The organism is Leuconostoc lactis KCTC 3528 = DSM 20202 (assembly GCF_014651235.1).
Lineage (GTDB): Bacteria > Bacillota > Bacilli > Lactobacillales > Lactobacillaceae > Leuconostoc > Leuconostoc lactis.
This window is the reverse complement of sequence record NZ_BMWM01000004.1, coordinates 1-57,671: the sequence shown is the minus strand read 5'-3', so window position 1 is coordinate 57,671 and position 57,671 is coordinate 1. Positions and strand designations below refer to the sequence as shown.

Below are 57,671 nucleotides of genomic sequence, written 5' to 3'. Positions count from 1 at the left end.
TCAACGTTATAAGGGACTTGGGGAAATGGATTTTGATCAGTTAGCTGATACCACCATGGATCCCTTGCACCGGCGATTGTTGCGGGTTGATCCTGCCGATGCCGAAGCAGCCGATAGTATCTTTGATATGTTGATGGGTGACGATGTCGCACCACGTCGTGAATTTATTGAAGAAAATGCTGTCTTTGTTGAAAACTTAGACATTTAATTCATGCGTATTTGGCGGTCATAATAGCTTAAAACGCTATGGCTGCTTTTTTGCAGCATCATGCTATCGCAGAAGAACTTTACAAGGAGTAAACAATGTCTGAACAAAATGACGCGCGTATTCGTAATGCGAATTTGTCAGAACAAATGAAAACATCATTCCTGTCATACGCCATGTCAGTAATTGTGGCGCGTGCCTTGCCTGATGTCCGTGATGGTATGAAGCCAGTTCATCGTCGTATTTTGTATTCAATGATTGAACAAGGCAACACGCCCGATAAGCCGCATAAAAAATCAGCGCGTATTGTCGGGGATGTCATGGGTAAATATCATCCGCACGGTGATTCAGCGATTTATGAATCAATGGTGCGCATGGCACAACCATTTTCATACCGACACATGCTAGTCGACGGCCACGGTAACTTTGGTTCTGTCGATGGTGATGGTGCTGCGGCGATGCGTTATACCGAAGCCCGTCTGTCAAAAGTGGCAATGGAAATGGTCCGTGATTTAAATAAAGACACGGTCAACTTCGTTCCCAACTATGATGGTGAAGAACGTGAACCAGAAGTCTTGCCAGCTCGTTTCCCAAACCTGTTGGTCAATGGGGCAACAGGTATTGCGGTTGGGATGGCGACCAATATTCCAACGCATAATTTAGGTGAAGTAATTTCAGCTATTCATGTCTTAATGAATAATGCTGCGGCCACGACCTCAGATTTGATGGAAGCTTTACCAGGGCCTGATTTCCCTACTGGTGGGATTGTGATGGGCAAGTCTGGTATTCGTCGGGCCTATGAAACTGGTCGCGGTCGAGTGACTGTTCGTGCCAAAGTGGATATTGAGCAGACAAAGACTGGTAAAGAACAGATTATCGTGACGGAATTACCTTATGCCGTCAATAAAGCGCGTTTAATTGAACGAATTTCCGAATTGGCACGTGATAAGCGCATTGAGGGTATTACGGGTATCCGTGATGAATCAGATCGTGACGGGCTACGGATTTCAATTGACGTGCGTCGTGATGCGTCAGCCAGTGTTATTTTGAATAATTTGTATAAGGAAACGTTGCTGCAAACGAACTTTAGCTTCAATATGTTGGCGATTAATGGTGGTAAGCCACAAACGATGAGTTTGAAGGCTATTTTGGAGGCTTACCTGACGCACCAACGTGAAGTCATTCGCCGTCGAACAGCCTTTGACTTACAAAAGGCCCAAGCACGCGCCCACATTTTAGAAGGGTTACGTATTGCTTTAGATCATATCGACGCGATTATTACGATTATTCGCTCATCAGCGACTTCTGAAGAAGCCAAGACCCGTTTGATTGATGGGTATGCGCTGACAGATAAGCAAGCGCAAGCGATTTTGGATATGCGTTTGGTCCGTTTAACGGGCTTGGAACGTGACAAAATCGAAGATGAGTATCAGAAATTAGTCGAATTAATTACTGATTTGAAGGATATTTTGGCGCATCAAGAACGTGTTGATCAATTGATTTATGATGAATTGCTCGACATTCAAACGAAGTTTGGTGATGAACGTCGCACAGAACTTCAAGTTGGGGATGTGACGACCCTAGAAGATGAAGATCTGATTGAAGAAGAAGACGTGATTATCACGTTGACGCGTAATGGCTACATTAAGCGTGTCCCACAAGCTGAATTTAAGGCACAAAACCGTGGTGGTCGTGGTGTGCAAGGCATGAATGTCAATGATGAAGACTTTGTTGATCAAATGGTTGCCACATCAACGCATGATACGCTACTATTCTTCACCAATAAGGGTAAAGTTTACCGGATGAAGGGGTATGAAGTGCCAGAGTATGGCCGTCAAGCCAAAGGGATTCCGGTTGTGAACTTATTGCACTTTGAAGGCGATGAAAAGATTCAAACCCTCATCAATGTGCATGGGGAAGCAACTGACAGTCATGATTATTTGTTCTTTGTAACACGGCTAGGTGTCGTAAAGCGAACAGCGGTGAGTGAATTTGCCAATATTCGGACGAACGGTTTGAAAGCCTTAACGTTGCATGACGATGATGAAGTTTTGTCTGTTCAAATTACGGATGGGACACAAAGTGTGTTAATTGCCACAAAGGACGGTTATTCTGTGCGCTTTGTTGAAGCAGATGTCCGAATCATGGGCCGTGCTGCTGCCGGTGTGCGTGGCATTCGTTTGCGCGAGAATGATTTAGTCATTGGCGCAGACGTCGTGGACGACACCGAGAACGTGTTGGTCATCACGGAAAAAGGTTACGGCAAGCAAACACCGGCCACTGAGTATCCAATTAAGGGTCGTGGCGGTAAAGGGATCAAAACAGCAAATATTACGGATAAAAACGGTGTGTTAGCTGGAATGACGATCGTCCGCGGCGATGAGGATATTATGGTGACAACGACACAAGGCGTGATGATTCGCTTTGCCGTGGCATCCGTGAGCCAAACTGGTCGTGCAACCCTAGGTGTACGTTTGATTCGCTTAGAAGATGGTGCCAAAGTGGCAACATTAGCAAAGGTTGAACACGAAACAACGGAAGATGTTTCACGTGAAACAGAAGAAGTGATTGAACAAACGACGCAAATCGTTGAACAATTAACGGATGATTTAGAAGATTAATCAAGCATTATCCAGACATACAAAAAGCCCGCTGATGATCATCAGCGGGCTTTTTGTGCGCTATAAACAGTGTTTATGCGCTTGCTAACGGGATACTAAATGATACGAGACAATGACCGTTTACACACACCAATTAGTCATCATCTGGGGTAACGTCACGCCGTGCCCCTGTTTCATAAGTATGATAAGTGGTTTGCCGTGGTCCATCGGGGATGATAATCCAAGCCAAAAGATAGAAAATAATGCCTGGAAAGGCCATCAGAGAGATGATCACGTAAATAATACGGGTAAGGGTCACATCCCAACCGAAATATTCGGCAATCCCACCTAGAACGCCGCCGAGAATACGGTTTGAACGAGAACGTGTTAAATGCTTCTTTTTTGACATGATAGGTCTCCTTTTATTGAATGAAAAATTGTACGATGACAGTGATAATGTGCAGCATTAGTAGACTTTGATAGTACCCAAATCTACTGAGGCCGCAATGGTAAATTCTGGCATTTGACCAGTAAAGCCACGCTTTGCCTGCGGCGTATTGTGGTTAAAATGCATATCAGGTCGGTTAGGCATGGTCACACTGCCTGATTGTGATGAGAGATCGAAATAGTAATCTTGCGTGTCAGGCATCGTTAGACGAATATCGCTGCTGAGGACTTGTAATTGCAAGTCGTGCGTGAGTGTCTGAACTTTGAGGCGCAAAGTACCAGATGTCGTGTTAAATTGCCCACCACCGATAAAATGATCAACTTTAATTGTGCCAGACGTTGCGTTGATTTGACTGTGTGGTAACGTGACATGGTCAAGTTGGATGCGACCAGCTTGATTGGTCATCTTAGCGTGCGCAATTGTGATATCTCGGCCGCTGACATCACTGGCTTTGAAATCCCAATTGGCTTCGTGAACTTGAAGGTGCTTGATGTGAAAGCTACCTGCCGTCAGATTCAAATTAAAGGTTTTCAGGGTGAGGTTTTTTGCGATCACTTGACCGGCGTGATTTGTAACCGTCAGATGACCATCGGAAAAGTTTTGTGGTAAACCGATATTCACATGGACTTTTACTTGAAAAAGTCGTGGTGTATCACCTTGGGTAACCACCACTTGATCCTGCGTTTCGGATACTGATGCAAAATAGCGTTGATTATCGCGACTGAAAAATTCATCAATGGTTACGAGATCCGTCTTATCGTTACGATAAAAATTTAAGGTAGCGTTTTTATAATTCAAAACAAGTGCTTGATCGGTAACGGGCAGCTGAATACTGTGATGCGCCGCAGTCCAATGTGGTGAGTTTGTTGATGCCTGTTCGGTAAAGGTTGTGGTATCGTCGTCAGTGGTATCAAAGGCGTAGAATTTACGACCAACCCGTGCACCAGCGCGGTCAACATGCAGCCAATCACCAAATTGTACTTTATTATTTTTACCATCAAGGATAATATCGTCACCTAAACGGACACCTTGACCATTAATGTGTAGATTACCAAGGCGCAAGCCATCATCTGACAAATCAAAGAAGCGGGCTGTCGCATCTTGGGTTGTCTCGTCATCAGACGCAGTTTGTTGGGTATGTGAATCACTCATGTCTTGTAAAATAGCGTCAATATCCCCTAACTGCGCAAAGGTGTCATCGAGTGCTTCTTCATGTGATTTGTCTTGTTGGGCAAAATCTTGATAGGCATCCAGCAAATCAGCCACGAGTTCTTCTTTAAATTCAGTAAGTTGCGGATTAGGCGTATATTTTGAAAAAATAACGTCTAGGCGAGTACGTATCGCGAGTTCAATTGAAGTCATTATTTGTCTCCTTCTGCAATCGTGCCAGTGATGAGCTGGCTAATCACATCTTTTGCAAATTGCCAGTCAACAATCGCTTGTTGGAGGTGTTGCTGGCCAGTAGCAGTAATCTTATAGTATTTCCGGCGAGCCCCTTGGGTTTCATCGCCCCAATAACTGGTAATATCACCACTTTTTTCTAAACGCCGAAAAGCCGTGTATAAAGTTGCTTCGTTCAGTTCATATTGTTGCTGGCTGAGTAAGCGAACTGATTTGGCGACTTGATAACCATAAGAATCCTGCTGTTGGAGAATATTGAGAATCATGGTATCAATGTGACCACGAATAAGGTCTTTAGAAATTGACATCTTATTGTCCTCCACTTAATCTTGAGTTCATTATAGGAAAAATTACTGTGTTTGTCAAAGTAATTTGTCAAGCAGAGTAAAAAAGACAACGAAGCAATGGTTGTCTTTTTTAACTTAAGGTATGCCACATGGCGAGTGGCTGGCTTGTCAAAGCACGTAACCGTTTTTGATAATCAGTTAAGGATTCAGGCTTTTTTTGGCTCATCCAAACCGAGATAAAGCCAGTTAAGGTTTCGATGTAGTATTCCGTACCCAGGACATCTTGCGCCGCCCGTGGTTGATATTTAATCAAAAGGGACTTATATTTGGCTTTCAAGAATTGTACCCACACCCCACGAATATAGGGTCGCGTATATAAGATATGGAGAACTTTGTGTTCTTGATAAAGTAAGGGCGTCATATCATTGATAAAAACCGTTAAAATATCAGGTTCAACGGCTAACCGCGACTCGATTTTGGTTTTAATATTATCATCGACAGCATTAATAGTGGCATAAGCTAAATCATCGAACGTTGGGAAATAAGCCATGACGCGTTCAATGGATAGGCCAGCCAATTGGGCAATGGCTGCCATTGTCGGGATTTTATCAGCACTCGCGCGCATACTTTTAATGAAAGCGGCTAAAATGAGTTGTTCGTCATCGAGATCTTGACTATTTTGGTCGCTGGGCATAAAAAAATTCAGCGGTAAATGAAACGTTTCAATGATGGTGAGCATCATTTCAGCGGTAGGATGGTTTTTAGCCCGTTCCCAATTGGAAACGGATTGATAGGAAATAAATAGTTTGTCAGCAAATGTTTGTTGGGTCAAGCCAAGTGATTTTCGTAGCGCTTTAATTTGGTTACCAATCGCCATTATTTTTCCTCAAATTTTATCTTTTAAATGATGCAGGGCGTGTACTAAACACGTTCATCATACACTAACTGGTTTAAAAAACCTAGTCGTCAATCGATTAATTGTGCCATTACGGCCTGTAGACGTTGCTTTAATAGGGTATCATCCGCGGGGAGTTGCGAATAGCTTAAACGGACATGGTTACTGTGACGACCAAATAAGAAATCTGGTAGAACCAGCAGTTGCTGATCGAGAAATACTTGATAATCAGCGCGGGTCATTGTCGATTTGGTTAAAATATGAAGCCACAGTGTATTGCCTAAAGTCGGGATTTGATAAGCCAATTGACCTTGTGCCACAAAGGGTGCGAGTAGGCGTAACAGCCGTTGGCGCGCATGCGCTAATTGGTGTTGCTGCTGGGCGACCAAGTCGGCTAAGTTGGGGTGGCTCAAGAGTTGGGTTGCCAGATACTGAGAAAAAATACTGATGCCGGATTCCATTTCTTGGCGAATTTCTGATAAGCGCGTAACGATGGCTGGTGGGGCAATCAACCAACCAATTCGGGTGTCAGCACCACTAAATTCAGAAAGGGAACCGATATAGATAACATTATTGGGATCCAATTGCTTAAGCGTGGGGATACTTTGCTGACTAAGCGCGAGTGTGAAGCCAAAAGGATCGTCTTCAACAATGGGTAAATTGAGTTGCCGGCACCGCGCAATCAGGGCGTGCCGTTCAGCTAATGGCATGGTTTGAGTCGTTGGGTTTTGATTGGTTGGATTGACGAAGATGAATTTTAAATGGTGTTGGTAATATAAATGTTGCAAATCGTCGAGGGATAGCCCGCCATTTTTTGTGCGTGGCACGCCAAAAACCCGAATACCGGCGACTTGAAATAAGGCGAGTTGGTACAAATAAGACGGCGATTCAATGGCAATGGCATCACCATAGGATAACAATCCTTGGGCAATTAAGAAAAAGGCTTGCTGGGCACCCGCGGTAATCAGGAGTTGCTCATCTGGCAGGGGTTGGTTGAGATAGGGGTGCAAGTGTCGCCTGATTTGTGCTTTTAATGCGGGACTACCACTCATTGCGTTGGCGGTGTTTTGTTGCAGTAGCGTGGCCATGGCGATACTTGGGAGTGCTAGCTGACGTAAAGGCGCATTTTCGGTCTGACTGTCGGCTAAATTTAAAACTTCCGGCTGTTGTCGTAATTGTTTGAGTTGCACCATAAAGCTTTCCGGATCACTTAAACGATCCGTTGTAAAGTAGTTTCGCCAGTTGACATGTGCCGATAAAACACCCCATTTGCCCGAGTTAACCCAAGTGCCACTCCCTTGTTGCCGCAGTAAAATCCCTTGGCTGACTAATTCATTGAGGGCGTGTTGGACGGTTGAACGGTTGACGCCTAAGTCATGTGCAAGTTGGCGTTCTGGTGGCAGTTGTTCGCCTGGTAGTAAGGCGCCTTGTTCAATCCCTTGTAAAATGACATTAATCAGCTGCAAGTAGACGGCCTTTTTGTCGTGTGATGGTAGTTGCCAGCGCAAGATCGGTGCTCCTTTTAAATTGGTTGGTCAAAAATTAAACCAATTGGTTGTTCTCAGTCAATTCAGCATAACTTAAAATAGAATGAAATTCAAATCACAAACATTAGAGGAGTATGAATCATGGAAAAAGGCACCACATTGGTTAAGCGCGGGATGGCACAAATGCAAAAAGGCGGCGTGATTATGGACGTTGCCAACGTCGAACAAGCAAAAATTGCTGAAGCAGCTGGTGCTGTAGCTGTCATGGCCCTAGAACGTGTCCCATCTGATATTCGCGCTGCTGGCGGTGTCGCACGCATGTCTGATCCAGCCATGGTCGAACAAATTATGGCCGCCGTAACAATTCCGGTGATGGCAAAAGCACGCATTGGGCATTTTGTTGAAGCATGTGTGTTAGAAGCGGTCGGCGTGGATTACATTGATGAAAGTGAAGTGCTAACCCCAGCAGATGACACCTACCACATTGATAAAACGGCCTTTGAGGTGCCATTTGTGTGTGGCTGCCGTGATCTGGGCGAAGCCTTACGCCGGATTGGTGAAGGGGCTTCAATGTTACGGACCAAAGGCGAACCAGGGACGGGCAATATCATTGAAGCAGTCCGCCACATGGAAAAAGTTAATGAACAAATTGCGCAAGTGCAAGCGGCCAACCCGAATCAATTAATGACGATTGCCCGTGATTTGCGGGCACCGTATGATTTGGTGACCTACGTTCATGAACATGGCAAGCTACCTGTCATTAATTTTGCTGCGGGCGGTGTGTCTACGCCAGCAGATGCTGCCTTGATGATGAACCTTGGCGCTGATGGGGTGTTTGTGGGTTCAGGCATTTTCCACTCCGAAAATCCAGAAAAATTTGCCAAAGCGATCGTGGCCGCAACGGCGCATCCCACTGATTACGCTTTGATTGCCGAAGTGTCAAAAAATATTGGTAAGCCTATGAAGGGCATTGAAATAGCCACGCTTTCAGAAGACCAAAAAATGGCCAGTCGTGGCATCTAAGGGAGAATAGGAATGATTGTTGGCGTATTGGATTTACAAGGGGCAGTCAGTGAACATGTTGACATGTTGACTAAGTGCCAAGTTGATGCAAAATTAATCAAAAAAGCTGCCGACTTATCGGGCATTGATGGGCTTATTATTCCCGGTGGGGAGAGTACAGTGATTTACAAATTGCTCGTACAAGAACAACTACTTGAGCCGTTAAGACAGTTGATTCAGGCTGGCTTACCAGTTTTTGGCACCTGTGCTGGAATGGTGCTTTTAACCCAAGCAAAGGCATTTGGCGCGTTACCAGCAACGGTGGTGCGTAATGGCTTTGGCCGGCAAAAAGATAGTTTTGAGCAAGCCATTTCGGTGGTTGGATTTGATGAACTGTTTCATGGTGTTTTCATTCGGGCGCCGTATCTGACAGCTGTTGATGAATCGGTAACGGTTTTGGCCACAATTGATGACGAAAAGGTGATCACGGCGCAATATGCACATATTTTAGTGACCGCTTTTCATCCAGAATTGACAGCTGATACACGTTTTCATGAAAAATTTATTCAGTTAATTGCGAATAAATGATTTTATATAACACAATTGTTATAAAAAGTCACGCATATGTTTTACGCAAAAAAATAGCGTTATAAATTGAATTTTTTAAGCCGACAATTTGATAGAATACTAGGTGAGGCTGTTACATATTGAAACAGAGTTCTCAAACTAGGGGTACCTATGCTAAACATCTAACTTAAGACAGACTTTAGGTCAGGGTAGTGATGAGTGGTGTAGGTTTTTTATTGTCTAAAATTAAAAAATCCCAGGTACCGCTACACGCGGTGCCTGGGATTTTACTGTGGCCAAGATTGCATAGGGATGCGGGTAAGATGCTGAATACGCCGTTGAAAAGTTGCCAATGGTTCGGGGTGTATGGCACTCAACCACACAGAAATGAACGTAATAAGCACGTCAAGCATGTAGGTGGCTTCGATGGCTTTTGGTTGCCATTGTCGGATAAGTTGTTTGTAGCGTCCTTTAATAAAGCGTAACCAAGTGTCTTTCAAGTAGGGACGGGTGTATAACAGGTGCAATTTCTGCCGTTCGGCATATAAGCGTGGCGCCATATGGGTTGAAAAAATCGTGATCAAATCTTCGTGTGCGATAAGATGCAGTTCAACGTTGGGTTTAATCTGGTCGTCAACGGTGACCATAAACTGATTAACGAGTGCATCATAATCGGGAAAGTGTTGGCAAATTTGCGTGATTGAGAGATTCGCAAACTGGGCAATTGTGGCATAACTTGGCGGTTTACTGGCACAATACATGAGACTCTCCAAAAAACCACGTAAGATTTGTTCTTTTTCTTGCGTGCAGTGTTGTTGACTTGATTGGGTGATGAAAAAGTCATGTGGTAAGTGATATTTTTCAAGGATAGCAAGCAACATATCAGCGGTGGGCTGACTTTGATGGCGCTCCCAATTGGAGACAGCTTGATAGGAAATATAAAGCGTATCTGCCAAATCGCGTTGGGTGAGCCCTTTTGACTGTCTTAGCAATTTAATCTGGTGACCAATTGTCATAATTTTCTCCAAGCGTTTTGATGCGATCTTCGTACAATGATAGTATTGGCAGAAATCCAATAGTACATGTCGTGGTAGGCAGACGAAAATAAGGAGAAAATGATGTTGAATCAGACACGTTATCAGCAAATGACCATTGCACAGTTAAAGCAAATTACTGGTGGCCATCAATTACCTCAAAATTTAACAGCACTTAGAACCGGGGCGCGACTTAGCCGTCGGGATTTGGCGGACAAGTTAAATGTTTGTACCTCAACCATTGCGCGTTATGAAGAAGGTAAGCGGTTACCCGATGTTGATCTCATTATTCAAATGGCGGAGCTGTTTAACACAACTTGTGACCGTATGTTGAAATAATGACCATGACTAATCTAAAACCTATTATAAACGGATAACATGATAAGCAGCGTGCCGATATGGTATTGGCTAAAACATAAGATGACACAACCAAACTTCCAATATATCGCACAAGAAGATGAAATGGCTTGCGGACTGGCAGCCCTAGCCATGGTGATTGCCCACTATGGGACATCTCCAGCGCTGTCACGGCTACGCCAATTGACGCAGACTAATGCGTTAGGCACAACAGCCTATGGGTTATTGTCAGCAGCGCAAACGCTTCATTTTGACACGTTGGCTCTGCAAGCAGATCAGACGTTATTAACCCAACCTGATTTACTGTTGCCATTTATTGTCCATGTCCGACAACCCACTGGCGACTATCATTATGTCGTGGTTTACGGGCGAGCTGGGCAGGACTTATGCATGGCAGATCCAGATCCTGCAGTGGGGAAAATTAAGCTGTCGCTATCAGCATTTAGTCGTATGTGGACTGGGGTTGCTTTGTTCATCACACCACCGTCGGCAAGCACCTAAGGGCACAAAAAAACTGCCAAAAAACAGGCAGCTTGTTTTCGGATGGGCTTATTCACGAATCGCCAGCATAATAATGCCACCTACCATCAGCGTCAACCCTAATAGTTGGCTTGGCGTGGGGAGCGCATGGCCAAGAAACATGAGGCTGAGGAGCACGGAAAACACCACTTCCATGGATTGGGTCGCTTCAACGGCAGCTAATTCTCGCATATTATGCGCCGCGAGTTGGGTAGCTTTAAAAAAGAGCACGGTTGCAATAACGCCAGAAGATAAGGCGACGACAAAGGTATTGATGACTTGACCCATATGCGGCAAACCGACCTGATGATAGGAAAGTCCGGCAATTAAAAGCCACACAGGATAAGAACAAAGCAACATCGCCAGCACTTTTTCGGTTGCCGTCATGCTCGGATCAACCACTGCCATAATTTTGCGATTACCAAGCGGATAAGCGACGGCCCCAAGCATGATGGCGCCAATTGCCAGCAGCATTGGTGTGATATGCTGTAAGTGGTAGAGAAAAGCAGCGACAGTTAGCAAAACACCTAGTAAAATGACTAACATCCACGGCAGCGATGCCAGTGGGATTTTTAGTGCTTGTTTTTGCCCATTTGGTCGTGTGACTTTAACTAATGGGGTGGTTAACACCCCAAAGATAATCGTGAGTTGCCAAGTTGCTGAAATCAGCCAACCAGGGAGATAATCAACTGCCCAACTCAGGGGTACATAAAACAACACAAAGCATACTTGTGACCAGATGAGCCACGCTATTAAGTTTTGTTTGATGAAGGCTAGGACGTGTGCCAAATTGGAACCTAAATAACGATTCACAATCAGCATTAAGGGGAGCATCCAAAGATAACGTAGGGCAGCAGTATAGCCCCAGTAACCTTTGGCATTGGCCATGACTTCGTTAACGATAAATGTGATCGAAAAGAAAAAAGCGGCCACAATACCGATACTAATGGCTTTTAAACGGTTTGACATCGCAACCTCCAAAAAGCAATTTAGGCGATATAAGGCCATTCTACCAGAGAAAACGGGGATGACTAGAAATAATGTGAGTGTTGCTGTCATGGACGAAGCATTCATGCCGTAATTCTGATAAAAATCACATATTGATCAGATTATCTGATATAATAAAAACATCATCAGTTGATAAAGACACAGATTGGCGCGTCAAAGAAAGTTAGTGGGTGCTGTGAACTAGCCCGCCGCTGTGCTCGAGTTACACAACATTAAGTAGTATGACGTCTGCCGCGATAAGGCGTAATAAGTGGTAGGTCCGATGACTTACAATTTAGGTGGTACCACGGTTAAAACCGTCCTATAGTTGTTATAGGACGGTTTTTGCTATTTTAACGACAACAAAGGAGAGACAGATGAATTTTATTGAAGATCTAAAATGGCGTGGCGCGTTAAATCAGGTCACAGACGAAGAAGGGTTATTAGAAGCAATGGCCGATGGCAAGATTGGTGCTTACGTTGGGACAGACCCGACTGCTGATTCTCTGCATCTTGGCCACTTGATTCCCTTTATGGTGTTAAAGCGTTTCCAAAACGCTGGTGGTAAGGCAGTGATTATTGTTGGTGGGGCAACTGGGGCCATTGGCGACCCACGGCCCACAACAGAACGTCAACTTTTGACGCCTGAACAATTAGCTGAAAACGAAAAGGGCATCACAGCGCAAGTGACAAAGCTCTTTGGTGATGATGACACCCGTATTGTGAATAACAATGATTGGCTAGGCAAATTGACATTGACCGACTTTTTGCGTGATTATGGGAAGTTGTTCTCAATTAACGTCATGTTGAAAAAGGATGTCGTGGCGTCACGTTTGGAAACCGGAATTTCATTTACTGAATTTACTTACCAAGTGTTACAAGGGATTGATTTCCATGAATTGTGGCGTCGCGAAGACGTTAAGTTGCAAATTGGTGGTTCTGATCAATGGGGTAACATCACGTCTGGTATTGATTTGATCCATTCACTTGAAGGCAATGATGCGAAGGCCTTTGGGCTCACCATTCCTTTGATGACGGATTCAACGGGTAAGAAGTTTGGCAAATCTGAAGGAAACGCTATCTGGTTGGATCCAAAGAAGACCTCACCTTATACTTTCTACCAATTCTGGTTGAATCAAAGTGATGCTGACGTGGTGAAGTACTTGAAGTATTTCACTTTCTTAAGCGTGGATGAAATTGAAACGTTGGCGAAGGCCGTTGAAACAAGCCCAGGTGATCGTTTGGCACAACGTCGTTTGGCACAAGAAGTGACGAAGTTTGTCCATGGTCAAGCAGCTGTTGAAGACGCAGAAAAGTTATCAGCGGCTCTCTTTAGTGGGGATGTGGCAACGCTTTCGGCTGCGCAAATTGGTGATGCCTTTGGTGGCGTACCAAGCTTTGATACACCTAATGAAATCAAGAATGTGGTTGACTTCTTGGTTGATGGTGGTGTGGAACCATCAAAGCGTCAAGCACGAGAAGACGTGACGAACGGCGCTATTACAATCAATGGTGAAAAGGTGACCGATGTCGCAGCTGAAGTAGATCCTTCAACACACTACGATGGGCAATTTGTATTGGTCCGTCGTGGGAAGAAGAAGTATTTCCTCGGCAAAGTAAAATAATCAAAAAGCCCGCTTTTAGCGTGCTTTTCGTTTACAATAAATATGAGTATCATAAGAGAAAGGTGGGCAAAATATGAAAATACTCATGTACAATACAGTTGCCGAAGAACAACCTTTTGTGACCGCTTGGATGGCCAAAACAGGGCACGAGGTGGTTACATTATCCGAACCATTAACGGTTGACAATGCGGGACAAGCCGCGGGATTTGATGCGGTCAGCACGCAACAGACAACGGCAATGCCAGCGCCGGTGTATCAGATACTTGCTGAAAGTGGGATTAAACAAATTGCTTTGCGCCAAGTTGGCTATGATGTTTTTGATGTGCCCGCTGCCTTTAGTCAAAAAATTCGACTTTCTAATGTTGCGGCCTACTCGCCACGGGCAATTGCCGAATATACCTTAACTCAGTTATTTAATATTGTACGGCATAACAAGAAATTTGAACGGGCCATGGCAACCGGTGATTACACATGGGCAGCTGGTGGCCAAGCACGGGAAATTTATCAGTTAACAGTTGCTATTATTGGCGTTGGTCGTATTGGCTCAGCTTTTGCGCAAATGTTGCATGCTTTGGGAGCCAAAGTGTTAGGCGTTGATCCAGTTTATCGTGCGCAGAACGAAGCCTTTGTTGAATACACAACATTAGATGATGCTTTGGCACGTGCCAATGTGATTAGCTTTCATACGCCTTTAAATGAGGAAACGCGGAACTTAGCGGATCAAGCCTTTTTTGATAAAATCCAACCAGGTACCATCCTATTAAACATGGCACGTGGGGAGATTGTCGATATGGCAGCTTTAGAAACTAGTTTGAATACCGGTCAATTATACGGTGCAGCGGTTGATGTGACGCCCAATGAAAATGAGTTTATGAATCAAAAGCAGGCAGTGACGGATTCACCAGAAAATATTCAACGACTAACGCAATTGGATAATTTTTATTTATCGCCGCATATTGCTTTTTATACGAATACAGCCATTAAAAACATGGTTGAAATGGCGTTAAACGACGCAGTAACCCTTGCTAATGGTGGGTATACGGATAATGAAATTCTACGGTAGATTGAGCAATTTATCTGGTGGGTGTTACAAAGAAAAATATTAGAAAAAAATCAGTTAAATTTTCTGAAAAAACAACCAAATGACGGTTGTTTTTTTTTAGGGTCTGACTGATAATAAGGGTTATGTAATAACTATGTTGGCAATCGTATGGCAATTGTTGAGGGAGAAGCAATATGAAGATTGGCTTTGTTGGAACGGGCGTCATGGGCACTGGCATGATTAATAGTTTATTAGCCGCCAAGCACGACGTGATCGTGTATAACCGAACACGTGAGAAGGCGGACGATGTGATTGCCAATGGCGCACGTTGGGCAGATTCGCCAGCTGCAGTTGCTCAGGCTGCTGACATAACATTTACCATGGTTGGCTATCCAAAAGACGTGGAAGCGGTGTGGACTGGTCAAGACGGGCTATTTTCTGGCGCCAAGTCTGGCGATATTTTGGTTGATATGACGACCTCTACACCTAAATTAGCTGAAAAGCTTGCCACAATGGGGCAAGAACTTGGCATTGGCGTGCTTGATGCGCCGGTTTCAGGTGGTGATATTGGGGCTAAACATTGTGCTTGCTGGTGATGCCGGTAAGGGTCAGCATATGAAAATGAGCAACAATATTGGGGTTGCTGCAACAGTTATTGGGATGGCAGAGTCTATGGCCTATGCTGAGGCGGCAGGCTTAAATCTTGACGCTGCTTACAATATCTGGCGGAACGGTGCAGCAGGCTCATGGTCGGTCACCAATTATATGACACGGATTATGGCAGATGATTTTGCGGCTGGTTTTTATGTGAAACATCTATTAAAAGATTTGCGTATTGCATTAGATGCAGCCGCTGAGATGGCTATTGACCTACCAGGCACAGCACTGGCAGAGCAATTGTTTGCCAAACTCAATAAAACCCATGGCGATGAGGGTGTACAAGCTATTGTCAAATTGTGGGTGGCGTTTGCGTCAGCATAACACTATGTTTCACGTGAAACGTCGTTTGGGGAGCAACATAGAATTCAATTTTGATTGTGAGGGAGATAATATATGGCAATTAAAAGGAACATGATTTTAGGGATCGTGGCCACATTCATTGTGTCAGTTATTGCAAAATATTTATCTGTCTGGCTACCTTTTCTAGGGAGCGAGGCGATTGCAATGCTGATTGGTATTGTGCTCGGTAATACCATCTTGCGTCACGAAAAATTTGCCCCAGGTATGAAGTGGGCGGAAAAGTATCCGATTGAAATCGGGATTGCGTTGATGGGATTAACGGTTACATTGAGAACCATTGAAAATCTTGGTTTAAACGGGATTGCGTTCATCTTAATTCAAATGGCCTTAACAATTGTTGTTGTCCTTTGGATGGGTGGTCGCTTGTTTAAAGTTTCCGATAAGTCAGCGATGTTGATGGGCGCTGGAAACGCCGTCTGTGGTTCAAGTGCGATTGCTTCTGTGGCGCCAGCCATTGGGGCCAATGATGACCAACGCCGCACGGCCGTGGCCACAGTTAGTTTGACTGGTGTTGTCCTCTTGCTTTTGCTACCAGTGATTGGCCCTGACTTGGTTGGTAATAACAATCTTTTGTTGGGTGCCTTAGTCGGTGGTACTTTGCAGTCAGTGGGTCAAGTAGTCGGAACGGCCACATTGATTAACCAATCAGTTGTCACGTACGCTACGTTGTTTAAGATGCTACGTGTCATTCTGTTAACCGTTGTGGTCGTGATCTTTGCCAAAATGGCACAACGCAGTGATAAGAGCATCGAAGCGGCGGCTAAAGGCGTTTCTGTCCCTTGGTTTGTCATCGCGTTCTTGGCATTCTTGCTCTTGGCTAGTTTTGTGAAGTTGCCGGACGTTGTGACGCATTCAGCCCATGAAACGGCTAGTTTCTTCGGTGTTGTTAACTTGGCTGGCATTGGTTTGAACCTTAAGTTTGAAACCATTAAAAATTCTGGTGGTAAGTTCTTGTCTTATGGCTTACTGACCGGTGTAGCACAGGTTGTCTTAGCCGTGGCTTTGATTAAGGTGCTATTTTAATCATCTTGTCCACTTTTAAGGCAGACACATCAAAAATACGCGACCAATTGCGGTCGCGTATTTTTTTTGATAATTGGCGTAGTGATTAGGGCTGATTTGCGTTAACATCTTATTTGTTTTATTATAGTTATTATAAAATGATGAAGATGACATCAACGTGAGAAAAATGATAATTGGCCAGCGATTGGCGAATGATGAATTTAAGCGTGACAAGTCACCACTGATCATGACACGCATCAAGGTGACGCACGGAGGAGTGCCATGCTAACAATTTTGTCATATATTAATTTGCTGATGCAACCACTGGCGTCGACGATTGCGGCGGTTGTTTGGTTTGGCCTATTATTGGGACAACCTCAGGTAGCACGTCGGACGATAGGGCAACTTTTAGGCTGGTTAGTCATCGTGACAGCGATCAGCCGTTGGCTGGTGCCAACAGCTTATCAGGTAAGTGTAACGTCAACGCTACTCATTGTGAGTTTAGTTTATGTTGGGCGACGAATACAGCAAGCAACACCGCTTGGTGTGTTGTTACTGGATGCCATTGTGAGTTCGTTACTGGTTGCTTGGGTGTACAATGTCGCATTGGCCATATTGTCACTCCTGACGCTCCCCTTAGTCATTCAGTTACTCGGTTATTTAATGGCTGGGGTTGTGACGATTGTGGTCGCGATTGTACCGTATCTATATCGTTTCAAATGGTTAACCACCAGTTTTTTTCAACGTCATCCCCGGCAACTCGGCGTTTTTTTAATGATTGGGTTTGGCATGCGTGGTTTAAACGATTATTTAGCTTATTTGTGGCATCATACAGCGTACCAAGGATCAGTGATGTGGGAAATATTATCGCTGGTGGGGGTGCTGCTGATTATCGGGCTGCCCGCATTGCGGCATCAATATGACCTATTAACGTGTAAATTACAGCAACGTGATCACATGTTAGCTGCAACACAGCAGTATACGAATCAGCTGGAAAAGCAATATTTGGCGTATCGCACATTTCGACATGACTATAAAAATATTTTAGCGAGTTTGGCTTACGGTATCCAAAATGGCAATATGGCGGATGTGCAATACGCTTATGAATCCGTGATTGAAACGAGCCAGCAGGCCTTACCGGAGACGCAAACACTAGCACTGCATTTAATTGCTGACGTTAATTTACGCAGTATGCTATTAGTTAAATATCAACAGGCATTACGGCAAAGTGTGCAGTTTGCAGTTGATATTCAGCAAGTTTTTCAACCGGTCGCCCTTAAAATGGATGTTGATTTTTATCGTGTTTTTGGCATTTTACTCGACAATGCGATTGAAGCGGCCATTGAAACACCAGAAAAGTTGGTGACGATTGTGTTTGTTGGTTCGGAACAAGTGGCGATCATCAATAGCTGTTTACACCGATTAGACACGACCGCGTCTAAACAGGTTGGCTATTCATCAAAGCATGGCCATGCGGGACTAGGCTTGTATTTTGTGCATCAATTTTTGATGCAACGGCAAGATATTGAATTGATTACGGTAACTGAAAAGACCCGTGTCAGGCAGGAATTAACGTTTGGGGGCGCAATTTGACCCATTAGTATGTCTTAGAAGACCAACCACCACAACAACAGCGGTTACAGCAAATTATTGGGACGTGTCAGTTATTTGATCAACCAGCACCGTTATTAGCCGCGTTACAAGCAGACCGACAGCCAAAAGTCATTTTGATTGATTTAGCGCTGCATCATGTCGTACATGCTGGACTCAATGTCGCCCAGGCCATTCGTAGCTTTGATAGTTTATCGCCGATTATTATTGTTAGTACGCATACTGAATTATTAGCTATGAGTTATCAATATCAAATCGGGGCGCTAGATTTTGTCGATAAGTCATTGTGTGAAGCGAAATTTAAGCAACGCATTCGCTCAGCTATCCGTGTTGCCAATCACCATTTGGCGCTACAAACGCAACAAACACCCGAAATTGTGACTTTGCCAAGTAGCCATCAGCGGGAAATTGTTGATGTGAATGACATGATTTATATTGCCAGTAATGTGATGGCCAGTCATCGGGCGACGATTTATTGTGAGCAACGTCAAATTGACTTACGCGCGACCATGAAAACGTTGGCTGATTTGAGTGATAAGTTAATTCAAATCCATGCAGCTTATGTGATTAATCGTGATAAAATTTGTTATTTAGATTGGCATAATCATACCGTGATATTAGATACTTGTGTGGCATTACCTTATTCAAAGCGGCATTTTAAGCAGCTACAAACGTTGTTAAAGTCGTCTATTGACAAAATGTAAGTTAAGTTTTTGAAAACAAGGTTAAAACCGACTATAATGGAAACTAGTTTACAAAATAATGGATAAGACGTTTTTATTAACGCTTTGGAGAATATAGATACATGCAAGTTGCAATTATTGGTGCTGGACCTCGTGGTCTGGCTGTCGCAGAGCGGCTTATCAATCTCGCTGAAGATGATACTAAGCTCGATATTCAAATTTTTGATCCCTATGCAATTGGTGGCCGTGTCTGGGATCCATTCATATTACAAAATCAGCAGTTTTTAATGAATACTGTGATTGATCAAATTACTTTATTTAACGATGACTCCATCGAAAATGGTGGTAAGCCGTTACCAGGGCCAAACCTACGACAATGGCTTGCAGGACAAGCGGCAACGTTTTTAGCAGCTCATCCCGAATTTGACTCATTTTACCAGCAAGAAGTTGCCCGATTAAAGCAACCAGGTGACTTTGCTTCGCGGGGCATGATGGGCGTTTATGCAGCTTGGTTCTTTGAATGGTTAACGCAACGTGTGCGTCAAAACCAAACGCTGACATTTACGCAACAAGCCGTCACCCAGGTGACCCCGATTGGTCAGAAATTCCAATTGACGTTAGCTGATGGCATGCAAATTTTATCAGATCAAGTGGTGATGGCGTTAGGGCATTCGGATGATTATTTGTCAGAAGAAGAGGCTGGCTTTAAAACATTTGCTGCGGAAAATCAACTTAAGTACGTTGCGCCAATGCACCCAGCGGAAGCGGATTTGTCAGCATTTGATGAAAACGATACCATTATTGTTCGCGGTCTCGGCTTGAGCTTTTTTGATTATTTATCCGCCTTAACTGTGGGTAAAGGGGGGCAATTTGTCCGAAATGCTACCGGTGAACTAGACTATATCCCTTCGGGTCATGAGCCACATGTTATTGCGGGTTCGCGTGGTGGTTTCCCACTACACGCACGTGGTGTCAACGAAAAGGATACGAGTGAATTATACGTGCCAAAGTTTTTCACGTTACCCGCTTTAGACGCTTTGCGGGCAGCGGGTGGCGGCCATTTACAGTATGACGATTTTGAAAAATTAGTGGTAAAAGAGCTCACTTACAAATACATTTTAAATCAACTGGCGATTATGCCTAATCGCTTGCCTTATGATCAAGCTGAAGCCTTACGACAAGCCTTGTTAACCAGTGATGATTTAATGGCGACAGCTAAAGCATTTGGTTTAGATGACATCCCAGCATTTGATATTGACTTAATTCGTAATCCGGCTCGTGATCTAGATGCTGCAGTTGACTATGCAACGTGGTTTAAAACGTATTTACGGGCAGATATTGCCGATGCCAAGCTAGGTAATAAGCACGCGCCTTTTGCCGGAACCTTTGATATTATGCGTGATATACGTGATCGGATTCGATATGTGATTGAACATGAGTATTTTGACGCAGACGAGTATGAAAAATTTTTGCGTCAATTTAAACCGTTCGATGTGTCAGTGTCAGTTGGCCCACCGCTTGAACGCATTGAACAATTACTGGCTTTGATAGAAGCAGGTATTTTTGAAGTAACAGCACCACAAATTCATGTTGACACTGAGGGGCAACAATTTGTTGCCCGCGACGTACGCCAGCAAGAATTCCGTGGGAATGCTTTAATTGAAGCACGCTTAGGGGCAACAGATATTGCTATCTCAAGAAACCCAGTTATTGAAAACTTGCGTCAACAAGGCCTGCTCGTGCAACCAACTCGAACACGCGCAGACGGGTCAACTTATCAGCTAGGCGCTGCGACATTTGATCGCCAAACGTTTGAAGTCATTGACCAAAATGGTAATAAAGTGCCACATTTGTATATTTATGGCATTACGCTTGAAGGTCTTAAGTGGTTTGGAACGGTGATTCCACGTCCTGGCGTCAACACGGTCATTTTACGTGAGGCTGCTTGGATTGCCCAACGGATTCTAGCGTATGCGTAAGTGCTCAGTCACATTTGTCATGGTATAAATGTGGTAAACTAAAAATAGACATAGACGACTGCTAGAGAGCGAAAAAATAGAAGCGGAATACACGACTTATGGCAAATATTCAGCTGATTGCAACAGATTTAGACGGGACATTCTTAGCGGATGATAAGACGTTTGATCATGCGTTATTTCGGACTGTCCTCACTCAACTTAAAGCCCATCATATTGCCTTTGCGATTGCTACCGGTGTCCATCAGACACGCATTAATCGCATCATGGCCGGTTTTTTAAATGACGGCATTAATTTTGTATCCAACAATGGTGCGCGGGTTGTGACCGGTGATGGGCAGGTGTTATATGAACGAGCGATTCCGAGCGCAACGTTAACGCAAATTGCGGCCTTAATTACCAACTTTGAACCAAAACCTGACCAAGGGGTGGTTTATTCAACGGATGATACGGCTTATATCCCACGTGAATTTGCGACGACTGTAATGGATAAGCACCTAAAATATTTTCAACATATTGTCATTTTTGACAATGTTGCCGATATTTCGGAGCCAATCTTTAAAGTCACTATGAATTGGCGTGACTTTGATGAATTACAGTTTTATACTGCGGCTAAGCAAGCATTGGGGCATGCTGTCCATGTGACCGAAACCGGTACAGGGGCAATTGATATCGTGCCTGCTGGTGTGAATAAGGCAGTGGGGTTGCAAGTATTAGCGGATCACTTAGGGATTGAGATGGCCCATGTTGCTGCGTTTGGTGACGGTGGTAATGATGTTGAGATGTTAACGCATGTGGGTTATCCCTTCATCATGCCAAAAACGACTTTAGTGGGAGACTTTTTACCGGTTGTGGCTGATAATAACCATGACGGTGTCTCACGCACAATTTTACAATTATTAGCCAAAAACGACGCCTAGTATGGGGCGTCGTTTTTTGGTGTTTCTGTGATAAAGGCGTATTTTTGTTGATAGATGGCATCGGTATCATAATCGGCTGGGCCATGGACACCGTCTGGCACCCATAATGTTTTAGCTGGGCGCAACGTGGCGGTTTGGTAACGTTGCGCGAGATCGACACTCTGTAAATAAGGGACGACGGGATCTTTAGTGCCGGCAATTAAGAAAAGCGGTGGCATTTTTGGTGTCAAATAGGTAGCGGGATTGGCCTGTTTAACACGATCTGGGACAGTTTCCGGTGCGTGGTGACCTAACATAATGCCTTCAAAGGCATCAGCTGTACCGGTCTCTGGGAACTGAGGCGTAATACCGAGCTGTTGGAACTGTTGCGTCATTTGGTCGACTTGATAAGGGCCATATAGACCAATGACGCGCTTGATTTCCGGTAAGGTCGCAATATCTGCTGGTGATAGGGGACCTAGTGGCACACCGGCTGAAAAACTGGCAGCAGCAAGCACGGCTAATTGGGCGCCGCTGGATTCACCAATGAGCGTGAGGTGTGTCATATCTAATTGGTAATCCGTTGCATGTTGGGCCAAAAAATGAATGGCAGCACTAATGTCGGCAATTTGTGCGGGGAACTGATTATGGGTGGCGGTGTTGAGGCGATAATCCATGCTAACCACCGCAAAACCAGCTGCTAAAAAGCGTAGACTGGGATTGAGTTTAAAAGAGGATTTTTGCCCGCGGAGTAAGCCACCACCATATAAATCAAGAATGACTGGGAAAGTTTGCTGCCCAGCAGGTAAGTAGATGTCTAAATATTGTCGCGAATCGGGGCCATAAGCCACGTCGCGAATAACGGTATGCGCTGACTCGGGCACCGTTGCGGGGATGAAGTGGTAAGGTTTATCTTTGAATTGCATCATACACCTCTAGCGTTTAGTTGTTACGCTCATTATACAGAATGCGTCCACGGCACGACAAGATAAACGCATTGTTGGGGATAATAAAAAAGACCCAATTGGGTCTTTTTTAAATTGGTTAAAGCGCTAATTGACTTTAATATCATTATTGAGGAAAGGAAACTTTGAACGGAGGAATGGTGTTACCCAGCGATCCAAGCCAATCTTACCCGCATTGTAACCAGAAACCAAGAGCAAGCTGCCGATGAAAATATAAGTTGGGTTGACTGAAACAACACCAGCACCAAGATATGAGAAGTTCATAACAAGTGCAAAGAAGCTAGCAGCGATTGTCAATGTCCCGAAAATAAGATCAAGACCTACTAATAGTTCACCCCAAGCAACCAAAAATGAAAAGAATGCTGTGTTGTGACCGTTATTAGTGAATGTTGACAAGAACCAGTCATACCAAGGGAATGCCTTTGCACCACTTGGATCGGTGACGGGGTGCTTAATGGCACTCATAATCAAGCCTGATGCATCGAAAGGCTTAGGGCCAGTAGGCTTTTCAAACCCGTCTTTTGCCCAACCGAAACCGAGGTAGATACGTAGTATCGTTAATCCCCACATTGCCACTTTTGAGTGACGTAACCAAAAAATCATAATCTTCTCTCCTTTATTGTGTCACGATTGTTCGTGATGTTTATTACAATAAGTAAGTATATACGTTTGTTTGTGAAAGGTCAAACAAATAGATCGCTTTGTCAAAATATGACGTAACGTATAAAAAATCTGTGAAGCGTAGTCGATCATTGGTCATGAAGTTAAAATTACTTATTGCGTTGAGAAAAAATTACTGGTATGATAGTTGACGGTGTATTTAAGCCAAGCTTGGCAAAACACAAATAATTTCTATATATACAGAGAGATATATAGTCGGAGGAAAATTAAATGAAGCGTTCAACATTGATTGGTGGCCTGGTCGCCGCTGTTGCAGTTATTGGTATTGGCACATCTGTTGCCATGAATTCAGGGGCAAAGAAGAAGGATGTTTATTCGGTTGCCTTAGTGACAAGTACTGGCGGTGTCGATGATAAGTCGTTTAATCAATCAGCCTGGACTGGTATCAAGCGTTATGGTGAAAAGAACGGCTTAAAGCAAGGGGCGAATGGTTATACTTATTTTGTCTCAAATGACAATTCGGAAATCAAGTCAAACTTGCAACAAGCCGTGAAAGCGAACTATAAGTTGGTTGTCGGTATTTCATTCATGGGTGGTCCTGCGATGAATCAAGTCGCTAAGGCTAATCCGAAGACTAACTTTGCGATGGTTGAAGCCAAAGTCCCAACTAAGAATGCCGTTTCAATTATGTTCCATTCAGAACAATCATCTTATCTTGCAGGTGTCGCCGCAGCAACTGTGTCAAAGACAGGTAAGATTGGTTTCGTTGGTGGTGTGAAGGGCGAAGTTGTTGAACAATTCGAAGCTGGCTTTAAGGCTGGTGTGTTAGCAACAAACCCAAAGGCAACATTTGTATCACAATATGCGAATACTTTTACTGATGCAGCTAAGGGTAAGACAATTGCCGCAGCAATGTATGCCAGTGGCGTTGATGTGATTTTCCAAGCTGCTGGGGCAACTGGTAACGGTGTCTTTGCTGAAGCGAAGGCTATCAATGAAAACACCACGGCAGACAATAAAGTCTGGGTCATCGGTGTTGACATGGATCAAAAGCAAGATGGTAACTACACAACCAAGGATGGCAAAAAGGCTAACTTCACGTTGGCATCTGCCATTAAGCGGGTTGACAACGCCATCGAATTGGTCGCCGAAGACGGTAAAAAGGGGAAGTTCCCTGGTGGCCAAACTGTAACGTATGGCTTGAAGCAAAAGGGTGTTGATATTGCCCGTGATTCAATGCCAGAAAATGCTTGGGCCGCAACACAAGCAGCTAAACAAGAAATTTTAGATGGTAAAATTACCGTACCAACAAAGTTAAGTGAAGTCAAATAACACAATAAAAACCCCGAAAACTGGCTAGTTTTCGGGGTTTTAATTCAATCTAAAATATTGGAAATCCTGTAAAAAGGAACCCTGTACAGGTGTTTTAGTCGCGTGAGAAAGGCCCTGTTGGGGCGATTAATTCAAGGTTTGTGCCATCAGGATCGGTGAAGTATGCGACACCCGTCCCAAAGCCGCTTTTTAAGCCATCTTGTGCTTCAAAAATGATAGGATCGCCGTCTGGCATAACACCAATCGCCTTTAGGCGATTGACTGCCGCATGAATATCAGCGACTTCAAAACACAAATGCATGGCACTGATTTGATCATTTGAATAATGTACCTAGTTAGACTTTGGTTCGACATATTCTAACAGATCAATGTTTAGATTATCGAGATGAAGATTGGCGTATTTGATGGTCGTATTCGTCAAGCCTTGCGTTTGCGGCATACGCTTGCCGCCAATTTTATCTTGGTTAGTGATTTTTTTACCAGTGAGTGCTTCATAAAAAACAATCGCGTTTTCTAGATTGCTGACGGTAATACCGACGTGATTGACGACTGAAAATCCTTGTACTGATGTTGTCATGGTAACTATCTCCTCATTTTTGAACGCATTATTGAAAGTTAAATGTATCAGGGTCAGGCCCAACACGTTTATTTTCGTTCAGTGCGTTAAGTTGCGTCATATCTGTAGACGATAATTCAAAATCAAAAATATCACGATTTACTGTCATCCGCGTGAGTTGGACGGATTTAACGTTTAATAAAATATCTTGTTGGATAGCCCAACGCAAAATAACTTGAGCTGCTGATTTGTGATATTTTGCTGCAATAGTTAAAACGACTGGATTGGTTAGCAGTTGTCCCTGCATGAGCGGCGCCCAAGCTTGAATTTTGATATTATTGGCTGCACAAAATTCACGTAGTGGGACTTGTGATAATTTTGGATGGAGTTCAATTTGATTAATGACTGAGAGTACTTTGGCAAAAGATAATAAATACGTTAAATGATGAATTTGGAAATTACTGACACCAATGGCTTTAATTTTGCCGGCTGCATATAAATCTTCAAGTGCCAACCAAGCATCTTTAAACGCATTATCGCCGGGCCAATGAATGAGATATAAATCAAGATAATCTAATGATAGCCGTTTTAGACTATCATTAGCCGCTGCGATTGTTTCATCATAGGAGAGATGATCGTTCCATAATTTTGATGTGACAAATAAGTCCTGACGGGTTAAAGAAGTGGCTTGTAACCCCTGCTGAATACCTAAACCAGTTTCGACTTCGTTATCATAAATGGCAGCAGTATCAATGGCGCGGTAACCGGTCACAATTGCATTTTTTACGACTTCAGCAGTTGTTTGCTTTGGTATTTGGAAAACCCCTAAACCCAAACGTGGTATGGGATACCCATTGTTGAGTGTAATCGTGTCTGATAATGTTTGCATGATAAATTGCCTCTTGTCTTTTGATTTAGATATCAAATAATGAAGGGAACAGAATGTATAGTACGTACTTTTTTGTTATATACGTACTTTTAAGTCATTATTTGAATAGATAAGGTTTTTAAGGGGTGCACATGGCACAAAAAGTTTATAATATTGGTGTTGAGGCCACAATGGATGTGATCGGTGGTAAATGGAAACCAATCATTCTTTGTAATTTACGACATGGGGCTTTGCGGCCCAGTGAATTGCGACAAAAAATACCTGAGATCAGCCAAAAAATGTTAACACAGCAGTTACGGGAGTTGGAGGCTGCCAATATTGTGGCACGGCGATCTTACAATCAGGTACCACCAAAAGTTGAATATTCATTAAGTGAGTATGGTCAAACATTAGGTTTTTTGTTAGATAATCTTTGCCAGTGGGGGACCATGCATGTTCAAACGTTACAACGTGCTGGTGAATCGGTGACGTTGATTGAACAAGAATTTTAACGACAATAGTCGTTATTTTAAACTAAATTTAATCTTAGGTCTTTATAATAAAGTTATTGATAAGCAACAAGAAACTTATTAATTAAGAACGAAACCCTGTAAATACTGGTGGATTTTCAATTTATTCTCTCTCCTAAAAAATCTCTTCTCTTCTCACTCTTAAAGATATATAATCCCCCGTATTGTAAGTAGATACGGGGTTTCGTTTGTCAAAAAAGCACTGCAACAATCATGTTGCGGTGCTTTTTTTGCGTTGTTTATGAGGCAAAAGTGGCCAGCAGTAAGCTTGTCACGTGTTGACACGTTCAACTGTACTATGTACAATAGTACACGTAGTACAGTTGGTTGGGTTTGGCATGACGAAAAGTGCGGTTATCGCAAATTAAATAAAAAGAGGTGGCGTGAATGGGACAAATTCAGAGGCATCAGCCATTGTACGAACAGCTCATGTGGCGGATTAAATCACAAGTCGCATCTGGGGCGTTGCGCCAAGGTGACAAGTTACCATCTGTGAGAGAAATGGCCCTCATTGAAGGGCTCAATCCTAATACAGTGGCAAAAGCGTATAAGGCCCTAGAACAGCAACAAGTGATTGAAACGGTTGCTGGTAAGGGGGCATTTGTTTTGGGACATGAAGCAACGGCCACGGATGAGCGCTTGCTGGCAAGTATTCAACAGCGACTGGATGAAGTTATCATTGAGGCGAAGCGGGCGGCGATTCCGCGGTCGCAGCTGCAGCACTGGATTGATTTGGGCTATGGCGTACAAGGGGAAGAACACGAGGAGGAAGCATGACGTTAGTGGTTGAAAACATCTCGAAGAAAATTCAAAAACAGGATGTTTTAAAAAATGTAAGCTTTGAGTTACATCAGGGCGAAATTGTGGGATTAGTTGGGCGAAATGGTTCTGGGAAAACCACGTTGTTTGATACGATTTCAGGTGAATTATTGCCGGATTTTGGGCGGATTGGCTTAGACGGCTTGGATTATGTGAAAACCATTGATTTACATGATCAATTATTTTACGTGGATATGCCGGAAAATTGGTTGAGTTACTATTCTCCCAAAAAAGTGAAAGCGATTCTAAAAGTGGCGTATCGTCACTTTGATGAGACTTGGTATGATGCCGAAATTAAACGCTTTGGGCTAAATAATAACAAGCGTATCCGGACTTATTCAAAAGGTATGCGCGCGTTATTTGTGATTATCGCAAGCTTTGCGAGTCGGGCACGTTATGTCTTATTGGATGAACCATTAGACGGACTCGATGTGTTAATTCGCGATCAAGTGAAACAACTTATTGTCGATCAAGTCACGGCGCACCAAACAACGGTGTTGATTGCCTCCCATAATTTAGTCGATTTAGATACCCTAGTGGATCGTGTTTTGCTCCTCAAAGATCATACGATTGATCGGACGTTTGCCATTGAAGAAAATAAAAATATTAGAAAATATCAATTAGCCTTTGCTGGTGATGAACTGCCAAGTTTCTTACGGGAAAGCGGGACAATTATTGCGCAAACGGGCCATATTGTGACGATTGTTTTCAATGATTTCACGGAAGACATTGGGATTCGATTAGCAGGACAAGATTTCAAATTTGTGGAAGAACTACCCGTTGGGAGTGAAGATGTTTTTCGAGCGAGCTTTGCAGAAGAAGCCTATGCTTGGCAGCAAGAATTGGAGGTGGCAGAATGAAGCAAGCATTACAACTGTATGCGCACATTAAAAAGGATCAAATGCTGTTAGCGTTCATTTTGGGATTGGGGCTGATGGGACTACAAGTCGGCTCATTCCTTTGGCAACATCAATTGTCAGCTATTGCTGAAAGCGGCATCTTGCTCACTGGTGGTTGGTTGATTGTGGCTTTTCTCTCGTTATTGTTAGACCAGTCACGCCGGTTGGATGTGTGGCTCTATACGCAACGCGTTTCCCGTGGTGAATTGTTTCTCTCGCGGGTACTCTTATTAGTTGTTTTGCCAATTGTCGTCGGCTTTTTGGTGACGATTGGGATGTTGTTCGTGATACAACCGGTTAATATGACAGGCTTGATGACGACAAGTTTGAATTTTGCCCTGGGTTATTTCTTTTTTGCTAGTATTGCCGCCATTATCTATACCGTGATTGGGCCTAATTGGATGAAGGTTGTGGGGCTGTTATTTACGGTGGCTGTGATGGGGCAACCACTCAGTACCATTGAAACTTATTGGCAGAAGAATATGTTGTTGGATTTGACCATCAGGTTACTGGCTAGCTTGGTATTGTTTGGTATTGGGTATCTGTTGGCGAAAAAAATTAGTGGTGAAACAACCGAAGAAGCTGTTCGGATTCGTTATTTGCGTTGGCCAATTGTTATTTTTGTGTTTGCGGCAACGGAATTGACGACCTTGATGAGCCATGTTGGGGCTATCGATGTGAAGGTGGTCATCAGCACCATGATTATACCGGTCATTTTGGCAGGCATCACGTTTGCGTTTGTCTTTAAGCCAAGATTTAAAATGACTTGGGATCGCTAATTAATTGCAGTATTAAGGGGGAAAAATGGCATTATTAGAAGTTAAAAATATTAATAAGCGTTATGGTAAGAAAATGGCGATGACGGACGTCAGCTTTCAGGTAGAAGCTGGCCAGATTGTCGGTTTAATTGGTCCAAACGGTGCCGGTAAATCAACGACGATGCGCGCGATTACTGGCTTGATGCGGTATGATTCAGGCAGTGTTATGTTTGATGGGCAACGCATTACGTTTAGTCATCATCAAGCCTTGGATAAAATGGGGAACTTAATTGAATATCCTGCTATTTATCCTAATTTGACTGCATTAGAGCACTTAAAGCTCTATGCTATGGATACCAAAACACCGGCAGATTTCCAGACATTGATGCGGAAAACACAAATTGACGGGCCTGATTTTGGTAAGCGAAAAGCTAAACAGTTTTCTTTGGGAATGAAGCAGCGCTTGGGCATCGCGATTGCGCTCATTCGTAATCCAAAGTTGGTTATTTTAGATGAACCCATGAACGGTTTGGATCCGCAATCAGTTCATGATTTGCGGCTTTTGATTCGCGCATTAGCAGATGAGGGGGTTGCCTTCTTAATTTCCAGTCATTTGTTAGATGAACTACAAAAACTGGTGGATGATGTGGTCATCATCAACAACGGTAAAATCATTGAAACGACCACAATCACGGCATTTTTCGACCAAGACCAGACACGTTGGTTGTTTGATACCTCAGATAACCAAGCTGTGGTTGCGTTAATTACGGCAAAAGGTTGGACGGCAACAGCTGTTGATGGGCAAATTGAAATAGCGGGGGCGGAGACATTGCAGCAAGTCATTACGGCTATCAATCAATCCGGCATTAGTATTACGGCGATTCAAACCGTTACGGGTAATTTGGAACGCACCTTGTTGGACAAATTGGCGCATGACGAGAAGGGGGAATAAGAAATGTTAACATTGATGAAACAGGAGTATTATAAGGCATTTAAACAGAACCGTCTGTACATTTGGTTAGTCTTGAGTTTTCTTTTCCCATTGGCAGTCATGGGTATTTTTAAAACACAACGTACAGGTGAGGTCGTGGCAAATTTTGGGCAGGCAACAGTGTATATTGTCTTTGCTGGGATTATTATTACCGCTTTAAGCGTGTCACAAGAGTTTGGCTTTGGGACGATTCGCCCCTTACTCTCACGGCGTTTTAGCCGCGGGCAGATCTTTGCCAGCAAACTATTGTTAAATCTCAGTGTTTATTTAGCGTTGTTTGTCACGGCGTTTTTAGGGACGATGCTAGCGAAAGTCATTTTCGTTCTTAAAGTGAACTTGCAGGCCAAGTTAAACGACATGGGAACCGGTTGGCAAGTGATGGGGCAGACATTTGTCATCACGATGCTACAAATCATATTTATTGCGGCCTTAGTGTTGCTCATTACAAACCTCGTCAAGAGCTCTGGCGCAGCCATTGGCTTGGGTGTGGTGATGATTGTTGGGACACCGATTTTGACGAGTTTATCGGCGTTGTTGATTGAAATGGCGCCAATCATGAAGTGGAATCCGTTTAATATTTATCTCGGTATTGCAATGCTTGAATTGCCAAAGACAGCATTCAAAGCCCTCGTCCATTTGCCACAAACAACCGTACTTTGGGTTTATTTGATTGATATTGTGCTGATGTATGGTGTGGCGTATTGGATTTTCAAAAAGCGCTCAGTTTAAGCACAGCTTATAAAAAGGCGGACGACCAATTGGTCGTCCGCCTTTTGCGTTGTTTCACGTGAAACAACTGTATGTTAATCGGTTAGAAATCTGCTGTATCAGGCTCTGTGTGCGCGCCACCAACACCCTGTAAGGCATCTAGTGTGGCCATGTCTTCTGGGGTGAGACTAAAGTTAAACACGTCTAAGTTGGCTTGAATATAGGCTTGGTGTGTTGATTTTGGTAAGGGCAAGAAGCCTTTTTCCAATGACCAACGAATCAAGATTTGTGGGACAGACTTGCCGTACTTAGCAGCCAAATCAGCAACTTTTGGCAAATGTACCAGCTTACCAGTACCTAATGGTGAGTAAGCTTCGTCTAAGATATTATGCGCTTTATCATAAGCGACCAATTCAGCTTGTTCATCAGAAGGGTTCAAGAAGCTTTGGTTCACCATTGGCGCGATCTTTTGCGTTTTCGCTAGTGCTTCCAAATGATGAATTTGAAAGTTGGATACGCCAATTGCGCGAACTTGTCCGTCGGCGTAGGCTTCTTCCATGGCGCGCCAAGTATCCGCGTTGGCTTGTTCCCAAGCTTGCGGCCCTTGTTCTTGCACCGCGGCTGGATTAGGCCAGTGAATCAGATACAAATCAACATAATCCAAACCAAGGGTTTCTAATGATGTGGCCAAAGCGGCTTTGGCTGCTGCGTAACTGTGGGCATCGTTCCAAAGTTTTGTCGTAACAAACAATTCATCACGTGCAATCCCAGAATCCTTAATTGCACGGCCAACGGAAGCTTCGTTGCCGTAAATTGCGGCGGTATCAATATGTCGATAACCAGCTTCCAGTGCCCATTTAACTGCGTCGTATGCGACATCGCCGTCCGCTGATTGCCAGGTACCAAAACCAATAACTGGGATTTGAACCCCATTGGCCAATGTATAAGTCTCTGTCAGTGCCATAAACATTACCTCCATGCATAGCTGCTACCAAACCACGTCAAATTCGTACCAAATGACGGGACTATTTTGCAAAAGTTAGCAAAGCTTTTGCACTCAATGGTAGTATAACACTTTTTGAACAGTTGTTCGTATCACGGTTGTGATGTTATTTCATGATGGCTTGAATTTGTTTGAGTTCCGCTAATTTCCAACTGACATAGTGCTCACCATTTGGAATGGTTTCTGTGACATTGATAACTGGAATATGGTTAGCTTTGGCGAGATTGATGATGTTTGTCACGGTTGAGCTGGTCGTTTGTTTGTTATTGACAATGAAGGCGATTTTATGTGATGTAATCGCTGTTTTCAAAGCAGATAAGGTTGCTGGTGAGGGATCGTTACCTTCTTCAATCGCTTCAGAAAAATCATTATCCATGACGTGATAACCGAGCGCATCTAACATGTATTCAAAGACTGGTTCAGTCTGGGCGACGTCTTGCTGATTGGACTTGGCTTTCAGTTGTGCCACTAAATCAGTGATGGGTTGTAAGCTGGCGATATATTTCTTGGCGTTTGCCTGATAGTCTGACTTGTGGGCAGGATCTTTTTTAGATAAAAGATCGGCTAAATAGTGAGCTGATTGAATCATCGTGTTGGGATCATTCCATAAATGGGGATTTTGACCCATTTTGTCATGTAAAACATCTTCACCAACTTCTACGAGTTGCGACTTTTGGGATGACTTGGCTAATTTTGTGAGCCAAGCATCATACCCTAGACCGTTAGCAATCACAATGTCAGTCCCGTTGACTTTTTTGGCAACGGCTGTTGTAGGCTCATAGTCTTCGGGGGAAATATTATCGTGCTTGATAATGGCCGTTGCTGTGCCGTGATCACCGACAACGGTTTGCGCAAGCTCGGCGTAAAAATCAGTTGATGTGATAATGCTAATTTTATTCGTGGCCTTTTGAGGGGTTTCGCTACCTTTAAAGGCAGCGAAACCAACAATGGCAATGACGATAATTGCCAACACGGCAATGAGTTTTTTCATGATCGGATATCCTCTAGTTGATTAATTTGTTTGAGAAAGTGAATAATTGTGGCTTGTTGTTCGGGTGTAAAAGTCGCAATCGTGGCATCAATGTCTTCGTGTAAGGCTTGATGCGACTGTTCATGTTGTCGCGCCAACTTGATACCAGCAGGGGTTAAAGCGTAATTCACACTGCGCTTATCGCTGGCATCTTGCGATGAAATGACGTAGCCGTGGGCAATCAAATTTTTAACGGCCTTTGTGATGGCTGGCTTAGATAAGTTCATCTTATGAGCCAGATTGGCATTGGTTGCATTTTCTTCTTGCAATAGCATCAGCAGATGGGCTTGTGTGGCGTTGATTTTCTGGGCAGTCGTCGTTTTGATAAATTCAGAACGCGCGGCGTAGGTTTGCACAAAAGTATTGAGTTCATGAATAATTGTATTGGATTCAGACATCCGTCACCTCGATAGTTTACTAGTTAATTAACCAGTAAACTATATCAAGAAAATGATAGCCTGTCAAGCTATCTGAGGGGGGCGACCAAACAGTATCTTTAGTTATAAAGTTCTTATTTATCTAAAAATGTCAGGTTTTTATCGAAGACGACAACCTGATATGCCATAGCATTTTTAACCGAGTTATAATAATTTATATCATTTAAACCTCACAAAACATTAGCATTTTATAATAAAAAGATGTATGATTATTATCAACGCGACAATCTATCATTAAAATGAGATGATTATAATTTAATTGATGTTTGAGGAGAAACTGTCTTTATGGGGAATTTGTTGTTAGATGCAAAAGATGTATCTGTCCAATTTAAAATTGCTGGTGATTATCAAACAGCCCTACACCGCGTTAATTTATCGATTGCACGTGGTGAAGTTTTGGCGCTCGTCGGCGAGTCTGGTTCAGGGAAGTCAACCTTTGCGATGAGTGTCATGGGGTTGCATAACCCAGATCAAACACAGGTCACGGGGTCGATTCGCTTACTCGGTGATGAATTGATTGGGTTATCTGAACGGCAGTTTGATACGTACCGTGGGGTATCAGTGGGGATGATCTTCCAAGATCCGTTATCTAGCTTAAATCCACTGATGAAAATTGGCGACCAAATTGCTGAAGCCATTACCGTTCATGATAAACACGCTAAGGCCGTGACAACACGCGTGCAAAAGTTATTAACGGATGTTGGAATTACGGATACCAAACGGGTGGCACAACAATATCCGCATGAACTGTCTGGTGGGATGCGGCAACGTGTGATGATTGCGATTGCGTTAGCCAATGAACCAGATTTGATTATTGCTGATGAACCAACAACTGCGTTAGATGCGACTATTCAAGCACAAATCCTAGACTTAATTAAAGAAATTCAACTTAAAAAGAATGCTGGTATCTTACTCATTACCCATGACTTAGGTGTCGTGGCGGCGATGGCCGATAAAGTGGCCGTGATGTATGCCGGGCAAATTGTTGAAGAAGCGCCGGTTAATGACCTATTTACGCACCCAACGCACCCTTATACGAGCTCGTTGTTACGGGCGGATCCGTCAGATGTTGCCCCTGGGCAGGCGTTGTATGCGATTCCGGGTACTGTACCAGCTTTGAAGGATATGGATCATAGTAAAGACTTGTTCCTACAACGTTTGCCGTGGCTTGATGACGATGTCGTCAATGCGCCCGTGGCTGACACGTTGCATGAAGTCGGGCCCAATCATTTTGTTCGAGGGACGGCTTGGCAAACATTTGAATTTACGGATGATTTTAACAAGGTAGGTGAGGTATGAGTGAGCTGGTTAAAATTGAGCATTTGAAAGTTTACTATCCGATTCGCTCAGGCTTTTTTAATCGGGTAACAGGTAACATTAAGGCGGTAGATGACGTTTCTTTTACCATTGAAGCAGGGAAAACGTATGGCTTAGTTGGTGAATCTGGTTCGGGGAAGACGACGATTGGTAAGGCGATTGTTGGGCTAGAAAATCCAACCAGCGGCAAAATTTTATTTGATGGCCAAGATGTGACAACGATTAAGCAAAAAAAGCACCTGCATTACAACAAAGATGTGCAAATGGTGTTTCAAGACAGTCAATCTAGTCTGAATCCGCGTAAAACAATCGGTGAAATTATTGCGGAGCCGCTAAAAAACTTTGGTGTGCCGCAGACGATTGGTGCTGGCGCAAACGGCGAACGGCTCTTTACGCAAGAAGCGATTGATGCGCGTGTTTTAGAATTATTGGCCATTGTTGGCCTACCAGAACGGACAGTGACACAATATCCGTTCCAGTTTTCTGGTGGTCAACGGCAACGAATTGGCGTTGCGCGGGCCTTGGCAACCAATCCACGTTTGATTGTGGCTGATGAACCAGTATCGGCGTTGGATTTGTCTGTGCAAGCGCAAGTATTGAATTTTATGAAGAAAATTCAACGTGAATTTGGGATTAGCTTTTTGTTTATTTCCCATGATTTAGGTGTGGTGAAATATATGACGGACTATATTGCCATTATGCACCAAGGGCGCTTTGTCGAAATGGGCACAACGGCCGATATTTTCGAGCAGCCGCAGCATATTTATACAAAACGCTTACTCTCAGCTATTCCAAGTTTGGATGTCAGTCAACGCGATGCCAACCGTGCACGGCGTAAGGCGCTTGAAGCGGAGTTTGAGGAAAGCAAGTTGGATTATTACCGCGAACAAGGGCAATTATTGCGCGCCTTTGATTTGCAGGCTATTACAGATACCCACTTTGCTGCTGTGAAAAAGGAGGCACGATAATTATGCTACAAACAATACTACGCCGTGTCTTGATTATGATTCCGCAGATGATTTTGGTGTCGATTTTGATTTTTATGCTGGCACAATTGATGCCGGGAGATCCGTTTTACGGGAACCTGAACCCAAATTCTGATCCAGCGACAATTGAACGGATGCGACACGCAGCCGGGCTTGATTTACCTTGGTATGAGCAATATATCCGTTGGGTCGACCATGTTTTGCATGGTGATTTAGGTACCTCTTATACGGTTAATAAGGGCTGGTCAGTCACGCGCTTGATTGAGCAACACCTTTGGCCAACCCTATCGATGGGTATCTTAGCGACAATTCTCACGTATTTATTAGCGATTACGCAAGCGTTGCTCGCTGCTCGTCACGAAAACAAATTGATTGATCAGGCGTTAATTGTTTGGAATACATTGACGTCAGCGGTGCCGTCCTTTGTGTTCTACTTCATCATGATGATTTTATTTGTGTATATTATTCCGATTTTCCCAAGTTCAGGGACAGGAATTGATGACACTAAGAATTTTGCGGTGAATTTTTTCAGTAACTTACGTTATGCCTTTTTGCCCGGCTTTACGATTGCCCTCTTTAGTACGAACGGGGTGTTTCAATATCTCAGATCGAATTTGTTAGATCAGCAAGCCCAGGACTATGTGCGGACAGCACGTGCCAAAGGGGTCCAAATTAAAGATGTTTTCCGCAAGCACATTTTAAGAAATGCCTTTTTGCCAATTGCTTCCGGTATTGGTTATGCCATTACGGGTGTGTTGGCTGGAGCGATGTTTGCGGAAACCGTCTTTGGTTATCCTGGGATTGGGGCCTTATTCGTGCAAGCGTTGAGTGGTCGTGACTATACGGTGATCACCGCATTGATGCTGTTACAAGGCTTCTTAGCACTCTTAGGCGGGTTACTATCTGACATCATTTCTGCGTGGGTTGATCCGCGTATTCGTGTGAAATAAGGAGGCGCTATGGCAACGAAAAAAAGTCGTTTTGGCGAAAAATTTTTGAAAAATTTTTGGCGTGAACTAGAACGTGATGGACTGGGCTTGACTGCCTTGATTTTACTCATTGCGTTATTCTTATTTATTTTTATTGGGCAGTTTTTTGTACCAAGTGATATTGGGACAATGAGTAGCATTTTAAATGCGAACTTACCACCGTTAACCAATGGGCATATTCTTGGGACCACGGACTCTGGGGCTGACTTTATTTTGACGTTAATTGCCTCAGCGAAGAATTCCATCATTATTGGGTTCGGGGTAGCCACGTTGATTTCCCTGATTTCAATTGTTTTTGGGATGATGATTGGTTATTTTGGCGGTTGGGTCGACTGGATTGCAATGCGTGTGATTGATTTTTGGTTGATTATGCCAATCATCATGGTGTTGGCGATTATCTTTGCCACGGCTAAAGGGGTTTCCATTTGGAGCCTGATTATGATTTTGTCGGTTATTAGTTGGCCAGCTAACGTCCGCTTGGTACGGACGTTAACGTTGTCGGAAGTGAATCGTGATTACGTTGAGGCGGCTAAGATTTCAGGAACACCTTGGTATAAAATTTTGTTTTCGGGTATTTTGCCCAATATTTCATCAACCATTATTTCGGATTATGCTTTGACGCTGGCGGGGTCAATCGGGATTGAAACTGGATTGACATTCTTGGGCTTTGGTTTGAAGCAAGGGACCAGTTCGCTAGGGTCGATGTTGATGGTATTGAATGGGTCTGCTTCAACGATTTATGTGCGTTGGTGGTTATGGGTGCCGGTAACACTCATTCTCATCATACTCACATTTGGTTTTGTGGTTTTGGGGCAAGTTGCTCGTCGCGCAATGGATCAAAGACAAGCTTTGAATTAAAATATAATTAAAATAAAGTGTTGACAATATGAAAAACAGTGATATATTTATAATAATTGTGACACGAAACATCTTGTTAACGGTCTAAAAATGAATGAGGAGAGAGATATGGTAAGTACAGGAAAAAAAGTCGCCTTTGGTGTCGGTGGTCTTGTTGTTGTTGCGGGAGCCGGCTTTGCTATTCTAGCCAGCCAGTCAAATCAAAGTGCTACGACGAGTAAAGCCGTCAGTGTTGGGTCGTTTAAAGGGGATTATAAGAACCCGAAGTCACCAATGAAGGGTGGTAACCTGTCGGTTACGATACCAGGTACTGCATCTGATCCGGTCAGCTTTGCAGGGTATTCAGAATTTGCACAATGGTCATCAGTACAACAAGAACTTGGTCCTGCTGGTGCGAACACAATTTTCTATACTGACAAGCATGGTAAAATCATCAACGGTGGTCCAGCTGACTATAAGGCTGATAAGGACAATAAGACCGTAACGATTACGTTACGAGATAACCTTAAGTGGTCTGATGGGAAGCCGGTAACTGCCCAAGATGTATTGTTCTCACTACAAACTTTAGCAACTAATGAAGTCGCTGCCGGTAGCTTTACGAGCTCTTATTTAAACATTAAAGGGTTAGCCGACTACCAAAGTGGTAAGGCAAAAGACATTTCAGGCATTAAACTCAATGATGGTGCAGATGGTAAAAAGTTGACCGTGAGTTATACGAGTTTACCAGCCGCAGCTGACTGGGGTGATGGTGTCCCAGCTTACGCTATGCCATATCATGACTTGAAAAATGTGGCGTCAAAAGACTTAGCGACTTCAGAAAAAGTAACGAAGACGCCATTGTCATTTGGACCGTTTAAAGTTGCCTCAGTGTCAACAGATTCGACTGTTAAGTATGTCCGTAACAGCGAATATTGGGGGAAGCCAGCGCGACTTGATTCAATTAATTTCTACGTTAACCAAGATAAGTCTAAGTTAGAAAACGATCTTGCAAAGCAGAAATTTGATATTGTCAAGAGTGTTCCAATCTCACTTTGGAAAAATGGTGATCAACCACAATTGTCTAAATACGACAATGCCAAGGGTTATGCTGCCACTGGTAATTACAATTCGGGCTATTGGGAACTTTACTTTAACTTAGGCCATTTTGACAAGAAAACGAGCACCAACGTCCAAGACCGACAAACACCTTTGCAAGATGCTAATGTGCGTAAAGCGGTTGGTTATGCAATGAACGTCGGGGATGTGACAAAGAAGTATAGCAATGGTTTTGATCAACCAGCTAAAACGTTGATGTCTAAAGATCCAGCGAAGGAAGAATTCTACAACAATTCAATCAAGAGCTATCATGACAAATCTGGTGGTGATCCAAAGAAGGCTGGCGAGTATCTGGAAAAGGCCGGTTATAAGAAGGGTGATGATGGTTACTACGCTAAGGATAGCAAGCATTTGACGCTGACTTACTTGGCCCGTTCTGGTAGCACGACAGCTGAAGCGAAAACAAAGGCCTACATTGCTGCATGGAAGGCCGCCGGTATTGATATGAAGTTGTACCAAGACAAGTTAGTTGATTCTGCTACTTGGCAATCAATTATCCTAGCAGGTAACAACAATGATTGGGACTTGACAGATGGTGGCTGGTCAGAAGCTACAGTGCCAACATTTGACCAACTTTGGGCTAAGTCGGCACAATATAACTTCGGTCACGTTGTGTCAGATGCTTTGACCAAGAACTTGACGGAGACGCAAGACTCAAAGTCAGCTGCGGAATTGGCTAAGAACATTAAGGCCTTCCAAAAGTTGGTGGTTGAAGATCAAGCTTACACAATTCCAACAACTGTCGGCATTGCTGCACAATTTGTGAACGGTCGTGTGACCGGTTGGACAACAGCACCAACGAATGATTTGTATGCACAACTTGGTGTTTCTCAAGATAAGCCAGTGACATCTGGTAATCCAAGAAAGTAAGTTCGTGCTCGTGCAACGGAAGTCTGAGTAGCAGTATCCTCCCAATACCATGTCTCAATAGTTCGTTGCACTATAAAACCCGATGTGATCAGTTGACCACTGATCACATCGGGTTTTGACTTTAGGCCACAGTATCATAATAAACAAAAAAGGTTGACGCATTTGCGTCAACCTTTTTAGATGTGAATTAACTTTTAGCCCTTAAAGACCCAAGCATCACCGTTATTTGCCAACAACTTGTCAGCGGCGGCTGGTCCCATTGAACCAGACTTGTAAGTTTCAAGTGGTGCCTTATCAGCGGCGTAAACAGCTGAAATCGCATCAACGAACTTCCAAGCAATGGCAACACCGTTCCAATCGGCGAAGTTTGAACCATCACCGTTCATCGTGTCATGAATCATACGTTCGTATGGTTCAGGTGTGTTAAGCTTGTCTTCTTCTGACACTTGCCAATCAAGGCTGATGAGACGTGTGTTAAAGTCGTCTTCAACTGACTTTGAGTTGATCTTGAATTCGATACCACCTGTTGGATCAACCAAAATTGACAAGATAGCTTCTTGGGCTTCTTGCGCTGCGCCAAATTGGAAAGTACCAGCCTTGAAGACGATATCAATACGTGTTTGCTTAGCAGCTAGGCGCTTACCTGAACGCACGTAGAATGGCACACCTTCCCAACGTGGCAAATCAAATTGCAATTCACCAGCGATGTACGTGTTGTTCTTTGAGTCAGCAGGTACGTCCATTTCTTCAAGATATGGCTTGAATTCAGCAGAATCACCACCTGCATATTGGCCACGCACGAAGTACTTGTTAACTTCTTCTTCGTTGTAAATCTTCAAAGCGTTGAAGGCAGCGTTCTTAGCGGCACGGATATCCTTGTCAGTGAATGAGTCAGGTTTTTCCATGGCCAACCAACCGACGATTTGCATCGTGTGGTTTTGAATCATGTCGAGCAAAGCACCGGCTGTGTCATAGTAACCGGCACGTTCTTCAACACCCAAGACTTCTGACAATGTCACTTGCACGTTCTTGATGTAGTCCTTGTTCCAGGCTGCATCAAAGATTGGGTTACCAAAACGCAAAGCCGCAATATTTTGGACCATTTCCTTACCAAGGTAGTGGTCAATACGGAACAATTGGTCATCATCAAAGGCGTTTTCCAATTCGTTTTGCAACTTTTCAGCTGTTTCGTATGATGTCCCAAATGGCTTTTCGATCATCAAACGGTTGTAACCAGTTGTGGCCAACAAACCTTCTGACTTCAAATACTTTGCAATCGTCCCAAAGAAACGTGGAGCAACAGACATATAGAAGATACGGTTACCATCAATGCCAAACTTGTCAGAAGCTTCTTCGATTGCTGACTTCAAAACGCTGTATGACGCTGCATCCGTAACGTCATGGGCACGATATGAGAAGTGTTCAATGAATGCTTCGGCTTGTGCCTTGTCGTCTGCCGCGTCAGCGATTGAGTCACGCACAAGTTGCTTGAATTCATCTTCAGTCAAGTCTTGACGGGCTGTTCCAACAATGGCGAAATGTTCTTGCAAATAACCTTTCTTGAAGAGGTTAAAAACTGATGGGTAAAGCTTACGCTTTGCCAAATCACCAGTAGCACCGAAAAATGTGACTAACGTCTTGAGTTCTGAAACCATGATGTTCCCCTTAATATTATAATTAAATTCATCTACCATTATAACGCAAAACGGGGTGAAAAGTACCTATTTCACAAACAGATTCATTGCGTGATGCATCATTTCAGACGTTGCAACGAGTTGATATGTGGTACGGAAAAGGTTAATCGACACACCACGATATGCCAAATTGGTTCGTGTTCAGTCGCAGCATTAAATAAAACGCTTCTGGCATTGCCAGAAGCGTTTTATCGTGGGTTAGGCGAGCAAATCATGTACAAAATCGGCAAAGGATTGTTCACCGATGGGTGTTTTCACCACGGTAAATCCGTGGTAGGATGCTGGATAACGCGCAACGGTGACGCGAACATAAGCAGCCACGAGATGTTGGGCAAAGTTTTCCGCTTCATCGCGTAGGCTATCAAATTCGGCCGTGTGGATAATGGTTGGTGGAAAGCCCATGAGTTCCTCTTTGGTCGCAACAATGGGCGACACGAGCGGATTGTGCCGCGTTTTGCCGGTATCATCCTGTAGATAAAACTGATTCAGAAGACGGGATTCATCAATGGCGATACCTTGGCCATCGGGATAATTTTTATCTTCAGGATCCGTATCTAAATCAAGTACCGGAAAATCAAGCATCAGCTTATCGGCTAATTTCAAGCCATGGGCTTTGGCTTGCAGTTGGGTTGTAACGGCTAAATTACCGCCTGCGCTATGTCCCATCACAATCAAAGGATGACCAAGTGGGGCAAAACTACTGAAATGCTCCAACACATAGACGTAGGCACCAAATGCCGCGTCAATCGCTGCTGGGAAGGGGTGTTCAGGCCCAACCGGATAGTCGACATCAACCACGGTGTAATTGGTGGCAAAGACCAACGATTTGGTAAAGGCAAAATCTCCTTGTGTCCAAGGATACATAAAGCCAGAGCCGCGGAAGTTTAAAATGACCCCTTGACTGGGTAAGTAACTCGGTGCATAAATATACAGTTTGACAGGCGCTTGGTCAGCGACGTCAATGGTGAGCGTTGATTGATGCAGGCCGGTCTGGCGTGATTCGGGCAAAGGCACATCATAGGCCTCGCTGCGTTTGCGTAAAACTTGGGCTTGGGCAAGCAAATCATCTTGTGTCATCGTATCATTATCCTTCCGTAGCAGTGAGCCAGGTAAATGCGGCTGCGAGTTGTTGATCCCAGAAATCCCAATCATGATCACCAGGTAAACTTGTCCAAGTGTAGTGAGCGCCGAATGTCGCTTGTAGTTGGTGACTGAAAGTAAGATTAGGCGCATAAAGGGGATCTTGTTCACCGCAAGCCGTGTAGATATCTAAGGGCCATTTAGTGACATCATATTGTGCCAATGTTGCGCTCAAAGATAACGGTTTGGCGTGGATATCTTGCCCGTCAAAGACCAAATTAAAATCAGGCATGGCAAAGATAGCACGTTTTTCGTAGAAATCTGCTAAATCGACCACCGCAGATAAGGCCACAATCCGGCTAAAATGTTGTGGTTGGTTCAGCCCCCATTTTAATGCGCCATAACCGCCCATCGAATTCCCCATGACGACATTGTCTTCACGAGCGCTACTCAGTGGGAGTAGGGCGCGTAATCGTTGGGGTAATTCCTGCGTGATAAAGTCCCAGTAGCGCTGGCCGTGGGCCATATTATTGTAAAAACTGCGATCGGCATTCGGCATGACCACCGCGTAGCCACTGGCCGTGGCATAACGCTCTAAGCCGGTCATGCGGTACCAATCGGTTGCATCGCCAGATAGACCGTGCAGTAACCAGACGGTTTTTAGCGGTTGAGCATGCAGTTGGTCATAAGCGACCGTGCCATCAGTCTCGCGTTTTTCCGGTACGATGATGTTGACTTCGGTCATTTTATTGAGCGTATTTGAGAAGTAATGCAGGGTCATAAAAGCCATAATTTTCTCCAAATTGTGTGTGATTAAACTTAAACGATGACGGGTAATGTAGGTGCTTTTTTGGTGTAATCAGCTAAAAATGCCAAGACAATCGCTTTGGCTGCCGGCGACCAAAAGGCATCGGTCCCGTGGTTGCTGCCCTTCATGGTGACAAATTGATTCGGCACATTCACGGCATCAAGTGCCTTTTTGAGGAGGACACTCTGTTGAAAGGGGACAATCATATCTAACGTGCCATGGAAAATTAAAAATGGTGGCAGGCCAGCGTGCAGATGTGTGACCGGATCAGCTTGTTGCATGATATCAGCGGTCGGGTCGATGGCTTGATGGCCAAAATAGGCGCCCGCCCAGCTGTCAGCGGAACGATGTTCCTGAATAGATGGTGCCAAATCCAGATCTTGTAAGGTCGTTGGGCCGTAAAAGTCAATCACGGCATTAAAGGTGCGATTTTTTGGTGTTGTTTTAAAAAAGGCCGCTTCGTTTTGAGTCGCTGCCGTCATAATGGCGGTGTAAGCCCCAGAGGATTCACCCCAAAGTACTAGTTGGTCGGGATCAATATGGTAGTCTTTGGCGTGCGCCACAAGAAAATCAATGGCGGCATTCACATCTTGAATCGTGGACGGGAAAGTCCCGCCTTTGTCACTGCCTTGATATGCCACAGCGGCCACAACATAACCTTGTTGGGCAATGTCGACCAAGTGAGGTAAGTGCAGGCCGATTTCTTGGGTGGCAAAGGCCGAGCCTTGAATCCAGATAATTAAGGGGAACTGCCGCTGATCATTGACACCAGTTTCTGGGATATAGACCGGTGGGACAAGCAAATCCAGCACCAAACCAGGTTGCCGATCGTCATAGACGATATTTGTGAAACACATAGGCATTTTGGGTGTGTCATCACCGATTAAGCGTGTGGCCCCGGGGATAAGCGTCTGATCTTCAGGAAAATCACGCACTGAAAATGGCGCAAGATACTGTGGTTGGGTAGACAATTGACTGACCTCCAAATCATCGTTAAGTTTATCGCAATTATAATACGACTTCATAGTAAACGCGTTGTGCTGATGTGTCAAGCGCAAACCACATTGTTCATAAGTTGTTTTCAGCTGTTGTAATGGAAACAATAACTGACTGATGTCATATTTATGGCGTACGATTGACATAACAAAATATCGCGATTATAATAAGGGTGGTTAAAAATGTAAGCGTTTTCGCTGGCCTTGATTGAGGAGGATACTCAAATGGAACAGAAATTAACCGTCGCAAACAAAGTTGCTTATGGTATGAGTGACTTTGGTAATAACTTGGTGTTTGTCGCAGCGACAAACTACCTGATGTTTTACTATACGGATGTCGCCAGTATTAGCTTAGCGCCAACCGGCATTTTATTTTTGGTGGTTTGGATTTTTGACGCCTTTGCCGGTCCCATCTTTGGTATCTTAGTGGATAAGACACAAACCCGTTTTGGTAAAGTTCGGCCGTGGTTCTTATGGATGGCAGTGCCGTACGCCGTGTCAGCCGTGTTGCTGTTCTCCATTGCGTTTTTCCCAGCACATGCGCGATTGCCGTTAGCTTATGCCACATATGCTATTTTCACCATCTGCTTTGCTGGCTTAGGCACGGCAATTAACGCCATTTTGCCCAGTCTATCAGGGGATGCCAATGAGCGTGCCTCAGCCAATATGTTCCGTAACGTACTGGGGCAATTCGGTGGCTTGATTTCAGGATTAGCGATTTTACCGCTAGTATCGCTGTTTGGTGGTCTCAATAGCCCGAAAGGGTTTACCATTGCAATGGGCATCTTTGCGGTGATTCTCGTCATGGCTGAAGTGTTCACGTTTACCAATGTGCGCGAAAACGTGACGCCTGCACAAGAAAAGCCGGTCCCATTGCATGATAGTATTAAGGCGCTACTCCCTAACGGTCCGTGGTGGACCATTATTATCACCAATATCATTATCTTCATTGGTGTGGTGGTCAAAAATTCTTCAACGGTTTACTTCTTTAAGTATGTGTTGCACAATGAGGGGATGTCAGCGATTGCTAATTTACTGAGCGCGCTGGCAATGATTGTGGGTGCCATTACGATTCCGTTTTTGATTCGACATTTTCAAATGCGCACCGTTGTGGTTGGGAATTTAGGTGTTGCCATTATTGGGCAGGGTGTCTTATATATTGCGGCCCAACAAGCGACCATGGGGGTGGCACTACTAGGTGTTGCCGTTTCGGCCTTTGGTCTCGGTGCGGCGCAGAGTTTGATATTTGTGGTGACTGCTGAAACAGTTGACTATGGCGAATGGCGCTTTGGTGTTCGTGCGCAAGGATTATTGACCTCCGTTTCGGCCATTGGGGCTAGTATTGGGGCCGGGCTGGCTGGTGTGATCAATAGTGACATTTTGGCAAATTTCCATTTTGTCCCCAATATGACCCAGACAGCTTCAGGTATCATGGGCATTAATGTCTGCTTTGTTTATGGCCCAGCTTTGATTGATGCTATTTGTATCATCAGTATTATGTTCTATGGTTTGGATAAACTCAGTGCCAAGATGCACGCCGATTTGCAGGCGAAACGCCAAGATGAAATGAACGAAGGAGTCATGAATTCATGATTAAGTATGTCAACACCACCATTAATGGGTTAACTTTGCGGGGGACGGCCTATGTGCCAGAGGACGTTGCCGGTCCAGTGCCCACTGTACTGTTGTTTCATGGCTTTGGGGCAGTACGGGATGAATACTTTTGTTCGTTTGTCCAAATTAGTCGCCAACTCGCACAGCGTGGCATCGCCGCAAATGCCTTTGATTTCTCTGGTCATGGTGAAAGTGATGGCGATTTCATCGACTTCACGTTTAGTAATGAAGTGTATGAAGGCACACAACTAGTGGCGTTTGTGAAGACGTTGGATTTTGTGGATGAGACACGTGTAGCGTTGCTGGGGATGAGTCTAGGCAGTGCTGCGGCTAGTATGGTTGCTGGACTGGTCGGTGATGCTGTGATGGGCTTGTGTCTTTGGTCACCGGCTGCTGTTTTCCAAGATGAGATTTTGGAAAATCAAACTTTGCAAGGTAAGTCTATTGCAACAGTTGCTGAAGATGGTTATTTTGATTTTAATTCGATGAAGTTAGGCCCACAATTCTTTGAGGGTGTGAAGACGATTGACATATACCCAACTGCCAAACAATATCTTGGGCCGGTTAAGATCATCCATGGGGCGTCGGACACGATTGCCCCAGTGAGATATGCGCAAAAGTACGTTGACACTTATCAACAATCCGTTGACTTAACAGTGGTACCAGGAGTTGATCACAGTTGGGGGGATGTGCCAACTCGGGAATCATTATTTAACGCAACCTTGGCATTCTTTGATAAACTATATAAATAGAAAAGAGTCAATTGAACTGAGGGTAGATAAATTGGGTTATACGTTAAAAGATGTGGCAGAACGCGCTGGCGTTTCTCTGACAACAGTGTCACGTGTGATTAACAAGCGTGGTTATTTTTCCGAACAAACAGAAGCGCGCATTTATGCGGCGATGCAGGCATTAAATTATCAGCCAAATTCAGTGGCGCGGTCACTTTCAGGGAAAAAAACGAAGCTTATTGGGGTCATTTTAACGAATACACAAAACCCATTTAATGCCGAATTATTGGAAAAAATCGAGGCTGAGTTATTTGAACGGTCTTATAAAGTGATTATTGCTAACAGTTCCGATAATCCTGAAAAAGAGCGTGCCCACATCAGTATGCTCCAATCAAATCAGGTGGATGGCTTGATTACGGCGTCGCATAATATGATTATTGATGCCTATCACGATTTGAATTTGCCAGTGGTGTCACTTGACCGGTACTTTGGACCGAAAATTCCGACCATCAGTTCGGATAACTTCTCTGGCGGTCAAATGGCCGCCCAAAACCTGATTGCAGGCGGCGCTAAGCGGTTGCTTGTCTTTTCGGGTGAAATGCACGATATTAACCCAACGGTTGATCGTACCAATGGGTTCATGGTCGCAAGTCAAAAACAGGGCCTGACGCCAGTCGTCCAAGTGCTGCCTAGTGATGCCACGGTAAATTTCCGGAAAATGTTAATGCATCAAGCCATTACCGAACAGCAGCCAGATGGCATCATGGCTACCGATGACGCGACGGCGTTGTTAGTGCTTGAAGTATTGCGCACGATGGCCTTACGTGTGCCACAAGATGTCCAAGTCATCGGGTATGATGGTAGTACATTTGTTTTACAAAGTTTTCCAGAACTATCAACAGTGGTGCAACCAATTGCCGATTTGGCCAAGACGTTAGTTGATGTGCTGCTCACTAAAATTGACCAGCCAGAACGCTCGCAAGAGCGACAATATATGTTCCCGGTCACTTTTCATCGCGGGACGACAACGAAATAATACAGTAAAAAAGACAACCTTGATTAAATTAATCGAGGTTGTCTTTTTTGTGTTCAGATTTAAAGTAGGGTTAGCATTATGCAAAATAAAAAGGCTAATGTCTCGGGAGGAAGTCAAAAAGCCTTTTTATGTTAGCGTTACGCTTATTAATAAAGAGAAGAGGAGATATAGCCAGTTGGTTAGGTTGGCTATGTCTTAAATATTACAGTTAAAAATTTAAATAAAAATATAATCGAAATAAAATTTTGGGAATATGAAGAAGAAAAAGATCTGTCATGGTATAAGTCGTGAAAAATAGTATAAATATGCATATTTTGATAAAAAACGTCAGTTATCTCTGAATTCATACGTTAGCGTGTCGTTTAATAAAGCATCACCATGTTGACAGCCTACGCAAGGCATAGTAAACTAAGACTACTTGAAATTAGCACTTATTTGAGTAGGATAAACATTCGGCGTGAAGAGAAGCAGTGGTTGGTGAAAACTGCACAGGTGTTACTATCCGAAATACAGCTATCGATTTAAGCGCGGCAGCACCATGTTATCAAATGCCAAAGTGATGCGTTTTTTAACGTGTAAGCTGGGTGGTACCACGGATTTTTAATTGTCGATTCGTCCCTTCTGTCAAAGTGACAGCAGGGACTTTTTTTATTGCAAAAAAACATCAGGGAACTGATGGCGACAGGAGAAAAAATATGGCAAAACAACTCAGTACCAAGTTGTCAGCTTTTTTGTTATTAGGAACGGTGGCTATTTTGGCGATTGGTGTGATTGGCTTTGGCCTCATGCCGATTGCCCCAATTTTAGCCGTGATTGGTTTAATCATGGTTGTGGCACGCTTGCGTGGCGTGTCATGGGCAACGAGTCAACGTGAACTGGTGAAAGGGATTGAATCAGGACTGACACCATTATTCCTTTTCTTATTGATTGGGGCATTAATTGCGTTGTGGTTGGCAACTGGCGTGATTCCTACGATGATTTGGGCGGGCTTTAAAATTTTAACGCCGGCGTTTTTCTTGCCAACGGCGTTTGTGACGACCTCGCTGGTGGGTGCTTTGATTGGGAGTGCCTTTACAACCTTATCGACGGTTGGTGTCTCGTTGATGGGTGTAGGGACGTTGATGGGGATGAATCCAGCGATTGTGGCGGGAATTGTCTTATCGGGTGCAATTTTTGGTGATAAGAGTTCACCTTTGTCAGAATCAACGAATTTGGCCAGTGCCATTTCAGGGACGGATCTTTTTGCCCACATTAAAAATTTGATGTGGACGACTTTGCCGGCTTGGGGCGTGACGTTTATCGTGAGTGTGGTCTTGAGTGCGGGGTATCGAGCAGATGCACAGGCGACCCAAAAGATTGCCGCCTTACTACCCTTGCTACAACCAACATGGTGGGCGCTTGTCCCTTTGGGATTGCTCGTGATTACGGCTTGGTATAAAGTACCCGCCATTCCGGCGTTGATGCTCAATATTTTAGTCACAAGTGCTGCCTTTTTATGGCAACATAATGTGCCAGCGTTGGCAGATTTGGTGGTCAATGGCTTTAAAACAACTAGTACTAATCCAACATTGATGGCCTTGCTCAACCGCGGTGGCATGGCTGCCATGATGTCAACGATCATGGTGATTATGTTGGCCTTGGGACTTGGCGGCCTATTGAGTGGTTTAGGGATTTTAAATGCGGTCATGCAACCAATCGTGTCGCATCTCAAGACCCAACGTGCCATTATTTTGGCCGCCCTGTTCACGGGGATTGGGGCAAACTTTTTGGTAGGCGAACAGTATCTCGCCACAATTTTGCCCGGTCAATTGTTTAAGAACAGCTTTAAAGCTGTTAAGCTCTCGCCTTTGGCGCTGGGGCGGACGATTGAAGACTCTGGGACGGTCATGAATTATTTGGTCCCTTGGGGGGTTGCCGGTGGTTTTGCGGCGCAAACACTGGGCGTTCCCGTACTGGCCTTTGCACCGTTTACTTTGTTTGCTTTACTCTCACCGGTGATGTCGATTTTGTCAGCTGTGACGGGAATTGGCTTAAAACAAGCCGACAACTAATTTAAAAAACGCGTGACACCATTGAGTAGGTCACGCGTTTTATTGTGGGCTGCTTGGTCAAGAAGACGTGGTATAATCGAGTAAACAGGGCATGACCGATGCGATGGGGATAGGGCGTTGCGTTGGTAATAAGGGAGCAAGATATGATTCGTGATATGGTACGTGCAAAACCGTTGAGTTGGTTATTATTTATTTTGGGGTCAGATATTTTGACCGCTTATTTGCTTAACCTTTGGCACCAACAACCATTTAGTGTGCCGCAAGATTATTGGACTATTTTGAAATTAGTCAGCATGGATATGATCAGTTTTGTGTTTATCATGTTGTTTTTGGATTGGTTACATGTGAAGTTTTTTGCTGGGCAACCAGAGAACTGGTTTGACAAAACGACCCGCATTGGCGGGAATATTTTAGCGGCCTATTTTGGATGGTTTAGTGTGCTCTATATTGGCGTACAAGGAGTGGGTTGGTCATTGCAGCAAACGCAAGCATTCCAAAGTGATGATCTTTTGGTCTTGGCAGTGGTAGCTGGTCTGCTGGCTGGTTTGCATTACATTTTTCGGCAATATATCCCTTGGTCATTTCAATTGAATCCGTTTTAAATCCTGCTAATTAACAAGACACGTTGCGTAAACAGTATCTTTTTTTGTTAAAAAATACAGAGACGCGTAAAATAGAATTTAAACAATGGTTTTATGGTATGTGACAACAATGAGGAGACGTTAGTATGAGGATATATGCAGTACGACATGGTCAAACAATTTTTAATTGGTTAGACAAAGTCCAAGGTTGGGCCGATACGCCCTTAACACCAAAAGGCGAAGCAGATGGCCGTGCGGCCGGTCAACGCTTGAAAAATGTGCATTTTGATGCCGCTTTGTCATCAGATACATCGCGGGCGATTCATACGGCTGAATTTGTGTTGGCTGAAAACCTGCAAACGCCCCCAGCGTTAATCAGTACACCCGAATGGCGGGAGTATTTTTTTGGTAGTTTTGAAGGTGGGGGTAATCATGAGATGTGGTCTGCTGTAGCGGCCGCGTTAGGGCTGGTGACAGATGATCCTAGCGAAATTGCTGAGCACGCAGACATGACGACGATCATGGATACGATTTATCAACTGGATCCGCAACATCTCGGGGAAAATGCGGCCGCCTTTTGGCAACGCATTGATCAAGCCTTGGCTAACTTACTGGCAAAATATCCGGCTGACGCGACAATTTTGCTTGTGACGCACGGTCAACTCATTGGCAATTTGGCACAACACTACGGCCAGCTAATGACAGCGCAACGGCCACAAAATGGTTCGGTGGCTATTTTTGATCTAAGTGCCACCGGTGCTTTGCAAGTGCAAACGGTTAATGATTTGACGACGGTCTTTTAACTGCCCATCGGTTGACGCAATAGCTTATAATAGAATTATGCAAAAACCGCGTGAAATTTTAAAAGAAGTCTTTGGTTACGATGATTTTCGTACCGGACAATTAGATATTATTGAAAAAGTCTTAGCACATAAGCATGCGCTAGCGATTATGCCCACTGGTGGTGGGAAATCCATCACGTATCAGCTACCGGCTGTGATGTTTGAAGGAATTACCTTGGTGGTCTCGCCGTTGATTTCGCTGATGAAGGACCAAGTGGATGGTCTGAATGCGATGGGGATTGACGCGACCTTTTTGAACTCAACTTTGACAGGTCAAGAACAGGCGCAACGCATGTCTGACATTCGGGCTGGCTTTTATAAAATGTTGTATGTGTCACCTGAACGCTTGGAAATTCCGAGTTTTTTTAATTTTGTCCAGCAACTGCCGATTGAATTAATTGCCATTGATGAAGCCCATGTTATGTCACAATGGGGACATGATTTCAGACCTAGTTACTTGAATATTTTGCCGTTACTCGCACAAATTCCAGGCCAGCCAGCAGTACTTGGTTTGACGGCGACGGCCACGGATCGTGTTCGTCAAAACTTGCAGCAATTGCTGGCGGTTAGTGATGAAGACACTGTTTTAACCGGCTTTGCCCGTGATAATTTGGCCCTTAAAATCGTCCATCAAGTCGATAAACGCCAATATGTCCAAGATTATTTGCGGTCTAATACTGGAAAAAGTGGCATTATTTATGCGGCAACGCGTAAACAAGTTGATGAATTATATGACTTTTTGGCTAAAAAAGGTGTCAAAGTTGGGCGTTATCATGCTGGATTACCAGAAAAAGAGCGTCAAGCGATGCAAGAAGCCTTTTTATATGATGATGTCCAAGTGATGATTGCCACCAATGCTTTTGGCATGGGAATTAACAAGCCGGATGTGCGTTTTGTCATTCATTACGCCGTGCCAGGCAACATTGAGGCTTATTATCAAGAAATTGGCCGTGCGGGCCGTGACGGGTTGCCGTCAGAGGCAGTTTTATTGTATGCACCGCAAGATATTCATTTGCAGGAATTTTTTGTGCAGAAGTCTGAAGGAACCGAAGCGCATAAGCAAAATGAATACAATAAAATTCGTGAAATGAATGCTTTTGCCAATACGGAAACCTGTCTGCCGCGGTATCTCTTGAGTTACTTTGGTGAACTAGTGACCGAAGATTGTGGTCAGTGTTCGAACTGTTTGGATGCGCGTGAACGGGTGGATGTGACAACCGATGCGCAGCGTGTCTTGGCCAATGTTGTGCGGATGAACCAAAGTTTTGGGAAAACTTTGGTCGCTAAAGTCCTCAAAGGCTCACGGGATGCCAGTGTGCAAAAGTATGCACATTTAACGACATTACCCACATTTGGCTTGATGAAAGAGCGGACGATTAAAGATATTAGTCGCTTTATTGATTATTTAACGGCCGACGGCTATTTGCGGATTGAAGGCGGCGAATTCCCTGTCTTAAAGCTGACAGATCGTGGTGTGCAGGTGCTCAAAGGGCAATTAAAAGTGACTAAGCGGGTTAACCAGCAAGTCATTGCCCAGCGTCAAACCAACGTGGCGACTGACGGCTTAAAGTTGTCGGATGAAGATAACCAATTGTTTGCTAAATTAAAGATGAAGCGCTTGTCGCTTGCACGTGAAGCGGGTTTGCCACCGTTTATGATTTTCTCAGATAAAACATTGATGAATATGGCCGTTCTCCGACCAAAAACAGCAGATGAATTTTTAGCCATATCTGGTGTGGGTGAGAAGAAATTTGAAATTTATCATGATGACTTTGCGGCAGTACTTGCTGAGGCATAATCAGGCATCAGATGTTTAAAAAAGATAGCGAATGCTATCTTTTTTTGATGGTGTAAAGGTTTGAAATTTAGGTTGCCTGTAGGGCTGTAGGGGGACTAACAACACAGTCGTTTTAAATATTTCAAAAAAATAGAAAAAAATTTACGTTAGTTAGTTGTGCGAACAAACCAACTATGATATATTAACATTACAAAAGAAATGTTACCGCTTTCAGAATCACCATAGGCGGCATCTGGAGACGTCTGATTTTGAAATGTGGTGACAAAAAATAGCATAATTTGTTAGCTAGAAGGAGAAGAAAGATGGACGCAAATGTTCAGAAGAATAATGAATTTGCTAAGCTCACAACGTGGGATCGTGTGAGTTATGGATTGGGCGATTTTGCTCAAAACTTGGTGTTCGGTACGGTCGGTAGTTTCTTACTATTTTACCTGACGAACATTAATGGTATTTCTGCCGGTGTTGGGGCAACAATCTTTTTGGTTGTCCGTTGGATTAACGTTATTTGGGATCCTTGGGTCGGCACGGTTGTCGATAAGTCTCGCGTCACAAAAAACGGTAAGTACCGCCCATTCCTGATGAACTTTGGTTTGCCGTTGGTTATTTTGGCGGCATTGCTCTTCTTGCCAGTCGCTAAGGTACTTGGTGCTGGTACAGTAGCCACAACAGCCTACGCAACAGTTTCATATATGGCAACGGCCTTGGTTTACTCATTTGTCAATATTCCTTATGGTGCCTTGAACGCCTCATTGACACGTGATGAAACAGAAGTCGGTAAGTTGACGTCAACACGTATGATGTTGGCCAACGTTGGTAACTTGCTCGTGTACACACTTTTCCCCTTGTTTGTACAACTGGCTTCACCAAACGCAAAATTAACAGACACTGGTTTGTTTGGTTTGAAGTTGAATTTGGGTAATTATGGTGCGCCAGAAGCAGCGGGTGCTTGGTTTAAAGTGTATGGCATCTATATGTTAATTGGGGCAGCGAGCCTATTCGTGGCTTACCATAACACAAAAGAACGTGTGCTACCTAAAAAAACAGCAAGCGATCAAGTCAAGTATACAGATCTTTTTGCGGAATTTAAGTGTAACAAGGCCCTACAAGTCTTGGGTATGTTCTTCCTTGTTGGCTTTACATTGATGTTCTTTGGTAACACGGTACGACCATACTTTATGCAATACAACTTTGGTGTTGAAGGTGGTAAGTCAGCCTTGATGGCCTCAACTGGTTTGATTGGCTCAATTCCAGGTATTTTCTTGGTTGTGATGTGGCCACGACTACGTGCTATTTTGGGTAAGAAGGGCTTCTTCTACACATTCTTGAGTATCTTCATTGTTGGTCAATTGTTCCTCTTTGCTTGGTCAAAGAATCCATCAGCAGACTGGCTTGGCTTCACTGGTAGTTTCTTGCAACAGTGGGGATTGACATCAGCAACTGGTTTCATGTGGGCCTTGGTTCCTGAAGTTGTTGCGCATGGTGAATATATTTCTGGTAAGCGTGTGGTCGGTATTATCAACGCCATCATGGGACTCTTCTTCAAGATTGGTTTGGCCTTAGGTGGTATTATCCCAGGTTATTTGCTCCAAATGACTGACTTTAAGTCAGGCGCTTTGACACAATCAGCACTTGCCCAGACAGGTATTGAATGGTCAATGATTTGGTTGCCAGCTATCTTGGCACTCTTGGCAATGTTTGTGATTAGCCGTTATCCTTTGTCTGACGCTTATGTTGATGAAATGAATAAAGCGCTTAAAGAAAAGAATAGTTAATTGTTGAAAGATTAAGTTAATAGGAGAAAATTATGCAGATCCAGAATCCTGTATTACCCGGTTTTAATCCGGATCCATCAATTATTCGTGTGGGTGATACTTATTACATTGCAACGTCAACATTTGAATGGTTCCCTGGGGTTCGTATTCATGAATCAAAGGATTTAGTTCATTGGAACCTAGTTAAAAATGTACTTGATACGACTGAGATGCTTGATATGAAAGGGAATCCGTCTTCTGGCGGTATCTGGGCGCCAGACCTTTCTTATGCGGATGGCAAGTTCTGGCTGATTTTCACCGATGTGAAAATTACAGATGGTAACTTCAAGGATATGAAGAACTATCTGACAACAGCTGAAACAATCCAAGGACCATGGACAAAGCCAGTTTTGATTAACGGTGTTGGCTTTGATGCGTCACTATTCCATGATGACGATGGTCGCAAGTATTTGGTACAACAAACATGGGATCACCGTGAATATCGTCATCCGTTTGATGGTATTACGTTGACAGAATTTGATACAGATACCATGCAGTTGAAGTCAGAAACGGCACGGACTATTTTTGCCGGCACAGATGTCAAGTTGGTCGAAGGGCCACACTTGTATAAGATTAACGGTGAATACTACTTGTTCCCTGCTGAAGGTGGCACAATCTTTACGCACCAAGAAGTGGTATCACGTTCAAAGACATTGGATGAACTATCATTTGTTGTGGAACCAGATGGGCCATTTATCACGAACTTTGATACGCCAAATTCTTATTTGCAAAAGCAAGGTCACGGTGCATTGGTATCAACACCAGGCGGCGAATGGTACTATGCTTCTTTGACGGCACGCCCATGGCATCATGCCAACGAAAGTGCCACGGATCCGCGTGGTTGGTCAACGTTATGTCGTGAAACAGCAATTCAAAAGGTTGAATGGGACGACGAAGGTTGGCCACGGATTGTCGGTGGTCACGGTGGTCAAACATTTGTTGACGCACCAAAGGATGCGATTGTGACAGACGCACCGGCAGATCATTCACAACATGAAGAGTTTGACACACCAACGCTAGATCTTAACTGGAATACTCTACGTGTACCATTTACTGAAAAAATGGGGCACACTGGTGATGGTAAGTTAACATTGATTGGACAAGGTTCACTGGCAAATACGTTTGATTTGTCTTTGATTGCACGTCGTTGGCAAGCCTTCTACTTTGATGCGGAAACAAAGGTGAAGTTTGAGCCTTATTCTTACCAAGCGATGGCTGGTTTAACGAACTACTATAACCACTCACATTGGTCATGGATTTTCATTACTAAGAATGATGCTGGCCAAAATGTTATCGAAGTTGCCGAAAACAAGGGTGGTCTCCGCAATGGTAGCTACACGTCATATTTGCGTGATCAAGCCCCAGTTATTCCTGACGGGACAGAATACGTCTACTTTAAGTCTGAAAACCGTAAGGAAACGTATACGTACTATTACTCATTTGACGGGGAAACATGGCATGCAACAGGTGTTGTGTTAGATGCTGCGGTACTATCAGATGACTATATTGTCCGCGAATATGGTGGCTTCTTTACGGGTGCCTATGTTGGTTTGGCTGCGGTGGATTATTCAGGCTATGGTTCAACAGCAGAATTTGAGTACTTTGATTACAAAGAACTCGGGGATCGCGTGCTGGCTGACGGCTCGTTCTCATGGGAAAAGTCAGAACAACGTTTTGATTAATTGATTTAAATGGATCTTCAGTGAAGATCCATTTTTTATTGGCATTAAAAATGTGAATGGCTGATGTTTAAGGTATTGCTTGAAGGATATGCTGAGTTCACGTACAATAAATATATAATGGAACAAAAAGTGTAATGATTGCTGATAACGAGTTATCGTGACTTGGTTATCCGGCGACGATTGTCGCAAAAATAGCTATTAGTAGCATCAGTCCTTTGAAATGGAGTGTCGGTAAACATGGATAAATCAGATCAACTCACAATGAGAGATCATAATCAACGTCTCGTGTTACAAGCATTATTTAACGCGAAGGAAACATCGCGAGCGCAGTTGGCTGTCGATTTAAACCTTCACAAATCAACGATTAGTTCGATTTACCGTGATTTGGATAAATTAGGGTTTATTGAAGACCTTGGTGAAGGGACAACGACTGAAACGGGTGGGCGTAAAGCCAAAATGATTCGTTTTAATCGGCGATATGGCTATGTGATGAGTTTTGATATGGGGCGTTATCATTTGCGTATGGCTTTAGTTCGTCTTAGTGGTGAAGTCATTTCTCAAAGCGCGGAGCTGGTTGACGGACGCGCTATTGTTGAAGTGCTGGCACTGATGAGTCAGCATGTGAAAGCCCATAAAAATAAAAAACATGGTACCCAAGAAGGTTTAATGGGGATTGCTGTGGGGATTCACGGGGTGGTGAATCATAATCAGGTTGTGTATTCGCCGTTTTTTGATTATCGTAACGTCGATATTGCAGCAACGCTTGAAAAAGTGGGCGGTGTGCCGGTAATGTTAGAAAATGAGGCGAATTCAGCGGCCGTTTATATTCGTGACTATCATGACTATTACCGGACAGCGCAGTATGATAATTTAGTGGCTTTGAATATCCATTATGGTATTGGTGCTGGCATCATTATTGATGGTCAACTTTATCGTGGGATGCAAGGGGATGCGGGTGAAGTCGGGCGCAGTATTGTGGCCATGGCACACAACGATCCTATTCGTATCGAAGACTTATATTCAGAAGATGCGATGTTGGCGCGACTGGCAGCCTTGACGGAAAATCCAGTGGCAAATCGTGATGCGTTTGTTACTTTTGCCAACCAGAACAATGCGGTGAGCACGCGTTTGTTAGATGATTGGGTAATCGGCATTGCCCAAGTCGCCTACAATATCATTCAAACGATTGCGCCCCAAGCATTATTTATTCATTCACGGTTTATTGCGGAAATGCCGAATTTACTTAGTCGTGTGATCGAAGCTTATCAACATATGAATCCAACGAATGAGAGTGAAATTTTGTTTGCAAATCGCTCGGTCTATGAAGCAACACTACTTGGTGGTGCGGCAGCCATGACTCGAAAAATTCTTGATTTAGAGGAACTACCATTAGTATTTACACACTAAAACCCAGTCAGGGTTTTTTTATTATCCTGTAAAAATTTAATGAAATAATTTTATACAAAAAGGGTTGCGCTTAGGAATGAAAGCGTATACAATATAGTTGTAAGTTGGTTGTGTAAACCAACCAACATAAGATTAAATTGATAGGGACATTAATGTCCAGAAGGAGTAATACATGTCAGAATTGTTTTCATTTGGCAGATTGTAAAATTTAAGTTGAACATTTAAGTGGACAGAAAAACCCATCAAGGTCTTTAATGGTGTT

52 protein-coding genes and 3 pseudogenes (1 of these 55 running past the window's edge) are annotated in these 57,671 nt (G+C 43.8%); 37 read left to right on the top strand and 18 right to left on the bottom strand.

Translation table 11 applies throughout. The features are described 5' to 3' along the window. On the top strand, positions 1-208 hold the final stretch of the coding sequence (gene gyrB, locus IE039_RS02315; protein WP_189428662.1) for a DNA topoisomerase (ATP-hydrolyzing) subunit B. It extends 1,802 nt beyond the left edge of the window; 208 of the gene's 2,010 nt are visible here — the last part of the coding sequence; its start codon lies beyond the left edge, outside the window; it ends in the stop codon at positions 206-208. Positions 209-303: 95 nt separating this feature from the next. Beyond that, on the top strand, positions 304-2,826 hold the full coding sequence (gyrA, locus tag IE039_RS02310; protein ID WP_068851271.1) for a DNA gyrase subunit A: 2,523 nt from the start codon (positions 304-306) through the stop codon (positions 2,824-2,826). Between the two features lie 133 nt (positions 2,827-2,959). On the opposite strand, the gene IE039_RS02305 is transcribed toward gyrA, so the two are convergent. The 5 genes from IE039_RS02305 to IE039_RS02285 form a co-directional block, all read right to left on the bottom strand. Further along, positions 2,960-3,214: a PspC domain-containing protein gene (locus tag IE039_RS02305; RefSeq protein ID WP_010005492.1), complete on the bottom strand. Its 255-nt coding sequence runs from the start codon at positions 3,212-3,214 to the stop codon at positions 2,960-2,962. Between the two features lie 57 nt (positions 3,215-3,271). Next, positions 3,272-4,615, bottom strand: coding sequence for a DUF4097 family beta strand repeat-containing protein (locus IE039_RS02300; RefSeq protein ID WP_189428661.1), 1,344 nt, complete (start codon positions 4,613-4,615; stop codon positions 3,272-3,274). Further along, positions 4,615-4,962 carry a PadR family transcriptional regulator gene (locus tag IE039_RS02295; RefSeq protein WP_009999995.1) on the bottom strand — a complete coding sequence of 116 codons (348 nt, stop codon included), beginning with the start codon at positions 4,960-4,962 and terminating at the stop codon, positions 4,615-4,617. Before IE039_RS02295 ends, IE039_RS02300 begins: the two co-directional genes overlap by 1 nt. A 109-nt stretch (positions 4,963-5,071) precedes the next feature. Further along, the gene (locus IE039_RS02290) at positions 5,072-5,818 is read right to left on the bottom strand and encodes a helix-turn-helix domain-containing protein (RefSeq protein WP_010003673.1); all 747 of its coding nucleotides are present in this window, start codon (positions 5,816-5,818) and stop codon (positions 5,072-5,074) included. Between the two features lie 89 nt (positions 5,819-5,907). Next, positions 5,908-7,344 (bottom strand): aminotransferase-like domain-containing protein, encoded by a 1,437-nt coding sequence (locus tag IE039_RS02285; RefSeq protein WP_010003672.1) that lies wholly within the window; start codon positions 7,342-7,344, stop codon positions 5,908-5,910. Between the two features lie 117 nt (positions 7,345-7,461). Between IE039_RS02285 and pdxS the strand changes: the two genes are divergently transcribed. Both pdxS and pdxT read left to right on the top strand, forming a co-directional pair. Next, positions 7,462-8,346, top strand: a complete 885-nt coding sequence (gene pdxS / locus IE039_RS02280; protein WP_373366927.1) for a pyridoxal 5'-phosphate synthase lyase subunit PdxS — start codon at positions 7,462-7,464, stop codon at positions 8,344-8,346. A 12-nt stretch (positions 8,347-8,358) separates the two neighbouring features. Beyond that, positions 8,359-8,913 (top strand): pyridoxal 5'-phosphate synthase glutaminase subunit PdxT, encoded by a 555-nt coding sequence (gene pdxT, locus IE039_RS02275; RefSeq protein WP_010003460.1) that lies wholly within the window; start codon positions 8,359-8,361, stop codon positions 8,911-8,913. Positions 8,914-9,179: 266 nt separating this feature from the next. Here the strand turns inward: pdxT and IE039_RS02270 are convergent, their stop codons facing one another. Beyond that, positions 9,180-9,908 (bottom strand): helix-turn-helix domain-containing protein, encoded by a 729-nt coding sequence (locus IE039_RS02270; RefSeq protein ID WP_189428659.1) that lies wholly within the window; start codon positions 9,906-9,908, stop codon positions 9,180-9,182. A gap of 99 nt (positions 9,909-10,007) precedes the next feature. On the opposite strand from IE039_RS02270, the gene IE039_RS02265 reads away from it, so the two are divergent. Together IE039_RS02265 and IE039_RS02260 are read left to right on the top strand one after the other, a co-directional pair. Beyond that, the gene (locus IE039_RS02265; protein ID WP_010004894.1) at positions 10,008-10,265 is read left to right on the top strand and encodes a helix-turn-helix domain-containing protein; all 258 of its coding nucleotides are present in this window, start codon (positions 10,008-10,010) and stop codon (positions 10,263-10,265) included. Between the two features lie 81 nt (positions 10,266-10,346). Continuing rightward, the gene (locus IE039_RS02260) at positions 10,347-10,784 is read left to right on the top strand and encodes a cysteine peptidase family C39 domain-containing protein (protein WP_189428658.1); all 438 of its coding nucleotides are present in this window, start codon (positions 10,347-10,349) and stop codon (positions 10,782-10,784) included. A gap of 48 nt (positions 10,785-10,832) precedes the next feature. Here the strand turns inward: IE039_RS02260 and IE039_RS02255 are convergent, their stop codons facing one another. Continuing rightward, the gene (locus IE039_RS02255) at positions 10,833-11,771 is read right to left on the bottom strand and encodes a multidrug resistance efflux transporter family protein (protein WP_189428657.1); all 939 of its coding nucleotides are present in this window, start codon (positions 11,769-11,771) and stop codon (positions 10,833-10,835) included. A 395-nt stretch (positions 11,772-12,166) separates the two neighbouring features. Between IE039_RS02255 and tyrS the strand changes: the two genes are divergently transcribed. The 9 genes and pseudogenes from tyrS to IE039_RS02215 all read left to right on the top strand — a co-directional run bounded on the left by tyrS (position 12,167) and on the right by IE039_RS02215 (position 21,668). Then, positions 12,167-13,414, top strand: coding sequence for a tyrosine--tRNA ligase (tyrS, locus tag IE039_RS02250; RefSeq protein WP_009999984.1), 1,248 nt, complete (start codon positions 12,167-12,169; stop codon positions 13,412-13,414). Positions 13,415-13,487: 73 nt separating this feature from the next. Next, positions 13,488-14,477, top strand: a complete 990-nt coding sequence (locus IE039_RS02245; protein WP_010006507.1) for a D-2-hydroxyacid dehydrogenase — start codon at positions 13,488-13,490, stop codon at positions 14,475-14,477. Positions 14,478-14,650: 173 nt separating this feature from the next. Then, positions 14,651-15,437: pseudogene (locus IE039_RS02240) on the top strand (NAD(P)-dependent oxidoreductase). Positions 15,438-15,509: 72 nt separating this feature from the next. Then, entirely contained in the window at positions 15,510-16,499 is a 990-nt protein-coding gene (locus IE039_RS02235) for a YeiH family protein (protein ID WP_010002392.1), read from the top strand. A 261-nt stretch (positions 16,500-16,760) separates the two neighbouring features. Continuing rightward, positions 16,761-18,071 (top strand): GHKL domain-containing protein, encoded by a 1,311-nt coding sequence (locus tag IE039_RS02230; RefSeq protein ID WP_189428656.1) that lies wholly within the window; start codon positions 16,761-16,763, stop codon positions 18,069-18,071. 23 nt (positions 18,072-18,094) lie between these two features. Further along, a pseudogene (locus tag IE039_RS08490) lies at positions 18,095-18,391 on the top strand (response regulator); the annotation flags it as partial. 75 nt (positions 18,392-18,466) lie between these two features. Beyond that, on the top strand, positions 18,467-18,793 hold the full coding sequence (locus tag IE039_RS08485) for a LytTR family DNA-binding domain-containing protein (protein WP_268244489.1): 327 nt from the start codon (positions 18,467-18,469) through the stop codon (positions 18,791-18,793). A 101-nt stretch (positions 18,794-18,894) separates the two neighbouring features. Then, complete coding sequence (locus IE039_RS02220) at positions 18,895-20,751, top strand: FAD/NAD(P)-binding protein (protein ID WP_009999975.1); 1,857 nt, start codon at positions 18,895-18,897, stop codon at positions 20,749-20,751. Positions 20,752-20,849: 98 nt separating this feature from the next. Then, positions 20,850-21,668 carry an HAD-IIB family hydrolase gene (locus IE039_RS02215; protein ID WP_010003792.1) on the top strand — a complete coding sequence of 273 codons (819 nt, stop codon included), beginning with the start codon at positions 20,850-20,852 and terminating at the stop codon, positions 21,666-21,668. Here IE039_RS02215 and IE039_RS02210 read toward each other — a convergent pair. Together IE039_RS02210 and IE039_RS02205 are read right to left on the bottom strand one after the other, a co-directional pair. Next, on the bottom strand, positions 21,665-22,573 hold the full coding sequence (locus tag IE039_RS02210) for an alpha/beta hydrolase (RefSeq protein ID WP_009999973.1): 909 nt from the start codon (positions 22,571-22,573) through the stop codon (positions 21,665-21,667). The two genes, IE039_RS02215 and IE039_RS02210, sit on opposite strands and share 4 nt — an antisense overlap. A 126-nt stretch (positions 22,574-22,699) precedes the next feature. Continuing rightward, a complete protein-coding gene (locus IE039_RS02205) occupies positions 22,700-23,215 on the bottom strand; it encodes a DoxX family membrane protein (RefSeq protein WP_010006249.1) in 516 nt (171 codons plus the stop codon). A gap of 288 nt (positions 23,216-23,503) precedes the next feature. Between IE039_RS02205 and IE039_RS02200 the strand changes: the two genes are divergently transcribed. Next, a complete protein-coding gene (locus tag IE039_RS02200; protein WP_010006252.1) occupies positions 23,504-24,565 on the top strand; it encodes a BMP family lipoprotein in 1,062 nt (353 codons plus the stop codon). A 94-nt stretch (positions 24,566-24,659) separates the two neighbouring features. Here IE039_RS02200 and IE039_RS02195 read toward each other — a convergent pair. Continuing rightward, positions 24,660-25,142: pseudogene (locus IE039_RS02195) on the bottom strand (VOC family protein). 28 nt (positions 25,143-25,170) lie between these two features. Beyond that, entirely contained in the window at positions 25,171-26,010 is an 840-nt protein-coding gene (locus IE039_RS02190; protein ID WP_010006255.1) for an aldo/keto reductase, read from the bottom strand. 131 nt (positions 26,011-26,141) lie between these two features. On the opposite strand from IE039_RS02190, the gene IE039_RS02185 reads away from it, so the two are divergent. From IE039_RS02185 to IE039_RS02160, 6 genes are all read left to right on the top strand, one after another. After that, a complete protein-coding gene (locus tag IE039_RS02185) occupies positions 26,142-26,501 on the top strand; it encodes a winged helix-turn-helix transcriptional regulator (RefSeq protein WP_010006256.1) in 360 nt (119 codons plus the stop codon). 405 nt (positions 26,502-26,906) lie between these two features. Next, positions 26,907-27,296 (top strand): GntR family transcriptional regulator, encoded by a 390-nt coding sequence (locus tag IE039_RS02180; RefSeq protein WP_009999965.1) that lies wholly within the window; start codon positions 26,907-26,909, stop codon positions 27,294-27,296. Continuing rightward, a complete protein-coding gene (locus IE039_RS02175) occupies positions 27,293-28,198 on the top strand; it encodes an ATP-binding cassette domain-containing protein (RefSeq protein WP_010006258.1) in 906 nt (301 codons plus the stop codon). Before IE039_RS02180 ends, IE039_RS02175 begins: the two co-directional genes overlap by 4 nt. Beyond that, positions 28,195-29,016 (top strand): hypothetical protein, encoded by an 822-nt coding sequence (locus IE039_RS02170; RefSeq protein ID WP_010006260.1) that lies wholly within the window; start codon positions 28,195-28,197, stop codon positions 29,014-29,016. The genes IE039_RS02175 and IE039_RS02170 overlap by 4 nt, the downstream gene beginning before the upstream one ends. A 25-nt stretch (positions 29,017-29,041) precedes the next feature. Continuing rightward, positions 29,042-29,947 carry an ABC transporter ATP-binding protein gene (locus IE039_RS02165; protein WP_010006261.1) on the top strand — a complete coding sequence of 302 codons (906 nt, stop codon included), beginning with the start codon at positions 29,042-29,044 and terminating at the stop codon, positions 29,945-29,947. 3 nt (positions 29,948-29,950) lie between these two features. After that, on the top strand, positions 29,951-30,715 hold the full coding sequence (locus IE039_RS02160; protein WP_009999960.1) for an ABC transporter permease: 765 nt from the start codon (positions 29,951-29,953) through the stop codon (positions 30,713-30,715). Between the two features lie 82 nt (positions 30,716-30,797). Here the strand turns inward: IE039_RS02160 and IE039_RS02155 are convergent, their stop codons facing one another. The 3 genes from IE039_RS02155 to IE039_RS02145 form a co-directional block, all read right to left on the bottom strand. Further along, positions 30,798-31,658 (bottom strand): aldo/keto reductase, encoded by an 861-nt coding sequence (locus IE039_RS02155; protein ID WP_189428655.1) that lies wholly within the window; start codon positions 31,656-31,658, stop codon positions 30,798-30,800. 145 nt (positions 31,659-31,803) lie between these two features. Continuing rightward, on the bottom strand, positions 31,804-32,688 hold the full coding sequence (locus tag IE039_RS02150) for a metal ABC transporter solute-binding protein, Zn/Mn family (protein WP_010006263.1): 885 nt from the start codon (positions 32,686-32,688) through the stop codon (positions 31,804-31,806). Continuing rightward, positions 32,685-33,125: a MarR family winged helix-turn-helix transcriptional regulator gene (locus IE039_RS02145; protein WP_010006264.1), complete on the bottom strand. Its 441-nt coding sequence runs from the start codon at positions 33,123-33,125 to the stop codon at positions 32,685-32,687. The genes IE039_RS02150 and IE039_RS02145 overlap by 4 nt, the downstream gene beginning before the upstream one ends. Before the next feature lie 324 nt (positions 33,126-33,449). On the opposite strand from IE039_RS02145, the gene IE039_RS02140 reads away from it, so the two are divergent. From IE039_RS02140 to IE039_RS02120, 5 genes are all read left to right on the top strand, one after another. After that, a complete protein-coding gene (locus IE039_RS02140; RefSeq protein ID WP_010006265.1) occupies positions 33,450-34,463 on the top strand; it encodes an ABC transporter ATP-binding protein in 1,014 nt (337 codons plus the stop codon). Continuing rightward, positions 34,460-35,449, top strand: a complete 990-nt coding sequence (locus tag IE039_RS02135) for an ATP-binding cassette domain-containing protein (RefSeq protein WP_010006267.1) — start codon at positions 34,460-34,462, stop codon at positions 35,447-35,449. The genes IE039_RS02140 and IE039_RS02135 overlap by 4 nt, the downstream gene beginning before the upstream one ends. 2 nt (positions 35,450-35,451) lie before the next feature. After that, positions 35,452-36,417 (top strand): ABC transporter permease, encoded by a 966-nt coding sequence (locus IE039_RS02130; RefSeq protein ID WP_010006268.1) that lies wholly within the window; start codon positions 35,452-35,454, stop codon positions 36,415-36,417. A gap of 9 nt (positions 36,418-36,426) precedes the next feature. Next, entirely contained in the window at positions 36,427-37,314 is an 888-nt protein-coding gene (locus IE039_RS02125) for an ABC transporter permease (protein ID WP_010006269.1), read from the top strand. A 108-nt stretch (positions 37,315-37,422) separates the two neighbouring features. Further along, on the top strand, positions 37,423-39,279 hold the full coding sequence (locus IE039_RS02120; protein WP_010006270.1) for an ABC transporter substrate-binding protein: 1,857 nt from the start codon (positions 37,423-37,425) through the stop codon (positions 39,277-39,279). Positions 39,280-39,473: 194 nt separating this feature from the next. Here IE039_RS02120 and zwf read toward each other — a convergent pair whose 3' ends face one another. From zwf to IE039_RS02100, 4 genes are all read right to left on the bottom strand, one after another. Beyond that, complete coding sequence (zwf, locus tag IE039_RS02115) at positions 39,474-40,934, bottom strand: glucose-6-phosphate dehydrogenase (RefSeq protein WP_010006271.1); 1,461 nt, start codon at positions 40,932-40,934, stop codon at positions 39,474-39,476. Positions 40,935-41,171: 237 nt separating this feature from the next. After that, positions 41,172-42,050 (bottom strand): alpha/beta hydrolase, encoded by an 879-nt coding sequence (locus tag IE039_RS02110; protein ID WP_010006273.1) that lies wholly within the window; start codon positions 42,048-42,050, stop codon positions 41,172-41,174. 7 nt (positions 42,051-42,057) lie between these two features. Next, positions 42,058-42,843, bottom strand: a complete 786-nt coding sequence (locus IE039_RS02105; protein ID WP_010006275.1) for an alpha/beta hydrolase — start codon at positions 42,841-42,843, stop codon at positions 42,058-42,060. A gap of 29 nt (positions 42,844-42,872) precedes the next feature. Further along, positions 42,873-43,832, bottom strand: coding sequence for an alpha/beta hydrolase (locus IE039_RS02100; protein WP_189428670.1), 960 nt, complete (start codon positions 43,830-43,832; stop codon positions 42,873-42,875). A 249-nt stretch (positions 43,833-44,081) separates the two neighbouring features. Here IE039_RS02100 and IE039_RS02095 point away from each other — a divergent pair, with 249 nt between their 5' ends. From IE039_RS02095 to IE039_RS02050, 10 genes are all read left to right on the top strand, one after another. Further along, a complete protein-coding gene (locus IE039_RS02095; RefSeq protein ID WP_010006278.1) occupies positions 44,082-45,449 on the top strand; it encodes a glycoside-pentoside-hexuronide (GPH):cation symporter in 1,368 nt (455 codons plus the stop codon). Further along, positions 45,446-46,222, top strand: a complete 777-nt coding sequence (locus tag IE039_RS02090; protein ID WP_010006280.1) for an alpha/beta hydrolase — start codon at positions 45,446-45,448, stop codon at positions 46,220-46,222. Before IE039_RS02095 ends, IE039_RS02090 begins: the two co-directional genes overlap by 4 nt. After that, positions 46,203-47,237: a LacI family DNA-binding transcriptional regulator gene (locus IE039_RS02085; RefSeq protein WP_259651145.1), complete on the top strand. Its 1,035-nt coding sequence runs from the start codon at positions 46,203-46,205 to the stop codon at positions 47,235-47,237. The genes IE039_RS02090 and IE039_RS02085 overlap by 20 nt, the downstream gene beginning before the upstream one ends. A 695-nt stretch (positions 47,238-47,932) precedes the next feature. Next, positions 47,933-49,288 carry a Na+/H+ antiporter NhaC family protein gene (locus IE039_RS02080; RefSeq protein ID WP_189428654.1) on the top strand — a complete coding sequence of 452 codons (1,356 nt, stop codon included), beginning with the start codon at positions 47,933-47,935 and terminating at the stop codon, positions 49,286-49,288. A 143-nt stretch (positions 49,289-49,431) separates the two neighbouring features. Next, complete coding sequence (locus IE039_RS02075) at positions 49,432-49,890, top strand: hypothetical protein (RefSeq protein WP_009999938.1); 459 nt, start codon at positions 49,432-49,434, stop codon at positions 49,888-49,890. A gap of 125 nt (positions 49,891-50,015) precedes the next feature. Then, on the top strand, positions 50,016-50,672 hold the full coding sequence (locus tag IE039_RS02070; RefSeq protein WP_010006287.1) for a histidine phosphatase family protein: 657 nt from the start codon (positions 50,016-50,018) through the stop codon (positions 50,670-50,672). Between the two features lie 37 nt (positions 50,673-50,709). Then, positions 50,710-52,509, top strand: a complete 1,800-nt coding sequence (gene recQ, locus IE039_RS02065) for a DNA helicase RecQ (RefSeq protein WP_010006288.1) — start codon at positions 50,710-50,712, stop codon at positions 52,507-52,509. A 302-nt stretch (positions 52,510-52,811) separates the two neighbouring features. Further along, complete coding sequence (locus tag IE039_RS02060) at positions 52,812-54,281, top strand: MFS transporter (RefSeq protein WP_010006289.1); 1,470 nt, start codon at positions 52,812-52,814, stop codon at positions 54,279-54,281. Between the two features lie 32 nt (positions 54,282-54,313). After that, complete coding sequence (locus tag IE039_RS02055; RefSeq protein ID WP_189428653.1) at positions 54,314-56,002, top strand: glycoside hydrolase family 43 protein; 1,689 nt, start codon at positions 54,314-54,316, stop codon at positions 56,000-56,002. Positions 56,003-56,239: 237 nt separating this feature from the next. Next, positions 56,240-57,409, top strand: coding sequence for an ROK family protein (locus tag IE039_RS02050; RefSeq protein ID WP_010006293.1), 1,170 nt, complete (start codon positions 56,240-56,242; stop codon positions 57,407-57,409). Positions 57,410-57,671 lie beyond the last annotated feature (262 nt).

What these genes read in the sequence shown, in the direction of transcription:
- IE039_RS02150 (WP_010006263.1), bottom strand. Translation starts at nt 32,688, where the DNA reads ATGAAAAAACTCATTGCCGTGTTGGCAATTATCGTCATTGCCATTGTT.
- IE039_RS02140 (WP_010006265.1), top strand. Translation starts at nt 33,450, where the DNA reads ATGGGGAATTTGTTGTTAGATGCAAAAGATGTATCTGTCCAATTTAAA.
- IE039_RS02230 (WP_189428656.1), top strand. Translation starts at nt 16,761, where the DNA reads ATGCTAACAATTTTGTCATATATTAATTTGCTGATGCAACCACTGGCG.
- IE039_RS02235 (WP_010002392.1), top strand. Translation starts at nt 15,510, where the DNA reads ATGGCAATTAAAAGGAACATGATTTTAGGGATCGTGGCCACATTCATT.
- IE039_RS02290 (WP_010003673.1), bottom strand. Translation starts at nt 5,818, where the DNA reads ATGGCGATTGGTAACCAAATTAAAGCGCTACGAAAATCACTTGGCTTG.
- IE039_RS02200 (WP_010006252.1), top strand. Translation starts at nt 23,504, where the DNA reads ATGAAGCGTTCAACATTGATTGGTGGCCTGGTCGCCGCTGTTGCAGTT.
- IE039_RS02255 (WP_189428657.1), bottom strand. Translation starts at nt 11,771, where the DNA reads ATGTCAAACCGTTTAAAAGCCATTAGTATCGGTATTGTGGCCGCTTTT.
- IE039_RS02300 (WP_189428661.1), bottom strand. Translation starts at nt 4,615, where the DNA reads ATGACTTCAATTGAACTCGCGATACGTACTCGCCTAGACGTTATTTTT.
- IE039_RS02050 (WP_010006293.1), top strand. Translation starts at nt 56,240, where the DNA reads ATGGATAAATCAGATCAACTCACAATGAGAGATCATAATCAACGTCTC.
- IE039_RS02105 (WP_010006275.1), bottom strand. Translation starts at nt 42,843, where the DNA reads ATGGCTTTTATGACCCTGCATTACTTCTCAAATACGCTCAATAAAATG.
- IE039_RS02170 (WP_010006260.1), top strand. Translation starts at nt 28,195, where the DNA reads ATGAAGCAAGCATTACAACTGTATGCGCACATTAAAAAGGATCAAATG.
- IE039_RS02265 (WP_010004894.1), top strand. Translation starts at nt 10,008, where the DNA reads ATGATGTTGAATCAGACACGTTATCAGCAAATGACCATTGCACAGTTA.
- IE039_RS02190 (WP_010006255.1), bottom strand. Translation starts at nt 26,010, where the DNA reads ATGCAAACATTATCAGACACGATTACACTCAACAATGGGTATCCCATA.
- IE039_RS02245 (WP_010006507.1), top strand. Translation starts at nt 13,488, where the DNA reads ATGAAAATACTCATGTACAATACAGTTGCCGAAGAACAACCTTTTGTG.
- IE039_RS02090 (WP_010006280.1), top strand. Translation starts at nt 45,446, where the DNA reads ATGATTAAGTATGTCAACACCACCATTAATGGGTTAACTTTGCGGGGG.
- zwf (WP_010006271.1), bottom strand. Translation starts at nt 40,934, where the DNA reads ATGGTTTCAGAACTCAAGACGTTAGTCACATTTTTCGGTGCTACTGGT.
- recQ (WP_010006288.1), top strand. Translation starts at nt 50,710, where the DNA reads ATGCAAAAACCGCGTGAAATTTTAAAAGAAGTCTTTGGTTACGATGAT.
- IE039_RS02175 (WP_010006258.1), top strand. Translation starts at nt 27,293, where the DNA reads ATGACGTTAGTGGTTGAAAACATCTCGAAGAAAATTCAAAAACAGGAT.
- IE039_RS02180 (WP_009999965.1), top strand. Translation starts at nt 26,907, where the DNA reads ATGGGACAAATTCAGAGGCATCAGCCATTGTACGAACAGCTCATGTGG.
- IE039_RS02260 (WP_189428658.1), top strand. Translation starts at nt 10,347, where the DNA reads ATGACACAACCAAACTTCCAATATATCGCACAAGAAGATGAAATGGCT.
- pdxT (WP_010003460.1), top strand. Translation starts at nt 8,359, where the DNA reads ATGATTGTTGGCGTATTGGATTTACAAGGGGCAGTCAGTGAACATGTT.
- IE039_RS02205 (WP_010006249.1), bottom strand. Translation starts at nt 23,215, where the DNA reads ATGATTTTTTGGTTACGTCACTCAAAAGTGGCAATGTGGGGATTAACG.
- IE039_RS02215 (WP_010003792.1), top strand. Translation starts at nt 20,850, where the DNA reads ATGGCAAATATTCAGCTGATTGCAACAGATTTAGACGGGACATTCTTA.
- tyrS (WP_009999984.1), top strand. Translation starts at nt 12,167, where the DNA reads ATGAATTTTATTGAAGATCTAAAATGGCGTGGCGCGTTAAATCAGGTC.
- IE039_RS02135 (WP_010006267.1), top strand. Translation starts at nt 34,460, where the DNA reads ATGAGTGAGCTGGTTAAAATTGAGCATTTGAAAGTTTACTATCCGATT.
- IE039_RS02060 (WP_010006289.1), top strand. Translation starts at nt 52,812, where the DNA reads ATGGACGCAAATGTTCAGAAGAATAATGAATTTGCTAAGCTCACAACG.
- gyrA (WP_068851271.1), top strand. Translation starts at nt 304, where the DNA reads ATGTCTGAACAAAATGACGCGCGTATTCGTAATGCGAATTTGTCAGAA.
- IE039_RS02145 (WP_010006264.1), bottom strand. Translation starts at nt 33,125, where the DNA reads ATGTCTGAATCCAATACAATTATTCATGAACTCAATACTTTTGTGCAA.
- IE039_RS02155 (WP_189428655.1), bottom strand. Translation starts at nt 31,658, where the DNA reads ATGGCACTGACAGAGACTTATACATTGGCCAATGGGGTTCAAATCCCA.
- IE039_RS02185 (WP_010006256.1), top strand. Translation starts at nt 26,142, where the DNA reads ATGGCACAAAAAGTTTATAATATTGGTGTTGAGGCCACAATGGATGTG.
- IE039_RS02070 (WP_010006287.1), top strand. Translation starts at nt 50,016, where the DNA reads ATGAGGATATATGCAGTACGACATGGTCAAACAATTTTTAATTGGTTA.
- IE039_RS02110 (WP_010006273.1), bottom strand. Translation starts at nt 42,050, where the DNA reads ATGACACAAGATGATTTGCTTGCCCAAGCCCAAGTTTTACGCAAACGC.
- IE039_RS02055 (WP_189428653.1), top strand. Translation starts at nt 54,314, where the DNA reads ATGCAGATCCAGAATCCTGTATTACCCGGTTTTAATCCGGATCCATCA.
- IE039_RS02125 (WP_010006269.1), top strand. Translation starts at nt 36,427, where the DNA reads ATGGCAACGAAAAAAAGTCGTTTTGGCGAAAAATTTTTGAAAAATTTT.
- IE039_RS02305 (WP_010005492.1), bottom strand. Translation starts at nt 3,214, where the DNA reads ATGTCAAAAAAGAAGCATTTAACACGTTCTCGTTCAAACCGTATTCTC.
- IE039_RS02080 (WP_189428654.1), top strand. Translation starts at nt 47,933, where the DNA reads ATGGCAAAACAACTCAGTACCAAGTTGTCAGCTTTTTTGTTATTAGGA.
- IE039_RS02295 (WP_009999995.1), bottom strand. Translation starts at nt 4,962, where the DNA reads ATGTCAATTTCTAAAGACCTTATTCGTGGTCACATTGATACCATGATT.
- IE039_RS02160 (WP_009999960.1), top strand. Translation starts at nt 29,951, where the DNA reads ATGTTAACATTGATGAAACAGGAGTATTATAAGGCATTTAAACAGAAC.
- IE039_RS02095 (WP_010006278.1), top strand. Translation starts at nt 44,082, where the DNA reads ATGGAACAGAAATTAACCGTCGCAAACAAAGTTGCTTATGGTATGAGT.
- IE039_RS02075 (WP_009999938.1), top strand. Translation starts at nt 49,432, where the DNA reads ATGATTCGTGATATGGTACGTGCAAAACCGTTGAGTTGGTTATTATTT.
- IE039_RS02120 (WP_010006270.1), top strand. Translation starts at nt 37,423, where the DNA reads ATGGTAAGTACAGGAAAAAAAGTCGCCTTTGGTGTCGGTGGTCTTGTT.
- IE039_RS02210 (WP_009999973.1), bottom strand. Translation starts at nt 22,573, where the DNA reads ATGCAATTCAAAGATAAACCTTACCACTTCATCCCCGCAACGGTGCCC.
- IE039_RS02270 (WP_189428659.1), bottom strand. Translation starts at nt 9,908, where the DNA reads ATGACAATTGGTCACCAGATTAAATTGCTAAGACAGTCAAAAGGGCTC.
- IE039_RS02165 (WP_010006261.1), top strand. Translation starts at nt 29,042, where the DNA reads ATGGCATTATTAGAAGTTAAAAATATTAATAAGCGTTATGGTAAGAAA.
- IE039_RS02130 (WP_010006268.1), top strand. Translation starts at nt 35,452, where the DNA reads ATGCTACAAACAATACTACGCCGTGTCTTGATTATGATTCCGCAGATG.
- IE039_RS02220 (WP_009999975.1), top strand. Translation starts at nt 18,895, where the DNA reads ATGCAAGTTGCAATTATTGGTGCTGGACCTCGTGGTCTGGCTGTCGCA.